Raw genomic sequence first — 56,101 nt, 5'->3', positions numbered from 1 at the left:
GGCCTCGCGGGTGGCCGTGAGCCAGTCGCGCGCGCGGGCGTAGCCGCGTTCGGCGAAGCCGGCGCCCCCCTCGTGGCCGTCGTAGACGAAGACGGTGAGCACCCCGGTGTCGGGATGGAGTTCGGTGGAGACGCCTCCGATGTCCCAGCGGTCGCAGGTCGCGAAGAGCGGCAGCAGGCCGATGGAGGCGTGTTCGGCCGCGTGCGCGGCGCCGCCGAGGTCCAGGCCCTCCTCGGCGAGGGGGAGGATCGCCGAGGTGGGCAGCGTCCACCAGACGGCCCGGGTCCGTAGCGTGCGCGGGGGCAGGTCGAGAGGTTCGTCCCCCATGAGCTCACCGCTCTGGGCTCGGCGCTTGAGATAGGCCACGACCTGGCTCGTCACCTCGACCGCGCCGAAATGTAGCTCTCCCTGACCGAGAGGGTGCGAGCGAAGGGACTCGATGACCGAGATATCGGTGACATCCCTGGCGAAGGTCGTGTAGTCGGGAGTTCCCGCCTCGACCAGCGCGACCCCCGCCTCCAGGTCGAGTTCGGCCACCAGGAACGTCTCTCCCTGGTGCACGTAGACGGCGCCGGTGTGCACGGCCGAGTGGGCCGAAGGTTCGTCCACGGTGCCGAGCAGCCGTCCGGTGGACATCTCGACGACCTGAATGGGCGCGGCGCCCGCCCCTCGGATGTCGGCGAGGTCGGTGGCGCGTTCCCGGCTGGTCCAGAACCAGCCTGTGGCGCGTTCCCTGAGCAGGCCGTCCCCGACCAGATCGGCGAGCACCTCCTTGGTGGTCGGACCGAAGATGTCCAGTTCGTCGTGGGTGAGCGGGATCTCGGCCGCCGCCGCGCACAGATGAGGCCCCAGCACGTACGGGTTGCCGGGGTCGAGCACGATCGTCTCCACGGGACGGCCGAACAGGGCTTCCGGATGGTGGACGAGGTAGGTGTCCAGGGGGTCGTCCCTCGCGATCAGCACCGCCAGCGCGTCCTGCCCGTCCCGTCCCGCCCGCCCGGCCTGCTGCCAGAGAGAGGCGCGGGTCCCGGGCCACCCCGCGATGAGCACGGCGTCCAGTCCGGAGACGTCGACGCCGAGTTCCAGCGCGTTGGTCGTCGCCAGGCCGAGCAGTTCGCCGGAGCGCAGGGCCCTTTCCAGGTTCCTGCGATCTTCGGCCAGGTATCCGGCCCGATAGGCCGCGATCTTGCCGGGCAGATCCGGGGTCGCCTCCCCGTCGGTGACGAGGTCCTGGAGTTTGGCCCGAGTGGTGAGGGCCACGGTCTCGGCGGCCCTGCGGGAACGGACGAAGGCGAGGGTCCGCACGTCGGAGGCGACGAGATCGGCCAGGAGATCCGCGCTCTCGGCGGTCGCGGGGCGCCGGACGGGGGCGCCGCCCTCACCGCGCAGATCGGTCAGGGGTGGCTCCCACAGTGCGAAGGCGGTCGCGCCCCGAGGAGAGGTGTCCGTGGTCACCTCGGCCATCTGGAGGCCTGTCAGGCGCTGCGCGAAGACCCCGGGCTCATTGGCCGTCGCCGAGGAGAGCAGAAACGCCGGGCGGGAGCCGTACCGCGCGCAGATCCGGCGCAGGCGGCGCAGGATCTGCGCGACGTGGGAGCCGAACACGCCCCGGTAACCGTGGCACTCGTCCACGACGACCATCCGGAGCCGCCGCCAGAAGAGCGACCACTGAGCGTGACGGGGCAGCAGGCCGCGGTGAAGCATGTCCGGGTTGGTGAGGACGTAGTTGGCGTGCTTGCGCACCCAGGTCCTCTCCTCGAAGGAGGTGTCGCCGTCGTAGGTCGCGGCGCGGAGGCCGGGAGGGTCGAGCTCGCGCAGCGCGCGGAGCTGGTCGGCGGCGAGTGCCTTGCTGGGCGACAGGTAGAGGATCGTGCCGCCGTCGAGCGTCGAGGAGAGTGCCGGGACCAGGTAAGAGAGGGACTTGCCCGACGCTGTCCCTGTGGAAATGATCACGTTTTGGCCACGGTGGATCAGATCCGCGGCCTCGGCCTGATGTGGCCACAGGCCGGAAATACCGAGGTTCGCCCAGCGCGTAACCAGCCGCTGGTCGACCCAGTCCGGCCATCCGGTATCACCGGCCTGACGTGCGGGAACGTGCTCCACATGGGTGACACGCGCCCGACGTGCGGGAACGTCGAGGAGGCGGCTGAGGGCGGTGCCCGCGCTGAGGGGCGAGGATGAGGGCGGGGTCACTGGTTTCCAGTCTCACATCTGTGGGCAGAGTCGCCGGGAATCGTGATTTCGTATAGACACTGAGCGTACGCATGGTTGAATGCCGCGCGTCGGGGCTTGTCGTCCGGGGGTCACTCGGTCCCAGGAAGGCATGCTCTAATCGGTACTTTCGCAGGCAAGGCGCTGGAGGATCTGTGGATCTGAAGTTGGACCACCATTCCGAGGACCGTCTCACCATCGTTGAGGTTGAGGGTGAGATCGATGTCTACACCGCGCCCAGATTGCGTGAGCTCCTGATCGACCTGGTCAACAAGGGGAATTTCCACCTGCTCGTCAACATGGAGAAGGTCGACTTCCTTGACTCCACGGGCCTTGGTGTCCTGGTCGGCGGGCTCAAGCGAGTTAGGGCGCACGATGGCTCACTGGAGCTTGTCTGCACCCAGGAGCGCATCCTGAAGATTTTCCGGATCACTGGACTGACGAAGGTCTTCGGGATCTATGCCTCGGTCGACGAGGCCAAGGAAGCTCACGGTCGAGACAAGTAGTCGTGGCTACCGTCGAGCTGACGTTCAGCGCTCTCCCCGCGCATGTGCGGACGGCACGCCTGGTGGCCACGGCCATCGCCAGGCGTACCGGCGTACAGGAGTCGCTGCTGGACGAGGTACGGCTCGCTGTTGGAGAGGCGTGCTCGCGGGCTGTGGAGGCACATCGCCTCCACTGTCCGGGAGAGCCGATCCGGATCGAGCTACGTGATGACTTAGGGCGTTTTGAGGTGACAGTCACCGACTCCGCCCCTAGTGATGAGCTGGAGCATGATCGTGCCCTTCTGGGGTTCGATGATCCGTTCGGGCAGCTTCCCGATGACCTGATGGCCGGTTTCGGCATCGCGGTCATCGCGGGGCTGGCCGACGACGTTCAGGTCTACCCGAGCCAGAAGGGCATGTGCATCCGCATGAGCTGGCCGGCGGCGACGAACGGAATGTCTCCGGTCTGAAAAGCAGACTTCGACAGCCGGGCGTGTCCATATGGACACGCCCGGCTGTTTTTGTTGGGAGAGGGCGGCCACGAGGTCGTCTGTGATGACGTCCGGGTTGTGGTCGCCATCCGTCCGCGTCGTCCGTGTTGTGGTGGTCATCGACCCGAGGTGCGTCCGTTGGAGACGTGTCCGGAGGCCGGATGATCTCGCCCCGCCGGAGGGCCGCCGATGGCGCTCGCCGGGCTTGCCTCGCCGTTCGCCGGGGCTGAGGCCGCTGAGACCCAGCGCCGCAACGTCATTCCGCCTGCCTCACCGTTTACCGGGGCTGAGGGCGGAGGGAGGGGAGAGGGGTCACCGAGACCCAGCGCGGCAACGTCATTCCGCCTGCCTCACCGTTTACCGGGGCTGGGAGCTGAGGGCGGAGGGAGGGGAGAGGGGCCGCCCGAAGGATCGTCCGTGATGTCCGGTGGGTGGGCCCGGCCGTTCCCCGAGGAGATTTCAATTTCGGTCAAAACTTAACGTGGATGTTTCTTGACTGAAATTGGGAGGAAACCGGAGCTGAGGGGCGGATGTGACGGGTGAAATGACCCCATAAGCAGGTCGGCTGTCAGAGGGCGCCGCTCGTGTCGTCAATTGGGCGGGGGCAGAGGCTTCATATCCGCGTCGTCGCTGCGTAGACTCCCGGGACCGGCCAAGGTTTATCCTTCGGAGCGGCCCGCACGCGAGCCGTACTCCGTGGGGGTCTGCAACTGGAAGCGGCACTGCCCACCATCCCGGAGTGCGCCGCCTCAGCCGCCTGACAATCACCGCAGCGCACTCCGGGCAGGACGTGTTCCCGTCTTGCCAAGGAGAGTCGGATGTCTGTGCTCCATCTCGCCGCTGCGGAGCCAGCGGTTTCCCTAAGTGGTCACCACTTCACCATCGTCATCGTGGTCGCCGCCGTCGCCCTGCTCGCACTCGCCGTCGCCGGCACACTGGTGCGGGAGGTGCTGTCCGCCGACCAAGGCACCGAACGCATGCAGAACATCGCGAGAGCCGTCCAGGAAGGGGCTTCCGCGTATCTTGCGCGGCAGTTCCGGACGCTCGCGCTATTCGTCATTTTGATTCCGTTCCTGCTGTACCTTCTCCCGGCCGAGACGACCAGCGTGAGGATCGGCAGGTCGGCGTTCTTCGTCGTCGGCGCGCTGTTCTCGGCGTTGACCGGATTCATCGGCATGTGGCTCGCGGTCCGTGGCAACGTCCGCGTCGCCGCCGCCGCCCGCACGTCCGGTGAGAAGGTCGCCATGCGGATCGCCTTCCGCACCGGCGGTGTGGCCGGAATGATCACCGTTGGCCTCGGCCTGCTCGGCGCGGCCGTGGTGGTGATCGCCTACGGGGGCGAAGCCCCGGCCGTGCTGGAGGGCTTCGGCTTCGGTGCCGCGCTGCTCGCGATGTTCATGCGAGTCGGCGGAGGCATCTTCACCAAGGCCGCCGATGTCGGCGCCGACCTGGTCGGCAAGGTCGAGCAGGGCATTCCCGAGGACGATCCGCGCAACGCCGCCACCATCGCCGACAACGTCGGCGACAACGTGGGTGACTGCGCGGGCATGGCCGCCGACCTGTTCGAGTCCTACGCGGTCATGCTGGTCGCCAGCCTGATCCTGGGCCGGGTGGCCTTCGGCGTCGAGGGACTGGTGTTCCCGCTGATCGTGCCCATGATCGGTGTGATCACGGCGATCATCGGCATCTTCGTCACCGCCCCGCGCGCCGGTGACCGCAACGCGATGGCCGCGATCAACCGGGGGTTCTTCATCTCGGCGGCCATCTCGGCGGTCCTCGTCGCCGGCGCGGCCTACCTCTACCTGCCGGCCAGCTTCTCCGGTCTGACCAATGTGAGCCCGGAGATCGCCGCCGTCACCTCGGACCCGCGTCTGATCGCGATCGGGGCGGTGCTCATCGGCCTGGTCCTGGCGAGCGCCATCCAGATCCTCACCGGCTACTTCACCGAGACGAACCGTCGCCCGGTGCAGGACATCGGCGAGAGTTCCCGTACGGGCCCCGCCACGGTCATCCTGTCCGGCATCAGCGTCGGCCTGGAGTCGGCGGTCTACTCCGCGCTGATCATCGGAGCCGCCGTCTACGGGGCCTTCCTGCTCGGCTTCGGCAACGTCACGATCGCGCTGTTCGCCGTGGCGCTGGCGGGCACCGGTCTGCTGACCACGGTCGGCGTGATCGTGTCGATGGACACCTTCGGTCCCGTCTCCGACAACGCCCAGGGCATCGCCGAGATGTCCGGCGACGTCGAGGGCGAGGGCGCTCAGGTCCTCACCTCGCTGGACGCCGTCGGTAACACCACCAAGGCCATCACCAAGGGCATCGCGATCGCCACCGCCGTGCTCGCCGCGACCGCGCTGTTCGGCGCGTTCCGTACGGCGGTCGAGGGCGAGCTGGTGGGCGCGACGGCGAGCGTGAAGGAGGCGCTGGGCTCGTTCAGCGCGTTCAGCCTGAGCGTCGACTCCCCGAACGTGCTGGTCGGTCTGATCATCGGCGCCGCGGTGGTGTTCATGTTCTCCGGCCTGGCGATCATGGCGGTCGGCCGCGCGGCCGGACGGGTGGTCTTCGAGGTGCGCGAGCAGTTCCGTACCAAGCCGGGGATCATGGCGGGGACGGAGCTTCCCGACTACGGCAGGGTCGTCGACATCTGCACCCGCGACTCGCTGCGGGAGCTGGCGACGCCCGGCCTGCTCGCCGTCCTCACTCCGATCGCCGTCGGTTTCGCCCTCGGGTACGCTCCGCTCGGCGCGTTCCTGGCCGGTGCCATCGCGTGCGGCACGCTCATGGCGGTGTTCCTGGCCAACTCCGGTGGTGCCTGGGACAACGCCAAGAAGCTGGTCGAGGACGGCCACCACGGCGGCAAGGGCTCGCAGGCCCACGAGGCCACCATCATCGGTGACACCGTCGGCGACCCGTTCAAGGACACCGCAGGACCGGCGATCAACCCGCTCCTCAAGGTGATGAACCTCGTGGCGCTGCTGATCGCCCCCGCCGTGGTGACCTACGCCGACAACCCGGCGCTGCGCATCGGCATCACGGTGGTCGCGGTCGGCATCGTCGTCGCCGCGGTCGTCATCTCCAAGCGTCGTTCGGCGGGCATCGCCCCGACGGAGGAGAGCAACTCCGACCGGGAGCCGGAGCAGGTCTCCAGCTGAGCAATGTTTGACGGAGGGGTGCACGGGCCGCGTGCACCCCTTCGGCATGTGCGGGCCACCCCGGTGGGAAACTGCTCGTATGGAACAGCAGCCTTCCGGAGGCAAGACACTCGTCCTCATCCTGCTGGCGATGGCCGCGATGTTCGCGGTGATCGTGGGTCTGGCCGTGTGGGCGTCCCGATGACCGCGCGCACGCTCGTCGTCCTGCGCCACGCCAAGGCGGCTCACACCTCCGGCCTCGCCGACAGAGAACGTCCCCTCACCGAGGTCGGCGAGCGCGACGCCCTCAAGGTCGGTGCGGCCCTCGTCGGTATGGACCTCACCCCCGACCTGGTGCTCTGCTCGCCGTCGGTACGGACCAGGCAGACCGCCGACCTGGCACTCCCCGGTGCGGAGATCCTCATCGAGCCGGCCATATACGAGGCATATCCCGACGAGTTGCTCGCGTTGATCCGGCGGAGCGATCCCGAGGCGCGCACGCTGGTCCTGGTCGGCCACAACCCCGGGGTTCAGGAGCTTGTCATGCAGCTCACCTCGGCCGACGGCGACGCCGGGTTCCCGCCCGGCGCGTTCGCCGTCATCGGGGTCGACGGCGAGTGGGCCGAACTCGACACCGGCCGCGGCATCGTCCACTGGACCCCCAGAAAGCACTGAGAACCGAGCGTCAGGGGCACGCGAGAGCTGAGACACGACGGCGTCTCAGCTCTTCGGTGACGCCTCGGGACAGCCGTACGGTGATCACGTTCGCGGAGGCCCACCCCACCGATCACGGTCAACGTTCGGCGGCGGTGACACCGTCCTCGGCGTCGGCGTCCTCCACCTCGGCGCGCGGGATGCCCAGCAGGTAGAGGATCGAGTCGAGGTAGGGGACGTTGACCGCGGTGTCGGCGGCGCGGCGGACCACCGGCTTGGCGTTGAACGCGATGCCGAGACCGGCCGCCGCGATCATGTCCAGGTCGTTGGCGCCGTCGCCGATGGCCACGGTCTGGCTGATCGGGATCCCCGCCTCGCGGGCGAAGCGCTCCAGTGCTCGCGCCTTGCCCGGCCGGTCGACGATCTCGCCGACGACCCGCCCGGTCAGCACGCCGTCGACGACCTCCAGGGTGTTGGCCGCGGAGTAGTCGATCCCGAGGTCATCGACGAGGGCGTCGGTGAGCTGCGTGAACCCGCCGCTGACGATCGCGAACCGGTAGTCGAGCCGCTTGAGCGTCCGTACCAGCGTCCGGGCGCCGGGAGTCAGCACGAGCTCCTTGCGTACCTTCTCGAAGACCTCCTCGGAGAGGCCCTCAAGCTGCGCGACCCGGCGGCGCAGTGACTCGGCGAAGTCGAGTTCGCCGCGCATCGCCTCCTCGGTGACCCGAGCGACCTCCTCCAGGCAGCCGGCGTGCGCCGCGAGCAGTTCGATCACCTCGGCCTGGATGAGCGTCGAGTCGACGTCCATCACGATCAGACGCTTCGCCCTGCGGTGCAGGCCCGTCCGCTGCACGGCGACGTCGACCTGCTGGGCGTGCGCCTCGATGGCCAGCTCCGCCCTGAGGGTGTCGGGGTCGGCGCCGGAGAGCGAGAGCTCGATGCAGGTCACCGGATAGCTGGACAGGCGCTCGATCCGGTCGATGTTGGCACCGGCCGCGGCGATCCGCCCCGCGATCCCCGCCATGGCGGCGGGCTGCAGCGGTGAGCCGAGCACGGTGACGTCGAGCCGCCCTCTGCGCCGCTTCTCCTTCGAGTCGGAGCCGGTGGACAGCTCCACGTGCAGTCCGAGGTCCTCCGCGGCCCGCTCGACGGCGGTCCAGAGGGCCCCGAGGGTGCCGCCGGTGCCGGTCGGTGTGTCGCCCGCGTACGAGACGAGGACGCCGAGGGTGAGTCGGCCGCGGATGACGACCTGCTCCACGTCGGCGACGATGACGGGGAAGCCGGCCAGGACCGAGAAGAGGCGTGAGGTCACGCCCGGTCGGTCGGGGCCGTTCAACGTGATCAGAAGCGTGCGCTGGTTCATCGGTTCCTACGGTACTTGGCTCCGGATTCGACCGTGAATGTGGTTCATCATCCGGACGCCTGGAGTTCGCGGGGCACTCCGGTCCCGCGTCATCTGCGACTGTCTTCATGAACCTCATGACGACCCTTCCCGTGGAGTCGCGCCTCGCCCGCTACAGCGTCGGGCTGGCCGCTACCGCCGTCGAGATGCGCGAGGCCCAGCGCCTGCGCCACCGCGTCTTCTCCGAGGAGATGGGCGCCCGGCTGGACAGTCCCATCACCGGCCTGGACGTCGATCCGCTCGACGCCTACTGCGATCACCTTCTGGTGAGGTGCGACGACACCGGTGAGGTCGTCGGCACCTACCGGCTGCTCGGCCCCCGCAGGGCCGATCGTCTCTACTCCGACTCCGAGTTCGATCTCAGCGCGCTGGCCGGTATCCGGGGGAACATGGTCGAGACCGGCAGGGCCTGCGTACACCCGGAACACCGGGGCGGCGCGGTGCTCGGGCTGATGTGGGCGGGCATCGCCCGCTACATGATGGCCGGGGGGTACGGCTGGCTGGCCGGGTGCTGCTCGGTGCCGTTGGCCGACGCGGCCGGGATCATGGAGCGGGTGCCGCTCTCACCGCCGGGCTACCGCGTCACGCCGCACCGCCCCTGGCGGGCGGGCCCGGTCTCAGGCTCTCCGCGCCGGAGAGGGGGGTCGGCCCCCTCGGCCGCTTCCGGGTCTGTTCCGGTCTTCCCGATGGGAGCCGGAGTGGTGCGGTCGCAGCGGGAGGGCGCCTCGAAGCGTACGGCCGCCACGAGCCAGGGAGGGGCGACGCTACCGCCGCTGCTGCGCGGGTACGTGCGGTTGGGCGCCTGGGTCTGCGGCCCGCCCGCCCACGACCTCGACTTCGGTACGGCCGACTTCTTCGTCCTGCTCTCGATGGCCGAGGCCGACCCCCGCTACCTGCGCCACTTCCTGGGAGCCGCATCGTGAGCCCGTGGATGCCTGTGGCGCCGTGCACGCCCGCCACCTGCCTGTTCCCGCCGGGATCGAGGGCCGAGGCGCCGCGCAGGGCGCTGCGACTCGCGGCGGTCGGGCTGGTCGTCCTGGCGGGAGTGGTACTCGCGCTCGCGGCCCGTGGACTCGGTACGACGAGCAGGATCCGGCTGACGAGCGCCTGGTCCCGGTTGGTGCTGCGGGCGGTCGGTGTACGGATCGAGGTAAGGCGGGGGTTCGCGTTCATGGCCGGCTCGGTCGCCGGGCCCTGTCCGGTCGTCGACGGATCGTCCGGGGCTGCCCCGCTGGTCGTGGCCAACCACGTGTCGTGGCTGGACCCGCTCGTGATGGCGGCGGTCCTGCCGTGCCGGGTGCTCGCCAAGCAGGAGGTCCGGGCGTGGCCGGTTGTCGGCCTGCTCGCGACGGGCTCGGGCGCGTTGTTCATCGACAGGGACCGGCTCTCCGCGCTGCCCGAGGCCGTCGGCGACGTGGCCGCGGCGCTCGCCGACGGCCATCCGGTGGCGGCCTTCCCCGAGGGGACGACCTGGTGCGGGCGCGGGATGGGCTCGTTCAGGCCCGCCGTGTTCCAGGCGGCCCTGGACGCGGGGGCCCCGGTCAGACCGGTCGCGATCAGATATCTGGAGGGGGAGAACGTCCTGGCCAGCGGACCCGTCTATGTCGGTGACGACCTCCTGTGGGCGTCGATCCGCCGCGTGGTGGCCGTCCGGCGGCTGACGGTGGAGGTGACGATGCTGCCCCCAGTACGGGGACGCGACCGCGGGGAGCTGGCCTGGGCGGCCGAGTCGTCCGTCGCCTCTGTGCTGGTCGCCGGGGCCGCGCATAGTGTTCCCGCCGCGGCCTGATTCGAGGCGGAAGACCGTCTCCGCTGCGGCCTGATTCGAGGCGAAGGACCGTCTCCATTGGGAACGGGACCGCTTGCGAGCGTTCCCCGCGTTTCGATCCCGGTTGCACCCTCGCGCCCCAGGACCGCTCCCGCTCCCGGTTCCGGTTTCGGTTGGACCGAACCCGGAAAGTCCCGGCCCGGCTAGGCCGAACCCAGGTATGTGATGACGGCCGCCACCCTGCGGTGGGTGTCGGGACTGTTCTCCAGGGCCAGTTTCATGAAGATCGAGTTGACATGTTTCTCGATCGCGGAGACCGACAGGTGCAGGGCACGGGCGATTCCTCCGTTGGACAGGCCGTGCGCCATCTCCCTGAGCACGTCCAGCTCCCTGGGGGTGAGCTCCGCGGGCGGGGGGCCGCCGCGTACCCCGCGCTTGGCGAGCAGGCCCTCCACCACCTTGGGGTCGATCACCGAGCCGCCTCCCGCCACCGACCTGATCGCGCCGAGCAGCTCGTCGATGTCACCGACCCGGTCCTTGAGCAGGTACGCACGGCCCTCGGTGCCGTCCCTGAACAGGTCCAGGGCGAACATCGCGTCGGAGAACTGGGAGAGCACCACGACCCCGATGTCCCGTGAGGCGGCGCGGATGCGGTGCGCCGCGTCGATGCCCTCCATTCCCGGGCGGACGAGATCGGCCGAGCCCGGCATCCGGATGTCGGTGACGACCACGTCGGGGCGCAGCCGTCTTGCGGCGTCGAGTAGATCGTCCGCGGTGCCCACGGCGGCGACCACCTCGATCTCGCCGGAGGTCTCCAGGAGCCTGCGGGTGCCCTCACGCACCAGGTAGTGGTCCTCGGCCAGGACGACTCTCAGTTCAGCCATGAATCGCGCACCGTCCGGAACTCGCCATGGGGAGATCCTGCACGGTGCGCGGGCGCCGTGTATATGAGGTTGCCCGCACTCGTCGCCGTCGCCGTCGCCGGGATCCGGGAACGGAGCCGGTGGCGAGAACGAACGGAACGAACCGAACCCGGTAGCGAGAGCGGAACGAACCGGATCCGGATCCGGGAGCGGACCCGGACCCGGGAGCGGGAGAGGTGGACGGTCAGCAGGCGAGAGGCGCGGAACGCGTGGTCAGCGAAGCACTCGGGTCTTCACCCGCACGTACTTGATGTCGGTGCCGACGTCGATGCCGTAGATGTCGAGGGTGTCCAGCCCGCCCGCGGGGACGTCGATCGAGACCGAGCCGAAATTGGCGGTCGCGGTGCCCCGGGCACCGTTCTTCAGCCAGACCTTGACCTTGAGGGTGGCCGTTTTGCCGGGGTTCAGGGTGTCGAGCAGACAGCCCACCTCGCGCCCCGAGATCTCGCAGTACGAGCCGGCGGGCTTGCCGACGATGCGGACCTTGGAGACGTGCGGGGAAAGGCGGCCACCGACGTAGGCGATGTCGGTGTACCACTTGCCGGTGTTCTTGATCTTCAGCGTGTAGACGTACGAGTCGCCCGCCCAGGCCCTGCGCGGATAGAAGACGGTGGTCTTCAGCGGCGCGAGCGGCGGGCCCGCGACCTTCTGCGGTGCGGTGATCTGAGGGGCCGAGGCGTTCGCGGTCGCGGGGGTGAGCAGCATGCCTCCCGCCAGGGCGATGGCGGCGATGGCGGCCAGGTGCCGGCGCATTTTTAACTCCAGTCGGATTTCGTCCCGTTGATTACGGATCATCATGGGAGATCCGACTTGTAAACCTCTTGCGGTTGACTATCCGCTAACCGGTGATCAGGTGGACATCGCCGAATTCGTGCCAGAGATAGCCCTCTCCGAGCGCCTCCGCGTACGACCGCGAGAGCAGGTCGCGGCCGGCGATCGCCGACAGCATCAGCAGGTGGCTGGAGCGCGGCTCGTGCAGCCCGGTGAGCAGGCCGTTCACCACCCTCACTCCGACCTCGGGGGTGACGATGTGCGAGGTCCAGCCGTCCGCGGCCCGGACACGGCCGGTGGCCAGCGCGGACGTCTCCAGCGCCCTGACCACGGTCGTGCCGACCGCGATCACCCGGCCGCCCGACTCGCGAGCGAGCTCCACCTGCCGCGCGGTGGTCTCCGGCACCTCGAACCGCTCCGGATACGGCGGCTCGTCCTTCTCTGGGGACGCCACCCCCGTGTGCAGGGTGATCGGCGCGATCCCGACCCCGCGCGACACCAGGGAGGTCACCAGCCCGGTGGTGAAGGGTCGCCCCGCGCTGGGCATCTCCGCGCTGCCCGGCCGCACCCCGAACACGGTCTGGTAGTCGGCGAGCGGCCAGTCCCTGTCCACGTACGAGTATCGGATCGGCACGCCGTACCGGCGGAGGTAGCCCGTGACCTCGCGGTCCAGCCTCGCCCGCCACAGGCGCGGCGTCTCGCGTCCCAGGAGCCGCAGGGTCGCCCCACCCGGCAGCGGCAGCCACTCCCCGTCCGCACCGCCCCGGTAGGGCTCGCCGGCCGTCTCCGTGTTCTCGGGGCCTCCGGCGAGGCCCGTCCGCCCCCTGAGCCTGCGGAGCTCGACCAGCCAGGTACCGTCCTCACGTTCGGTGGAGAAGTGCACCGCGAGCCGATCGAGCCGGACGGCCGCGGGAAGCGTGCCGGAATTGTTCACCACGAGCAGGTCGCCGGGGCCGAGCAGACCGGGAAGATCGGCGAACGCGTGGTGCCCGATCTGTCCGGTGCCCCGCTCCGAGACCAGCAGGCGCACCCCGTCACGGGCCAGCCCTCGGGCCTCCGGAGGCTCGTGCGCCTCCAGTTCGCGCGGGAGCACGAAGTCCGCGGCCATCGCGTCCGCCGCGGGCGCGCTCACGCCCCCTCCCCGCACGCACGTACGGATTCCGTCGCCTTTCTCACAGGTCCTCCTCGCTCGGTGACCCGCCCGTTCATCCGTGCCTCACCCGGCCGCTGTCCGGGCGGTCGGCGATCAGCCGCCGCAGGGTGGGAACGACGGTCGCGGGGGCCGGGGCCTGTTCGGCCTCCTTGGCGCCGACGGCGTCGGCGAGCATGGCGGTGGACATCTCGCCCGGATCGACCCACCAGACCGCGACGTCGGGTTCCTCGACGGCCAGCACGTGGGAGAGCCGCTCCAGGGCGGCCTTGGTCGCGCCGTACCCGCCCCAGCCCTCGTACGCCTCCACCGCCGCGTCGGAGGAGATGTTCACGATCGCGCCGCGCCGCTCCCTGAGCCCGCGCAGGTTCGCCTGGATCAGTGCCAGCGGGGCCAGTACGTTGGCCTGGAACAGCTCCTGGAGCGTGTCGAGCGGGTATCCCGCCAGCGGCGGCAGCGGGACCGCGCCCAGCCCTGAGGCGTTGTTGACCAGCAGGTCCAGCCCGCCGTGTTCCTGTACGACCCGCGCCAGCCGATCCCGGTGGGCGGGGTCGGTGACGTCTCCGGCCAGGGCGAGGGCGCCGAGCTCGTCCGCGGCGGATCGCAGCGCGTCCTCGCCCCGCGCGGTGAGGATGAGCCGCCAGCCGTCGGCGGCGAGGGAGCGGGCGAGTGCCAGGCCGAGGCCACGGGAGGCGCCGGTGATGAGTGCGGTCTTCGTCATGCCTCGACGCTAGGAGCCGCGCGCCCGTCGTACATCGGCCGCCGGACCCTGCCGGAGGTGGGCCGATGGGCCTAGGACCGATGGAGTAGGCGGCGGGCCTCCACCGCCGCCTAGAGTCGTCTCGTGAACTCCGAGAGCGAGGGCAGGGACGCCGTGCTGCACGCGGTGAGCTCGGCCGTCCTCGCGGTGACAAGGCACCTGTCGGTGCGGGAGGTGCTCCAGGTGATCGTGCGGTCGGCGCGACGGTTGCTGGACGCACGCTACGCCGCCCTGGGCGTGCCCGACGACCAGGGGGCGTTCGCCGAGTTCGTCGCCGAGGGCATCTCCGACGAGCAGTGGGACGCGATCGGGCCCATGCCCCGCCAGCACGGCATGCTCGGCGCGATGCTGCGCGAGGGCACGCCGGTCCGGCTGCCCGACATCCGCAGGGACCCCAGGTTCGAATACTGGCCGCGAGCCCATCCGGTGCTCAAGGACTTCCTCGGGGTGCCGATACTCGACGGGGACGAGGTGCTCGGCATCATCTTCCTGTCCAACAAGCGTGCCCCCGGAGGCTTCACCGAGGCCGACCAGCGGCTGCTCACCATGTTCGCCGCGCACGCCGCGATCGCCCTCACCAACGCCCGCCTGTACGAGCGCGGCCGGGAGCTCACGCTGGTGGAGGAGCGCACCCGGATGGCGAGGGAGCTGCACGACGCGGTGACCCAGAAGCTGTTCTCGCTGCGCCTCACCGCGCAGGCCGCCGCGTCGCTGGTCGTCGACGATCCCGTGCGGGCGCTGCGGGAGCTCGGCCAGGTGGAACGGCTGGCGGGAGAGGCGCTGGCCGAGCTGCGCGCGGTGATCGTGGAACTCCGCCCGGCCGAACTCGACCGGCACGGCCTGGCCGAGACGCTCCGCAAGCATGTCCGCCTGCTCGACCGGCTGCACCCGGCCTCGTTCTCGTTCGAGGAGTCTCCGGTGTGCGAGCTCGAACCGGTGATCGAGGTGGCCGTCCTGCGAGTGGCCCAGGAGGCGCTGCACAACGCCTCCAGACACTCGGCGGCGCGTGCGGTCGAGGTGCGGCTGGGCTGCGAGGGCGGGCGCGTGGTTCTTGAGGTGAGTGACGACGGGGCCGGTTTCGACGTGACCGCCGCCGCGGGGAGAGGTCTGGGAATCGCCTCGATGGGCGACAGGGCGGAGGCCGTCGGCGGCGACGTGCGGGTGACCTCGGAGCCGGGACGGGGCACACTCGTCCGACTGGAGGTGCCCGCGTGACCCGTGGTGCGGAGAAGGATGATCGTTTGACCCGTCGTCAGGGGGAGTCGGCCGTACGCGGTCCTGACGATGATCGTTCGGTCCGTCGGCCGGGTGAGTCCTCGGGGCCGGCCGTACGCGGTCCTGACGGCGACGACCGGGTGATCCGCGTCCTGATCGCCGACGACCACCCGGTCGTGAGGCAGGGCCTTCGCACCTTCCTGGACCTGCAGGAGGATCTCGACGTGGTCGGCGAGGCCGCCGACGGCGCCGAGGCGGTCGCCCTGGTGGAGTCTCTCGCCCCCGACGTGCTGCTGCTCGACCTGAAGATGCCGGTGCTCGACGGGCTCGGCGCGCTGCTGCTGCTGGGCGAGCGAGGGCTGTCGCCGAGGGTGCTCGTGCTGACCTCGGTGAGCGACAGGGGCGACGTGGCCCCGGCGATGCGAGCGGGCGCGGCGGGCTTCCTCTACAAGGACGTCGAACCGGTCGCGCTCGTACGCGCGATCCGGGCGGTGTACGGCGGCCAGGTGCTGCTCGCCCCCGAGGCCGCCGAGGCGATGCTGGCCGGTCCCGAACCCGTCCGGGTCGCGAGGGAGGGCGGACAGGAGGACAGGTATGTGGCGCCGCTGACCGATCGGGAGCGCGAGGTGCTCGCGTTGATCGCCTCGGGCCGTTCCAACCGGGAGATCGCCAGGCAGCTCGCGGTGGCGGAGAAGACGGTGAAGACCCATGTCTCCAGCGTGCTGATGAAGCTGGGCGTGCAGGACAGGACCCAGGCCGCTCTCTACGCGGTGAGAAACGGTCTGGCCTGACGGTGGTCCCGGTGGCCCGGCCCTCAGACCAGCTCGGTGATGGCGTGGTGGGCGACCACCCTGGCCCGGCGCACCGCGCGGTCGAGCTCACGCAGGGCCCCACCGCGTACGGCGATCTGGCCCGAGGTGAGCCCGCGGTCGTCGGCGACGCGGAGCACCGCGGCGAGGCGGGCGGCGAGGGCGGCGACCCGGTGGGCCCTGGCGGGGTAGCCGGGGGCCAGGCCGTCGTCCACGATCTCCAGCCGCCGGTGGCCCTGGGCCGGACCCTCCACGCCGAGCAGGGCGTCGGTGGCCACCCGCATCGCGCGGGTCAGCTCGTGCTCGGCCTCGGCGAGGGAGGGCAGGTCGGGGGCCGCGGTACGGGCCTCCAGCACGGTCCAGCGAACCCCGGCGTACGATGACCCGCGGCGGTCGTTTACCGGGATCAGGCCGAGACATCTGTCGGGAAGCACGGCTGTCGCCGCCTGCCCGGCCTCGATGGCCGCGGAGTTGAAAGGGGGCGGTCCGGTGAGACCGAGTGGGTCGCCCGCGACGGGAAGGGCCAGTCGCAGCGATTTCATGCCCTCGATCCGCAGGTCGGCGAGGAATCCGCGGAGGGCGAGGTCGCCGGTCTCGCCGGCGACGAGTTGGGGGCCTGCCTGCCGCTCCACGCGGTCGGCGGCCTCGTCGAGGCCGACCTGTCCGGCGAGCCAGGCGTTGCCCCAGCAGACCAGGGTGGCCGAGATCGGTGAATCAGGGTGCACCGATCCACGATATGCGCTTGTCCTGCAATAGGTTTTGTTCGAGCGATTCACAAGGAGGCGTAAGGGATGGGCGGTCAGGTGCTTCGGCTACAGGACGTCACCGTCCGCAGGGACGGAGCGGTCCTGCTGCGGGAGATCGACTGGACCGTTCACGAGGACGAGCGGTGGGTCGTCATCGGCCCCAACGGCGCGGGAAAGACGACGTTGCTGCAGGTGGTCGGGGCGATGCTGTTCCCCACCGAGGGCGTCGTCGAGATCCTTGGCGAGCGGCTCGGCCAGAGTGACGTCTTCGAGCTGCGGCCCCGCATCGGGCTCGCGAGCGCCGCGCTGGCGGAGAAGGTGCCGCCGGACGAGAAGGTCATCGATCTGGTTCTCACGGCCTCGTACGCCATCCTCGGCCGCTGGACGGAGGAGTACGACTCCCACGACGTCACGCGTGCCGTCGAGCTGATCGACCAGCTCGGCTGCGCCCACCTGATCCGGCGCCGCTTCAACACGCTGTCGGAGGGGGAGCGCAAGCGGGTCCAGATCGCCCGCGCGCTCATGCCCGACCCGGAGCTGCTGCTGCTGGACGAACCGGCCGCGGGCCTCGACCTGGGCGGGCGCGAAGACCTGGTCCGCCGCCTGGCGACCTTCGCGCACGACCCGAAGGCGCCGACCATGGTGCTGGTCACCCACCATGTGGAGGAGGTGCCCAGTGGGTTCACCCACGCCCTGCTGCTCCGGCACGGCTCGGTGGTGGCTCAGGGCCCGATCGACCAGGTGATGACCGCGGAGAACCTGTCGCACACCTTCAGCGTCCCGCTCACCCTGGATCGGGGGCGCGAGGGTCGCTGGTACGCGCGGGCGCACCAGCTCTGAGAGAGCCCTGAGAGGTTCCGAGATCGTTTCGGTCGTTCAAAGGCCGGTGAAGGGAAAAGCAAATATCCTGCCGGGTCAAGAGTTCCACGTGACTCGACCGCCCGGGGTGGTTCATGGAAGCGCTTGTCGCCGCACTCGTCATCGTGGTCGTGGCGGCTTTCGCCGTCCATCGGATGGTTCGCGTCGTGCCGCACGCCACGGCGGGTGTCGTGGAGCGGTTGGGGCGCTACCACAGGACGCTCGGTCCCGGGCTGAACCTCGTAGTGCCGTTCATCGACCGGATCAAGGACATGGTCGACCTCCGTGAGCAGGTCGTCGCCTTCCCGCCGCAGGCGGTCGTCACCTCCGACAACCTCGTCGTCTCGGTCGACACGGCCGTCTCCTTCCAGGTGACCGACGCCCGCGCGGCGACCTACGAGATCGCCAACTTCCTGGTCGCCGTCGAGCAGTTCGTCGCGACCACGCTGTGCGACGTGGTCGGCGGGATGAGTGTGGACCGCGTGCTGGCCTCCCGCGAGGAGATCGGCACCGAGCTGCGCCGGGCGCTCGACGACGCGGCGGGCGGATGGGGTCTGCGGGCCAGCCGGGTCGAGGTGAAGACGATCGACCCGCCCGTCTCGATCCAGGAGGCGATGGAGAGGCACTACCGCGCCGACCGCGACAGGCGGGCCGCGCTGCTCGCGGCCGAGGGGGAGAAGCAGGCGGCCGTCCTCGCCGCCGAGGGGCGGAGAAAGGCCGCCGTACTGGCCGCTCGCGGCGAGGCGGAGGCGACCGTGCTCAGGGCGCGGGCCGATGCCGAGGCCAGGGCGACGCGGGCCAGGGGGGAGGCCGACGCGATCGACATGCTTTTTCGCGCCGCCCGTGACGGCAGGCCCGACCCGGAGCTTCTCGCCCACGAATATCTGCGGGCGCTCCCCGAGATCGCCAGGGGGGACGCGGGCAGGTTGTGGATCGTCCCGCCGGACCTGAGGCGGACCCTCGAAAGCCTCGCGGACCTTCTCCCGGACAGGGACGAGGCCCCGGGCGAGGAGGGCGTTTCCGACGTTAAGGACACCCCCGCCACCGGATGATCTCGATCTCCTCCTACCATCCGGTGAGGGCCGTGCACCTGCCTATGGGCGCGAGCCTGACGAGTGAGGGGAAGCGCATGACACCGTGGGAGGCGGTCGCGATCTTCGTGGCCGGCGTCGGGGCGGGGGGCATCAACGCCGTCGTCGGTTCCGGGTCTCTGATCACGTTCCCGACGATGGTCGCGCTGGGCATGCCACCGGTCATCGCGAACGTCTCCAACACCGTGGGCCTGGTCCCGGGGTCGCTGACCGGCGCGTTCGGCTACCGGGAGGAGCTGAGGGGGCAGCGCCCGCGGCTGATCAGGCTGGGGGTTCCCGCGCTGGTCGGGGCGATGATCGGCGGGGTGCTCCTGCTCTACCTTCCCGCGGAGACGTTCGACATCGTCGTGCCCGTCCTGATCGCCATGGCGTGCGTGCTGGTGGTGATCCAGCCGAGGCTCAACAGCTGGCTGAGCGCCAGACGGGAGCACCCCTATCCGCACGGCGGCCCCTGGCTCTGGGGTGGCGTTCTCGTGTGCGGCATGTACGGCGGCTACTTCGGCGCGGCCCAGGGAGTGCTGCTCATCGGGCTGATGGGCAGTTTCCTCGACGAGGGCCTGCAGCGGATCAACGCGGCCAAGAACGTGCTCGCGCTGCTGGTCAACGCGTGCGCCGCGCTGCTGTTCATCGTGGTCGCGGAGGTCGACTGGCTGGCGGCCCTGATGGTGGCGCTGGGCGCCGCGATCGGCGGTTTCCTCGGCGCGAAGATCGGCAGGCGACTGCCGGCCCCGGTGCTGCGCTGGTTCGTGGTGTGCGTCGGAATAGTGGCGATAGTCAAACTGGTGTACGGGTGAACCTGCCTGCTACCGGGTACTTATTCAGGTATGAAAGGTGACAAAGTCGAGGTTGTCATCGACGCAGGAGACAGTTCCCGTACCTACGAGGTCAGCGCCACCAGAGCGGGGCGCCGCGTTGAGGTGGCCAACGCCCGAGGCGGCGTTGTCGAGGTGAGCGAGGTCACCCGAAGCGGAACGGCCGTGCGTACCGCCCGCTTCATGTCCAGCCGTATTCTCGCCCTGGTCGAACACCCCGCCGACGGCAAGCCGGCCTAGGCCGGGCCGACGGCGGGAGCCGGTTCTCGTCACGCCCGGGTGGGACGTACGGTCACGCCTGGGCGGGGCGCAGCGCCCGCCCGGACCCGGGTTCGCCGCGCCCGGACACGTCCCCGGGTTTCCTACCAGGTCCTGGAGACGGGCGTGGACTTGTTCTCGCGGGTGCCCGGTCAGGTCTGCGCGGGACGGACCTGGAGCATCCCGTCGCGGCGGATCCGGGTCTCGAAGGACGGCTGGGGAGCGGTGGCCGGGCCGTGTACGACGGCTCCGTCGGAGAGCCTGAAGGTGCTCCCGTGCCACGGGCAGACCACGCAGGCGGTCCCTCCCTCCGAGATCAGGCGCCCCTGGTGGAGCGGACCCGCCAGGTGTGCGCACTGGTCGGCGAGCACCGTGACGTTCGCGCCGACGCGCAGCACGAACAGATCGATGTAACCCAGCCTCCGCGTCACCGGGCGCCCGTCCGGCAGGTCGCCGACGTCGCACAGGTCGTGCCAGCCCAGCGGGACCAGGTGGGCGACGGACTCGGCGTGGTTCGCCCCGGCCGCCTGCCGGTAGGCGAGGTGGCCGCCGAGGTAGCCGCCCACGCTCGCGGCACTCAGCCCGGCGAACGACAGCACCCGCCCGGTCTGGTCACGCCCGGCCATCCGCAACACCAGCGAACCCGCGTAGAGCCCGAAAGCGGTCAGGTTGGCGATCGCGTGCACGAACCCCACCCGTTGCTGCTCACGGTGGAGCGCCGACCAGTCGGTGATGCCCGCCGCCATCGCGGGCATCGCGGCCGCGAGCCCGCCCGCGACCAGCATCCGCGACGCCCGCGGATCGGCGCGGGTCACGTCGAGCACCGCCGTCGCCGTCCAGAGACCCAGGCTGACGTTGGCGAGCGGTGGATGCAGCGGTTTGCCGATCGGCACCCCGTGAAGCAGGTCACGCAGCGGTCCTGGACCGATCCGCCGGCGCACGGCCTTGGCGAGCACGCGGATCGGTCTGTCGGCCTTGGGCGAGCGCTCGATCCGATCGGTGAGCTCGACCCCGGACACCAGACGCCTGGTCCGACGCCCTGTTTTGACAGTTTCCTTCACCATTGCCCCCTCCTTGACCATAGGGACCTACCCGAGAACGGCGTTATGCACGCGCCAAATGCCCTCGGCTGACGGAGAGGGCGATGATCTCGGTGGCGTAGGCGCCCAGTGTCGCCGATCCCTCCTCGATGATTTTCACCTTCTCCAGCACCTGCTCGGCCGTCACCTTGTACAGCGACCAGGTGCCGCCCTCGTTGTGGTGGTTGGCCATGATGGGGGCGATCCGGTCGAGGGCCTTGGCGAACCTGGCCTCCGGTGTCCTGCGTTCCTCGAACTCGTCCCAGAGCTCGCGCAACCGCGCGGCCTGGTCGCAGGGGAGCAGCCCGAAGATCCGGTCGGCGGCCTTGCGCTCGATGTCCAGCTGGGCTTCGACGGCCGAGGCGTCGTAGATGAACGTGTCTCCCGCGTCGATCTCGACGATGTCGTGGACAAGCAGCATCGCGACGACCCTGTCGAGATCGACGCCCGGTGGTGCGTGCTCGGCCAAGACCATCGCCAGCATGCCCACGTACCAGGAATGCTCGGCGTCGTTCTCACGCCGCGACCCGTCCATGAGGGTGTTGCGGCGGACGATGCGTCTGAGCTTGTCGATCTCCATGGCGAAGGTGAGCTGAGCGTGCAGACGGTCCTGTGCTGGAGGGGTGGTCACGCGCGCAAGCCTAATGCGCGTCGATCCCGCTTTTCCGAGCGATCATGGGATCACGCCCGGCCGAGGGTGACGGGAACCCCGTTGAACACGGCGTTTCCCGAGGGTATGTCCACGACGGAATCATCTGTCAGCGTGTTCGCGTTCACTCCCGCGTGCTTGGCTGCCACCGGTTGCGAGGTGCCGGAGTGCCCCCATCCGTGGGGCAGGCTCACCACCCCCGGCATGATCGTGTCGGTCGGCTCAAGCGGCACGACCAGCTCTCCGGCGGCCGAGCGCACCACGGCGTGCTCGCCCAGCCCGAGCCTGCTCACGTCGTCCGGGTTGATCTGCAGGGTGCACCGGTTGGTCCCGCCGACCAGCGGTCCCACGTTGTGCAGCCAGCTGTTGTTGGAACGCAGGTGGCGCCGTCCGATCAGCACGATCTCCGCGGGCGGGACGGCGAGCCGCTCGCGCAGCCGCGCGGCGTCCTCGACCAGTTGTGGCGGGGCGAGCTCCACCCGTCCCGAGGCCGTACGGACGATCTCCGCCAGCCGGGGCTCCAGCGCTCCCAGGTCGATGCCGTGCGGGTTCGCCAGGAGAGTGGCCAGGGAGAGTCCGTACGGTCCGAGCCTGAGCATGGCGTCCAGCCGCCTCTCCGCCCCGCTGCCGCCGTCCAGGGAGGCGCGCAGCTCGGCGGGGTCCGCGCCCTGCACCGGAGATCCGGGCGTCTCGACGGCCCTTCGGAGCATCCGGTCGAGGATCAGCTCGTCGAGCAGGGCCGGATCGGCGTCCGCGCCCTGACCCGAGGCGATCATCGCCAGCCGTGCCATGATCTCGGCCTCCGACGGACGTCCCGGCTCCAGCGGCAGGACCGGCGGGGAGAACCTCGCGTAGTTGCGGACCGCGAAGGCGAGCAGCGTCAGGTCGTAGTGCGGCGACTGCGTCACGCGCGGCGGCGGCAGGATCACGTTCGCGTGCCGGGTGGTCTCGTTCAGGTACGGGTCCACGCAGACCATGAACTCCAGGTCGCGGAAGGCCCGGTCCAGCCGGGGTCCGCCCGGCGCCGACAGCACCGGATTGCCGGCCACCACGACCAGCCCCCTGACCTGCCCCTCTCCCGGCGTCTCGATCTCGTCGGCGAGGGTGGCCACCGGGATCTCGCCGTTCGCCTCCGGCAACCCCCGGACGCGGCTGTGCCAGCGTCCCGTGACGTACGGCCTGCTCCGGCGGCCGTTCTCCACGGCGGTCTTCGCGAACATCACCCCGCCGGGACGGTCGAAGTTGCCGGTCAGGATGTTGACGACGTCGACCAGCCACTGCGCGACGGTGCCGAACTCGGCGGTGCAGGTGCCGATGCGGGCGTAGACGGCGGCCGTCGGGGCCGCCGCCAGCTCGCGCGCCAGCCGTACGATCTCCCCGGCCGGTATCCCGCACATCGGGGCCACGACCTCGGGGGCGAAGTCCTGTGCCAGCCGCCTCAACTCCTCCAGCCCGTCGATCCCGATGCCGCCGATGTCGGCGCCAACCGAGGTGAGGTCCTCGGCGAGGAGGGTGTGGACGATGCCGAACAGCAGGTAGGCGTCCATGCCCGGGCGTACGAACAGGTGCTCGTCGGCGAGGGCGGCGGTGCGGGTGCGGCGCGGGTCGACGACCACGAGTTTGCCGCCGCGCCCGCGCAGCGCCTTGAGACGGCCGGGGAAGTCGGGGGCGGTGCAGAGCGAGCCGTTGGACTCCAGCGGGTTGGCGCCGAGCATCAGCAGGTGGTCGGTACGGTCCAGGTCGGGCACCGCGATCGCCATCGGGTCGCCGAGCATCAGACCGCAGGAGACGTGCTTGGGCATCTGGTCGACGGTGCTCGCGGAGAAGACGTTGCGGGTGCCGAGGGCGCGGATCAGCGGCCCGCCGTACAGGGCTCCCGCCATGGAGTGGGCGTTCGGATTGCCGAGGTAGACGGCGAGCGAACCGCGGCCGTGGGCGTCGATCACCCCGCCGAGGCCCTCCTCGACCGCGCGGAACGCCTCCTCCCAGGACGCTTCGCGCCACTCCTCACCCGTACGGATCATCGGGACGCCGAGCCGGTCGGGGTCCTCGTCGAGGCGGCCCAGGCTCGCGCCCTTGGGACAGACGAAACCCCTGGAGAAGGGGTCGTCCGGGTCGCCTTTGACCGAGGTGACGTGTCCGGCGTCGTCGAGGGTGAGCCGGAGGCCGCAGACGGCCTCGCAGAGGGGGCAGGTCCTGTGGGCTGTTCTCATCGGCGCTCCTGGGTTCGGCGAATGAACTCATCATGGCCGTCGGTCCGGCACGGGGAAAGCCCCGGAGCGTGGCTTGGATTCACGTGGTCGTCGCGACATCTCGATCCGAGGAGTCGCGACGACCCCTTGAAACCGCCTGGGCTCCGGGGCTTTCCTTCGCGGCCGGGTGGAGGTTCACGCGGCCTGTCGGCGCCTCCCGGGAAGCTCGCCGGATCCGGGCAACTCGCCGGGTCCGGAGAACGGGACGGTGGCGCGGTGGATATCGGGCTCCTCCTCTGTGGTGCGGCGGGCCTGTCGGGGGTGGCCGGTCTCCGTGGTCCGGCCGGTCTCCGTGGCACGGCGGGCCTCTGCCGCATGGAGGGCCTCCGCGGCACGGTCGGTCTCCGTGGCGTGGCCGGCCCGCAGGCACACCCAGTTCGTCCGCCCGTAGAGCCGGTCGAGACCCACCGGGGGACCGGAGACCTCGCCCCCGCGGATGATCTCGACCGTCAGCAGGTTCCCCCACCTGAGGTGCCGGGACACCACGGCGTCGCGGGCGTAGCACGCCGCCGCGATCTCGGCGGAAAAGGCGTCGAAGTCCTCGGCGCAGGTTCCCGCCCTGGCGAGGACGAGCGCCTTCTCCCCGTCGGCGGTGGGGGTGATCCACAGGATCAGCGGCAGCCTGCCGAAGCGGGTGTGTATCCCGGTCTCCGCGCACGCCCGTTGGAGGCGGTGCCGGGAGACCAGGCACCACACATGTGCCGTCACCCAGTTTCTCCCGAAGCCGGAGGCCGCGGGGGCGACGGCGGCGCAGAGCACAACGAGAAACGGCCACCAGTCGCCCTCGCGGAGCGAGAGGACCACGATGACCATGAGGAACGAGGCGACGGCGAGCAGGAGGACCTCCGTCCGCCAGCGCCACAGCCGGACGATGAGCCCCGCACGGCTGGGAGGACGGCCGCCGGGGTGGCCGTAGCGGCTGCCGCGGAGATCACGCCGCGACATCGCCGCCCGCCCCCTTGTCGTGGACGGGCGCCAGGGTGAGGGCGGGGGTGGCCGTCCGCTCGGCCCTGAGGAGGTCGAACCGCGGCTCGCGGTAGTGCCTGGCCCCGAAACCGGTCCGGGTCACGCTCCAGCCGAGCCGGTAGGCCCACTCGTCCTGGTCCATGCAGAGCTCTCGGTCGGTCACATAGATCAGGTCGAGGATGAAGGTCTTGATTCCGTGGGTTCTGTTGGTACGGTGGAAGGACATAGGAGACTCCCTTCGTGGCTTTGACGCGGAGTTCTTGTGCCAACCGGGTCGGTGGCCGCCGACCCGGTGTTTTTTGTGTCCGGTCAGGACACTTTCTTGAGTGCGTGCGACTTTGGGCCGTCGCCGGCCGATTACCGCTGCTCCCCTGTCGGCCTCCCCGTGTCAACTCCGTTTCTTCGAAGACGGCGCCGTTGCCGAAGAGCCGCGTGTCTGTTTCACACCCGCGGCTCACGAATGCCCTCGAAGACGCCCTCCGGATGATCACCGGTGGCTCCCCCGATCTTGCGAGGACCTTCCTGTTCTGATAGTCGCTCAGCATAGATTTGGCGGCAAGACTTGCCGTAAGGAAAAAAGCAATAAACTTCCGCAGATGCACTGCAACCATCGGTGTAATTTGCACTACTATTCATCGAGTTCCTGTTGAGGCCGTGACAGCCGCTCGCCCGTCATGGTGAGGAGGTCGTGATGTCGGAACGTGGCAGTCCAGCGCTCCGTCAGCGTCGGCTGGGCATGGAGCTGCGCCGGCTCCGCGAAGGCCTGAACATGACGGGCGACGAGGTGTCGGGTCGCCTGGGGTGGTCGACCGCGAAGGTCAGCCGGATAGAGACCGCCAAGACGCTGGCCAAGGAGGCGGACGTCGAGGCGCTCGCCGAGCTTTACGGCGTAGACGAGCGGCTCAGGGAGACCCTGGTCGCGCTACGGCGCGAGGCCTCCAGGAAGGGCTGGTGGGAGAGATATCGAAACTCCGTTCCCGATGACTACATCACGCTCATCGGGATGGAGGCGGAGGCCACTGAGATGCGTAACTGGGAACCCCAGATCGTGCCGGGGCTTCTCCAGACAGAGGAATACGCTCGTGCGGTCATCTCGGTGGGGCAGCATGCGAGCCAGGTGCCGTCGAGTTGGTTCCAGGATCGGGTCGAGGTGCGGATGGCGCGTCAGCGTACGTTGCTGTACGACTCCAGACCGCTGACCCTGCTGGCGGTGTTCAACGAATCCGTGTTGAAAAGTCAGTACGGCGACGCTCGCGTCATGCGAGATCAGCTGCGACACCTGATCGAGGTGTCGGAGCTGGAACACGTAGATATGAGAATTCTTTCCAAGGATGTTCCGCCACCGGTGTCCACGGGACCGTTCGTGCACCTCACTTTTTCCGATTTTCCGGACACGGTCTACCTTGAATCGCTTTTCGGTGGACGGTACGTGGATGATGTGGAAAAAGTGTACGGGTATGAGCGTGCCTTTGAGCATTTGATGGAACGTGCTCTTCCAGAGGTCGGCTCGCAGGAACTGATCAAAGAGGTAAGCGAGCATTGGGGCAGGTAGCGACCGGCTTGGCAACCGGCGACTACCGTCATTTTTATGGAAAGAAAAAATGAACGTGACTGATTTCAGCGGTGCGATGTGGAAGAAGAGCGCGCACAGCTCTCCGAACGGCAATTGCGTCGAAGTGGCGACGCTGAGCGGAGGCGGCGTAGGGGTCCGGGACAGCAAGAACGGATCCGGGCCCGTGCTGGTCTTCACTCCCGATGAGTGGAAGGCATTCGTCGGCGGAGTGAAGGACGGAGAGTTCGACATATAGCAGAAGCGGCTCCAGTGCTCGCCTGGAGAAAAAGAGCCGCCCCGCTGCGATTACCGCGTTTCATTGGCTCTGCTCACCGGATGGATTGACCGCCCGCCGGTGGAGCAGGGGAGAATCATCGCACACCGGGGGAGCGCGCCGGACATGGTGCCCTATCTGGACATGTCCAATACCTTGCACGTTTTCCATCACGCCTTCATTCTTAAGGTGCCCTATGGCTATCTATGGGAGAGGAGGTGAGATATGTCCGATATTTACCAATGTGGAGTGATCTGGCGAAAGAGTGGGCTCAGTGCCGCGAGTGGCAACTGCGTTGAGGTGGCCCGCCTGGCCGACGAAGGGTTCGCGGTCAGAGACAGCAAGGACAGGCGCGGACCGGTGCTGCTCTTCGGCACGACCGGGTGGAGCGCGTTCGTCGCGGCGGTGAAGAGCGGAGACTTCGATCTCTGAGTGACCGTCCTTTCAGGACCGGGGGCTTGCCCAACGGCGGGACAGCCCCCTTTCGTGTTCCAGGGAACAGTCCGGACGGCCACCTGAGGCGGTAGGACAGCCGTAGGGCCCACGTTCTTCCGAGGGAGAAGCGAGCCGTGCGAGGACAGGCGGCCCCGGAACACCCTGTCCGGACGGCCCGCGACGCCGGGCACCGGCGACCGGCTCCGGCTTTTCGCGGAAACGAATCCGGCGGCGCGAGTTGTGACACGGGGATGGACGAGATGGCATCCTCGGATACCGATGGACACGTACACAGCTCGCCGCCTCGCCCTGGTCGCCGCGGTCACCGCCTCAGCCGTGCTTCTCGCGGCCTGCTCCGCGGCCGAGTCGGCCGCCCCCGAACCGTCCTCCGACGCCGTGAAGAAGCCCACCGAACCGGCCGAGGCCACCCCCACGCCCGAGCGCAAGCCGTACACCATCTCCTTCGGCGGGGATGTGCACTTCGAGGGCGTGCTGCGAAACCGGCTGAACGCCGATCCGAAGACCGCGCTCGGCCCGATCGCCAAGGTGCTGAGAAGCTCCGACCTGGCGATGATCAATCTGGAGACGGCGATCACCACCGGCGGCACCCCGGCCCCCGGCAAGCAGTACACCTTCCGTGCCCCGGCGACGGCGCTCACCGCGCTGAAGGCGGCCGGGGTGGACGTCGCCTCCCTCGCGAACAACCACGGCATGGACTACATGCAGAGCGGGCTGACGGACTCTCTCGCCGCCATCAAACGGTCCAAGTTCCCAGTCGTGGGTGTGGGCAGGAACGAGGCCGAGGCGTACAAGCCGTGGCGGACGACCGTGAACGGCAACCGTGTCGCCGTCATCGGCGCGACCCAGGTGCTGGACGCGGAGTTCATCCAGGCGTGGACGGCCTCGGGCGACCAGGGAGGCCTCGCCTCGGCGAAGAACGAGGCGAGACTGCTCCAGGAGGTGCGCAGGGCACGCAAGAACTCGGACACCGTGATCGTCCATCTGCACTGGGGTACCGAGCTGCAGAAGTGCCCCAACGAGGCGCAGCGCGGCCTGGCGCCCAAGCTGGTCGCGGCCGGCGCGGACGTCGTCGTCGGCGGCCACGCGCACATCCTGCTCGGTGCCGGATACCTGAAGAACAGCTACGTCAGTTACGGTCTGGGGAACTTCGTCTTCTACAACTGGGGGCCGGAGACCGGCAGGACCGGTGTGCTCACCCTGACGATCAACGGCCGCAGGGTGCTCAAGGACCAGTGGACCCCGGCCACCATCCAGGGCGGGGTGCCGGTCCCGATCACCGGGACCGGGCGGCAGCAGGCGATCGCGGACTGGAAGGCGCTGCGCGGCTGCACCGGCCTCGCCGCCAGGCCCACCCGCTCCGAGTGACTCGGAGCGGGCCCGGCGAAGGTTCCGGACATCTCCCGATATTCCGGAGGAGGCGCGGAAAAGGTTCCGGGCGTCTCGTGCGGCAGGAGGCGTGACGCCGGTGGAGGAGCCAGGCGACGTCCCATCGGCGTTCACACACCGCCTCACATGCGACGTTGCGAGGTTCGTCCGGTCCACCCCGGGGTGGAGAAAACTCGTGATTGGTGAATAAGTACTGACCCTGACGTGCCAGAGGGGCAAGATGGTGTGGTGTCCACCATGTCCTGCGAGGAGCACGGAGAGGCTCCACTGCGGCGCCAACCCACCCAGCGACGGAGCGCGCGACGTGTCGAGCGGATGCTCGACGCGTGTGCCGACCTGCTGGACGAGATCGGCTACGACGCGCTCTCCACCACGAGGATCGCCGAGCGCGCGGGGGTCGCGATCGGTTCGGTCTACCAGTTCTTTCCCGACAAGCGAGCCATCACCCAGGCGGTGACCCGGCGCCACGTGGAGGGGTTCGTCGCCCGTATCGGCAGGCGCTTCCTGCTGGAGGACTACGAGGGCTGGTGGGACGCGGTCGACGCGATCATCGACGAGTACGTGGAGATGCACAGGACCGTGCCGGGTTTCCGGTCCCTGCACTTCGGCGACGTGGTCGACCTCAACCTGCTCGACGCCTCGTCGGAGAACAACACGGTGATCGCCGGACGGTTGCGCGGTCTCCTCCTGCAGGAGTACGGACTGGCCGACAGCGAGGAGTTCGACCTGGCGATCCTCGTCGCTGTCGAGGCCGGGGACGCCGTGCTCAAGCTGGCCTTCCGGCGCGATCCGAACGGCGCCCCGGAGATCGTGGCCGAGGCGAAGCGCCTCATCCGGGGCTACCTGAACCGCCAGTTCGCCCGCGTCTCGGTCTGAGAGCCATCGGCACCCCCTGATGAAGCGTTGGCCGCGCGAGGGGTCGAGCCGTCACCGCGCCCGTGTTCCGGGCTGAGGGGGTAGGGAAGGGGAAGCCTCGACGGGGGATGTGCCGGTGCCCTCCGGCGGGCTCTCGACGCCGAGCGCGTCCGGTGCGGTGAGCACGTCCGGTGCGCTGGGCACGTCCCCCTCCTGGTGCCGTCTGCCCCGGCGTTCGAGCTGGGACCACCGCTCGGGGAAGGCGGCCTCGCCGGCCATCCCTGCCTCGGGGCGCCCCTGCGCCGTCAGCCTCTGCTGCGCGGGCTCCTGGACACCCTGCCCCGGCGTTTCCCGCCCTCGCATGTCCCGTTCCCGAGTAATCGGTCCCTGTCCCTGCGGGATGCTTTTCCTGACGACGTGTCCGCGCGCACGCGACCGCTTCTCCTGCCGCTGTTCCGTACCCGCCACCGGAACGGGAACGACCGCGGACAGTCCGGGTGGCCGTGTCCTCGGCTCCTCGCGAGGCCACCCCGAGGAATCACAGGGCTCGCGGCCGGACGAGATGATCGGCCGGAGCCGCCTCTCCCGGTAGATTCGTTCGACTTTTCTGATCCGGGCGGCGAGCCTCTCGCCACGGATACGGTTCTCCAGGGTGACCAGCTCCCGGTGTGCCTGCCCGATCGCCTCCATCTTGACCGAAAGGTATCCGGCGGACCCGGGAACGACCACGGAGAAGACCAGAAGGAGCATCAACGTGAACGATGTCTGCTTGGACATGCCCATCGCGACTCCTTCCCGTGACACGCTCCTCTGTCAGTAGTCGTTGCTCATATGCCCGTTTTGCTGGGGAAAAACGCGCAGCGTAGTCGTTCGTTTGCCTAAGGTAACGTGGCCAATACCTGCCGTTGGCCGTACGCGGTCGAGCGTCGCTCGGTACTCTCGCGATGTGGCGCATGTGACACGTGAGCAACTTGATCGATTGCTTGAGCAGGCACTTCTGGCCGACGATCACGAAGACCTGGCCCGGCGACTCGAAGACCTGGTCGAGACGTACGCGTCCGGCGACATATCACGGGCGGCGATCCTCGTGCTCGCCGCCGAGGAGTGGCGGCAGGCCGGACAGCCCGCCCGGGCCTTCGACTGCTTCCAGCGGGCGGTGGACGACGGCGGCGAGGTGAGCGTCGACCCCCGGGCGGGGATCGCCGACACCCTCTTCGAGCTCGAACGGCCTGACGAGGCGAGGGAGGTGATCGCGGCGATCCGCGCCGTCGGTGATGTCACCGCGGCCACCGCCCTCACGGTCGCCGAGACCCTCGTCGCCTACGGCGACCTCGGAGAGGCCCATAAGTGGGCGACCGAGGGGGCGCACCGGGCGGTGGAGGGGAGCGGCGAGCACATCGCCCTGCTCAGAACCCGCTACCGGATTCGCGTGGACCTCGGTCTCCCGGAGGACGACCTCGACGCCCTCCTGGACGCCTCGCACTGACGGCGCCCCGGTCCCGCCGACCTGACATGCGGCGGGGGAGGGCCGTGCCCCGTGAGGCACGGCCCTCCCCCGCGATGGTTCGGCGGTGGATCTATGCCGACCCGCGGGCTGATCCGCGGATCGGCGGCCGGTCCACCGCCTCCTGGCTCCGCATTTACTCCACGTTGAGGTTCGGGAGCGTTCCCTCAGGCGCGGGAAGAACGGGAGCCGCTGCGGCGCCCTGCACCGTGGTGCCGTTCGCGCCGCCTTCCGACGTGGCCTCGCCGGCCGCGGGGGCGTCCGGCGGCACGGGGGCCTCCGGGCGCACAGCGGCCGGCGGCTCCACCGTGGGCATGTCCGCGGTGGGGGCGTCGGCAGCGGGCGCGTCCGCGGTCGGCATGTCCGCGGTGGGCGCGTCTGCGGCGGGCACGTTCGCGGTGGGCATGTCCGCAGTGTGGGTGTCTGCGGCGGGTGCCTCGGTGGCGGGCGCGTCGGCAGCGGGCATGTCCGTGGTGGTTGCGTCGGTGGTGGGTGCCTCGGCGGTTGCGTCGGCAGCGGGCGCGTCGGTGGTGGTTGCGTCAGCGGCGGGCGCGTCCGTGGTCGGCAGGTTCTCGGTGACGGCCTCCGCCGGGACGAGGTCGGGCATCGGAGGCGCGGGCTCGTTGACCGGTGCGTCCGAAGCGCCCGGTGCGTCCGGTGCGTCCGGCACTTCGACGAGCTCACCGGGTGCCGGCGGTGCGGGGGCCCGCAGCCAGCTGATGCCGTCACCGGGGGCGCCCGGCGTGCCCGGCAGTTCCGGTGCCTCGGCCATGATGCTCACCCACGAGTTCGTCCACTCGTGACCGGGAAGGCTCGACAGGCCGAGGACCCCGGCGTCGGCGAAGCCGACCACGGCGGAGGGCTGGGAGAGCTGGGGCAGACCGGTGACGCGTGCGAGCCGGTCCGCGGTCACGGACGTCTCGCCGATGTTCGCGGTCACCGGCGCCTCAGCACCGGCCACGGCCGCCGGCGCCTGCTCGCTGTTCACCGTCACCGGCGTTCCCGGAGTAGGCAGCTCCGTGTCGCTCACCGTCACCGGCGCCTCGCCGCTGGTCGCGGCCTGTGGTGTCGCGGTGCTGTCCGTCGAGAGGTTCGTGGTGCCGTCCGTGGTCGGCGGGGTGACGGTGCTGTCCGTCATCGGCGCCTCGCCGCTGATTGCGGCCTGTGGTGTCGCGGTGCTGTCCGTCGAGAGGTTCGTGGTGCCGTCCGTGGTCGGCGGGGTGACGGTGCTGTCCGTCGTCGGCAGGCTCGCGTTGTTGTCCGTGATCGATGAGGTCACGGTGCTGTCAGTGATCGGAGGTGTCACGGTGTTGTCCGTCGTCGATGTTGTGACGGCGCTGTCCGTGGTGGGAGCCCCCTCGGGTGTCGCGGCGGTTCCGGCGGCGCCGGTCTCCTCGCACGCGGGCTCCACCGGTCCGGGCGTTCCCAGAGCCGTCGCCGTGCCCTGCTCCTGGCAGGGCACGATCTCCGCCGACGCCGGGGAGGCCATCGTGAGGCCGGCGCCGACCGTGAGCACCGCCATCGCGAGGATTCCCCGGATGTTCCGTGATGAATTCGACATTCGCATCCCCCTGTTGCGTTCGGTAATCCGACGAAAACCGAACGTAACAGGGGGGTCTCGCTCAGGGGCGGGCTTAGCTCAATGGTGGTCAAGCCATTACCGGGCCGCGTCGGAGGCGGTCAGGTCCTTACCGGTCTCCAGCCGACCGCCGTCGGCTCCCGCTGACCTCCACCCGATCGCCACACGGCCTGCCGATTCATCGCACGGTCGCCGTCAGGCCCTCACCGGGCCGATGGACAGGGAGTCCCTCGCCTCGTCGAGGTCGACCAGCACCTCGTCGCCGTCCTGGACCTCGCCGGAGAGGACCTCCTTGGCCAGTTTGTCGCCGATCGCGGACTGGACGAGGCGGCGCAGCGGACGCGCGCCGTACAGGGGGTCGTAGCCCGTCAGTGCCAGCCAGTCGCGCGCGGCCGGGGTCACGGTCAGCGTGAGCCGCCGGTCCGTCAGACGCCTCGCCAGGTGGGCCACCTGCAGGTCCACGATCCTGGACAGCTCCTCGGTGCCGAGCGCGTCGAACTGGATCACGTCGTCGAGCCGGTTGAGGAACTCCGGCTTGAACGAGCTTCTGACCGCGGTCATCACGGCGGCCCGCTGTGCCTCCTTCTCCAGGCCCGGGTCCACGAGGAACTGCGAGCCGATGTTGGAGGTGAGGATCAGGATCACGTTGCGGAAGTCGACCGTCCGGCCCTGTCCGTCGGTGAGCCGCCCGTCGTCGAGCACCTGGAGCAGGATGTCGAAGACCTCGGGGTGGGCCTTCTCGACCTCGTCCAGCAGCACCACGCCGTAGGGCCTGCGCCGCACGGCCTCGGTGAGCTGGCCGCCCTCCTCGTAGCCCACGTAGCCGGGAGGTGCCCCCACCAGGCGCGCGACGCTGTGCTTCTCGCCGTACTCGCTCATGTCGATGCGGACCATCGCCCGCTCGTCGTCGAACAGGAAGTCCGCCAGCGCCTTGGCCAGCTCCGTCTTGCCGACGCCCGTCGGGCCGAGGAACAGGAAGCTGCCGGTGGGCCGGTCAGGGTCGGAGATGCCCGCCCGCGCCCGCCGTACGGCGTCGGAGACCGCCTCGACCGCCTGCCGCTGGCCGATCAGTCGCCTGCCGAGCTCCTCTTCCATACGGAGGAGCTTGCTGGTCTCGCCCTCAAGCAGCCGGCCCGCGGGGATACCGGTCCAGGAGGAGATCACCTGGGCGATGTCGTCGGAGCCGACCTCCTCCTTGACCATGGGGTCCTCGGGCTGGGCGGCCTTGCTCGCCTCGGCGAGCTCGGCCTCCAGCTTGGGCACCTCGGCGTACATCAGCCGCGAGGCGGCCTCGAAGTCACCGTCGCGCTGTGCCCGCTCGGCGGCGCCGCGCACCTCGTCGATCTGCTTCTTCAGGTCGCCGACCCGGTTCAGCCCCGCCTTCTCCTGCTCCCAGCGGCCGACCAGGGCGTTGAGGTCCTCCTGGCGGTCGGCGAGCTCCCCGCGGAGCCGCTCCAGCCTCTGCAGGCTGCTCTCGTCGGTCTCCTTGGCGAGCGCCAGCTCCTCCATCTTCATCCGATCGACGTTCCGCTGGAGCTGGTCGATCTCCACGGGACGGGAGTCGATCTCCATGCGGAGCCGGGAGGCCGCCTCGTCGACGAGGTCGATCGCCTTGTCGGGCAGGAAGCGGGAGGTGATGTAACGGTCGGAGAGCGCGGCGGCGGCCACGAGCGCGCCGTCGGAGATCTGGACCTGGTGGTGTGCCTCGTAGCGGCCCTTGAGGCCGCGCAGGATGGCGATGGTGTCCTCGACGGTGGGCTCGCCCACGTAGACCTGCTGGAACCGCCGCTCCAGCGCGGGGTCCTTCTCGATGCGCTCACGGTATTCGTCCAGCGTGGTCGCGCCGATCATCCTCAGCTCGCCGCGGGCGAGCATGGGCTTGAGCATGTTGCCCGCGTCCATCGCGCCCTCCGCGGCGCCCGCGCCGACCATGGTGTGCAGCTCGTCGATGAAGGTGACGACCTGGCCGTCACTCTCCTTGATCTCCGCGAGCACCGCCTTGAGGCGCTCCTCGAACTCGCCGCGGTATTTGGCGCCGGCGACCATCGCGCTGAGGTCGAGGGCGATCAGACGCTTGTCGCGCAGGCTGGAGGGGACGTCGCCCGCGACGATCCGCTGGGCCAGCCCTTCCACCACGGCGGTCTTGCCGACGCCGGGCTCGCCGATGAGCACCGGGTTGTTCTTGGTACGGCGGCTGAGCACCTGGACGACGCGCCGGATCTCCGAGTCGCGGCCGATCACCGGGTCGAGCTTGCCCGCGCGGGCCCGCTCGGTCAGGTCGATCCCGTACTTCTCCAGCGCCTGGTAGGTGTCCTCCGGCGTCTCGCTGGTCACCCTGGCGTGCCCGCGCACCTTCTCGAAGGCGTCGAGCAGCGCGTTCGGGCTCGCGCCGTTGGACTTGAGCAGCGTGGCGATGGAGCCGCCGTCGGTGGCGAGACCGACCAGCAGGTGCTCGGTCGAGACGTAGTCGTCCTCAAGCCCGCGGGCACGCTGGGCCGCGGTGTTCATCACGGTGAGGAGCTGCCGGGAGCTCGACGGGGCGCTGACGGTGGAGCCCTGTGCCTTCGGCAGGGCCGCGAGCTGCTTCTCGGCCTCGACGCGCAGTTGTTTCCAGTCGGCGCCCACCGCTTCGAGCAGGGGCACGGCGGTGCCACCGGTCTGGGTGAGCAGCGCGGTGAACAGATGGGCCGGGGCGACCTCGGGATTGCCTTCGGCGGCCGCCCGCCTGATGGCGGAGGAGACCGCCGCCTGGCTCTTCTGGGTGAGCTTGTAGTCCATGCTTGTCAGGCCTCACTCGAAAGTGCTGTGTCATATGGCGACGCCGGCCCGGCGGGTCCTCACGGGGCGTGTGCCCCCGGCGCGTTCTCACGGCCGGTCACAGACGCGTCCTCAAGGTGTGGGACGGAGTCTCAGGCGGGGGGCAGCTGATACTGGATGAGCGCGCGGATCGTGTTCATCTCCGCGCGCAGGCGGTGGTTCTCGTCACGCAGGCGCATGGCCTCCGTTTCGAGGACGAGGATTCGCTTGATGCCCGCGAGGTTGATGCCCTCCTCCTGGGAGAGCCGCTGGACCTCGCGGAGCATCATGATGTCGCGGGTGGAGTACAGGCGTCCGCGACCGGCCGTACGGCCTGGACTGACCAGGCCGAGACGGTCGTACTGGCGCAGGGTCTGCGGGTGCAGACCCGACAGCTGGGCGGCCACCGAGATCACGTAGACGGGTGTGTCGTCCGACAGATCGAAGTAGTTGGCTTCCATGGCTACTCGCTTCTGGCCTGTTCGATCAGGTCCGCCCGCGGGTCACCACCCGAGGTGGCGTCGCGGAAGTCCTCAAGGGCGCCCCTCGCCTTGTCTTCCAGATGCTGCGGCACCAGAACCTCGATCGTGGCGAGCAGGTCGCCCTTGGTGCCGTCCTTGCGTGCCACGCCCCTGCCGCGCACCCGGAAGGTGCGGCCGTTCGGGGTGCCCTCGGGGATGCGCAGCGTGACCGGCAGCCCCTTGAGGATCGGCACCTTGATCTCGGCGCCAAGCGCGGCCTCGGTGAAGGTGACCGGGACGGTGATCGTCAGGTTCTCTCCCGTCCTGCCGAACACGGGGTGCGGCTTGACGTGGATCTGGACGTAGAGGTCACCGGCAGGGCCGCCGTTCTCGCCGGGCGCGCCCTTGGCCTTGATCTTGATGCGCTGGTTGTCGCCGACCCCCGCCGGGATGCGGGCCTGGATCGTGCGGGTGCTCTTACCCCGCCCGCTCCCGTCGCACACCGGGCACGGGTCGTCCACCAGCAGGCCGCGGCCCTTGCAGTCGCGGCACGGCTCGGAGAAGGCGAAGTTGCCGAGGTTGCGGCTGGCCGCCCCGGTGCCCTCGCAGGTGGGGCAGACCCGCGGGGTGGTTCCGGCCTTGGCGCCCGTGCCTCCGCATCCGGTGCACGCGGAGGAACTGGTCAGGCGGAGCGACACCGTGGTGCCCTCCACCGCCTCGGAGAAGGAGAGCGTGACCTCGGACTCGATGTCCTGGCCACGCCGCGCCCTGCTCGTCGTCCCCCCGGGGCGGCTCGCGCCGCCCCGGTTGAAGAGCCCACCGAAGATGTCGCCGATGCGCTCTCCGGTGCCGCCCTGCTGTTGCTGCTGGCCGGTCCCCCCGAACAGGTCCCCCAGGTCGAACGGGAAGCCACCCGAGCGCGGAGCACCCCCACCACCGGAGTAGCCGCCGAGACCCGATCCGAACAGCGTCCGCGCCTCGTCGTACTCCTTGCGGCGCTTGGTGTCGGAAAGGATGTCGTACGCCTCGGAGACCTCCTTGAACTTCGCGGTGCTCTCGGAGGTCGCCGAGCTTCCGGGGTTGGCGTCCGGGTGATACTGCCTGGCCAGCTTCCGGTACGCCTTCTTGATCTCATCGGCCGTAGCGGTCTTGGGCACACCAAGGACGGCGTAGTAGTCCTTCTCCAGGTAGTCCTTGGTGCTCATCTACGTTCCTTCTCAGAGATCAGATGTGGGGGTGTCAGTTGTCGTCCGCGGCGGGCTCTTCTGGCTCCGCGACCGCGACGCGCGCGGGGCGGAGCACTCGCTCGCCGATCCGGTAACCGGGCTGCAGGATCTCCACGCACGTCGGCTCCGTGACGTCGGGGGAGTAGCTGTGCATCAGAGCCTCGTGCACCGTCGGGTCGAACGGCTCACCCTTGGTGCCGTAGGCGCTCAGCCCCAGCTTCCCGGTGGCCGCCTCCAGTGATTCGCTCACCTTGGCGAAGCCGCCGGTCAGCTCCCCGTGGTCACGGGCCCGGCCGATGTCGTCGAGGACCGGCAGTAACTCGGCCAGCACGCCGGCCACCGCCTGCTCCTTGACGGCCACGCGGTCTCGCTCGACCCGCTTGCGATAGTTGGAATACTCGGCCTGAAGACGCTGCAGGTCCGCGGTGCGCTCGGCGAGCTGGGTGGCCAGCTCGATCGAGGCCAGGTCGGACGAGAGGGAGGACGACGACTTGTCGGCCGTCTGCTCCCTGTCGTTCTGGCCCGTGGTCTCGGCCGGCTTCGTCTCGCGAATCTGACCCGTCTCCGGGTCTATCTTCCGGTTGTCGCGGATCACCGGCTCCTCCTCGGAACCGTTCTCGCGCGTGCTCACGCTGGTGCTCCCCTCGGCGTTCCGGCCGTCACTTGGCGCCGTTGTCGCGCTTCGGCTCGTCGTCCACGATTTCGGCCTCGACCACGTCCTCGTCGGCCTTCTGCCCATCGGTGGCGTCCGCGCCGGGAGCGCCGGTCGGGTTCTCGGACCCCTGCGCCTGGGCGTAGATGGCGGATCCCATCTTCTGGCTGACCGTGGCGAGCTTCTCCGCGGAGGTGCGGATCACGGACGAGTCGGTGCCCTCCAGAGCCTTCTTGAGCTCGGCGACGGCCTCGTTGACCTCTGTCTTGATGTCGTCCGGAACCTTCTCGGCGTTCTCGCCGAGGAACTTCTCGGTCTGGTAGACGAGCGAGTCGGCGTTGTTGCGGACCTCGGCCTCCTCGCGACGCTTCTTGTCCTCCTCGGCGTAGGACTCGGCCTCGCGCATCATGCGCTCGATGTCGTCCTTCGGCAGCGCGGAGCCACCGGTGATCGTCATCGTCTGCTCCTTGCCGGTGCCGAGGTCCTTGGCGGAGACGTTGACGATGCCGTTGGCGTCGATGTCGAAGGTGACCTCGATCTGCGGGATGCCGCGCGGCGCCGGGGCGATGCCGGTCAGCTCGAAGGTGGCCAGCTTCTTGTTGTACGCGGCGATCTCGCGCTCGCCCTGGTAGACCTGGATCTGCACCGACGGCTGGTTGTCCTCGGCCGTGGTGAAGACCTCGGAGCGCTTGGTCGGGATCGTGGTGTTACGCTCGATGATCTTGGTGAAGATCCCGCCCTTGGTCTCGATGCCCAGGCTCAGCGGGGTCACGTCGAGCAGCAGGACGTCCTTGACCTCGCCCTTGAGCACACCGGCCTGCAGGGCGGCGCCGATGGCCACGACCTCGTCCGGGTTGACGCCCTTGTTGGGCTCCCGGCCCGCGGTCAGCTCCTTGACGAGCTCGGCCACGGCGGGCATGCGGGTCGAGCCGCCGACGAGCACCACGTGGGCGATGTCGGAGACCTTGATCCCGGCGTCCTTGACGACCTGGTTGAACGGGCCCTTGCACCGCTCGAGGAGGTCGGCGGTGATCCGCTGGAACTCGGCGCGGGTGAGCTTCTCCTCCAGGTGGAGGGGGCCCTCGGCCGAGGCGGTGATGTAGGGGAGGTTGATGGAGGTCTCCGACTGGCTGGAGAGCTCGATCTTGGCCTTCTCCGCGGCCTCGCGCAGGCGCTGCAGGGCCATCTTGTCCTTGGTCAGGTCGACACCGTGCGCGTTCTTGAACCGGTTGGCCAGCTCGTCCACGACGCGCTGGTCCCAGTCGTCACCACCGAGGTGGTTGTCGCCGCTGGTGGCCTTGACCTCGACGAAACCGTGGCCGTCCTCCTGGCCGACGTCGAGCAGGGACACGTCGAAGGTGCCGCCGCCGAGGTCGAAGACGAGGATGGTCTCGTCCTTGTCCTTGTCCAGGCCGTACGCCAGCGCGGCCGCGGTGGGCTCGTTGATGATGCGCAGCACGTTCAGGCCGGCGATGGTGCCGGCTTCCTGGGTGGCCTGGCGCTGGGCGTCGTTGAAGTAGGCGGGAACGGTGATCACCGCGTCGGTGATCTTCTCGCCCAGGTAGGCTTCCGCGTCCTGCTTCAGCTTCTGCAGGACGAACGCGCTGATCTGCTGCGGGTTGGACTTCTTGCCGTCGATCTCGACGGACCAGTTGCTGCCCATCTCGCGCTTGACCGAGCGAATCGTCCGGTCAACGTTGGTGACGGCCTGCCGCTTGGCGACCTCGCCGACGAGGACCTCGCCGTTCTTCGCGAACGCGACCACGGACGGCGTGGTCCGCGAACCCTGAGAGTTGGCGATGACGGTGGGCTCACCGCCCTCGAGAATCGAGACGACGGAGTTGGTCGTCCCCAGGTCGATACCTACCGCACGTGCCATGAGTACGTCCTTGTAGTCAAAGTTGAGTCGATGGGACTCATAGTGGAACCTCGTGTGACGTTTGTCAAACGACTTGAGCCTACTGGGCTCAACCTTCTGACGCGCGGCGGCATTCCCGATTTCCAGGGGAAGGCAAAGTGTTGTCCGCCACCCCCTCTGACGAGGGAAAGGGCGTCATCGTTCCCGGTCGGCGACGGGGCAAACCGAACCACCGTCCGCAGGGCTCGTACGACCCGGGCGCCGATCTTTGCGGGGAGGCGCGGCATGGCCCCGGCCACCGCCCGCGGGGCTCGTACGACCCCGCCTTCGACGGCGGGTGGCCCCGACCGGGCGGGGAAGGGTCGATCATCGCCCGCCCGGGACGCACTCCGATGCGGTGCCTCCGGCCCTTCCCGTGTCTTCGCGCGGGTGGGGTGTGTCAGCGGGCGCCGTCGACCACCTTGCGCGCGCCGAGGGGCTTCTTGAGCTTGACGGTCGTCACCTTCTGGATGGCGATCTCGATGCAGGCGACGTTCTGCGCCTTGCTGCTCGGGCCCTCCCAGAGGGTGACGGTCACCCGCTTGGAGGTCTCGCGCACGGTGACCCGGTCCAGCACGTTGCACGGTTCCACTCCGGACCACCAGACGATCCGCAGGCTACGGCCGTCCTTGGACGGCTTGGCCGTCAGCCACCTCACCTTGCGGGGATTGTCGGTGTGGCCCTCGGGTTTCGTCGGTTTGGGGGTGCCGCTCGTCGTGGGCTCCTCCCGGGGAGCCACGGTGTGGGCCGCCGGTTCGGAGGGGTTGCCGGGGACGGAGGTGGTCTGACTCGCCGGACGCGAGGGGGAGGTGGTGACCGTGGCGCTGGGTTCGGTGCCGCAGCCCAGTGCCAGCAGAAGACTTCCGGCCAGGATAGAGGTCGCGATCATACGCATACCCCTAAGACGGATCGGGCTCCCGGGCGGTTCAGGACACCCCGATGTCGTCCCGGCAAGACGGCCGGGACGGATGGTCACCCATCGCCTTCGACTCATACACGGGATGATTCCCGCCGGTGGCGGGGCCGATAGGCTGCGGGGAGTTCCGATCCACGATTTCGAGGTGCTCACATGATCGCGATTCTTGGAACCGGCAAGATGGGGGAGGCCCTGCTGTCCGGGCTGCTCAGGGCCGGGTTCAAGCCGGGCGACGTGATCGCGACGGCACGGCGTGCCGAGCGAGGCCAGGCCCTCGCGGAGCGGTACGGCGTGCGGATCGCCTCCAACGCCGAGGCGGCGAAGGACGCGGACACGATCATCCTCGCGGTCAAGCCGCAGGACATGGGGTCCCTGCTCGCCGAGATCGCGGGGCACATCCCGGCCGACCGCCTGGTCGTCTCGGCGGCGGCGGGGATCACGACCTCGTTCGTCGAGTCGAGGCTCGGCGCCGACATCCCGGTGGTCCGGGTCATGTCCAACACGCCGGTGCTGGTCGACGAGGCGATGAGCGTGATCTCGGCGGGTGCCCACGCCTCCGAGGAGCACCTCAGGCGTGCCGAGGACCTGTTCAGCCCGGTCGGCAAGGTGCTGCGCATCCCCGAGTCGCAGCAGGACGCCGCCACGGCCCTTTCCGGCAGCGGTCCCGCCTACTTCTTCTACCTGGTCGAGGCGATGGTCGACGCCGGCATCCTGCTCGGCATGCCCCGTGCCGCCGCCCTCGACATGGTCACCCAGTCGATCGTCGGGGCGGCGATCATGCTTCGTGACTCGGGGGAGCACCCCGTGATCCTCCGCGAGGCGGTCACCTCCCCCGGCGGTACGACGATCGCGGCCATCGCCGAGCTGGAGCGGCACAGCGTCCGTGCCGCCTTCCTCGCCGCCATCGAGGCCGCCAGGGACCGGGGGCGCCAGCTCGCCGAGGGCTGAGCCCGTCCCTTCCTGCCGGTCCCCACCGTCAGGGGGCCGCAAGGGTCTCCTCCGCCCGATCTCCTCGTCAGGGGACGTGGGATCCCGGGGACGTCCGACCGTCCAGGGTGGCCTGCTCAACGTGCCTGTTAAAGCAATAAATCAAGATATTTCGCTCAGATGAAAACGGGCACGTCCTCCAAGGCGGCTGCGTAAACGCCATTCCGTACACGTGCGGTAACGTCGAGCCGGGAGCAGGAAGATCGGGCCGTGACGTCTGGCGTCGCGGCCAGACAGGGAGTGCCCATGAGCCGGTCCGTGCGGGTTGTCTGGGACGATGCGCTCACCTCGTACGACTTCGGCCCCGAACACCCGCTCGCGCCCGTACGTGTGGAGCTGACCATGGCGCTGGCCGGGGAGCTCGGCGTGCTGGACCAGGTGCAGATGGGCGGTTGCGCGCCCGCCACCGACGACGAGCTGGCCCTCGTTCATCGGCGCGACTACATCGAGGCCGTCAGGCGGGTCTCCGCCACCGGCCGGCCCGACGTGGCCTACGGGCTCGGCACCACGGACAACCCCGCCTTCGCCGGGGTCCACGAGGCGTCCGCACTGATCACCGGTGCCAGCCTGGCGGCGGCCCGCGCGGTGTGGAGCGGTGAGGCCGAGCACGCGGTCAACGTCGCGGGGGGCCTGCACCACGCGATGGCCGGCACGGCGAGCGGTTTCTGCGTCTACAACGACCCGGGCGTGGCGATCGCGTGGCTGCTCTCCCAGGGCGCGTCCAAGATCGCCTACGTGGACGTGGACGTGCACCACGGCGACGGCGTGCAGGCGCTGTTCTACGACGACCCCAGGGTTCTCACCATCAGCCTGCACGAGAGCCCCCGCACCCTCTTCCCGGGCACCGGTTTTCCCGAGGAGCGTGGCGCGGAGGGCAGCGCGGTCAATGTGGCCCTGCCCGCCGGATGCGGCGACAGCGGCTGGCTCAGGGCCTTCCACGCGGTGGTCCCGCCGCTGCTGCGGGAGTTCGCCCCCGAGATCCTGGTCACCCAGCACGGCTGCGACAGCCACGCCCTCGACCCGCTGGCCAACCTCATGCTCAGCCTGGACGGCCAGCGGGCCACGTACGCGGCGCTGCACGAGCTGGCCCACGAAACCGCGGGCGGGCGGTGGATCGTGACGGGTGGCGGGGGATACGAGCTGGTGCAGGTCGTGCCCCGGGCGTGGACCCACCTGATCGCGGAGGTGGCGGGCCACCCCCTCGATCCCCGGACGGCCACTCCCGAGGCGTGGCGCAAGTTCGTCAAGGAGCGGACCGGCCAGACGGCGCCGTTGACGCTCACCGATGGCCGAAATCCGGAATTTCAGGATTTCTCCGCTGGTTATGACCCAGCAGACCCGATCGACCGGGCCATCATGGCGACGAGGAATTCCGTCTTCCCCTTCCACGGGCTCGATCCCCTCCCGTGACCCATGACCCCCCGGCAAAATGACTGAGGAACCGATGACCCGCGCCGAGCTTCGTGAGCACCTGATCCGTACCCGGATCGCCGGTGATGTGGCGACCAGTCGGGAGAACAACCTGGACCACTACCGGTCGCTTTCCAACCGTGATCCGCACTACATGTTCGGGCTGACGATGGACGGCGCGTGGTCCTACCGGGACGTGCTGGAGTTGATGGCCAAGTCGGCGGGGGTCGTGGCCGATCCCGAGCACCGGGAGGGGCAGGACACCATCGATCCCGATCGCACGATCGAGGCGACGGAGAAGATGGGCGACACGATCGCCGGTGTGCTCCGGGGGGAGAACCCCAGGATCCTGATAGCCACCGGGCACCCCACCGGCCTGCTCACCGTTCACATGGCCCTGGGCCGGATGCTCAGGGCGCGCGGCGCGACCCTGATGGCACCGGCCGAGGGCTGGTCGTACTGGGGCAGCGGATTCGGGCGCAGGCGCAAGATCCGTTACATGGACGACGTCGCGATGCTCGACGACAAGGGCGCCTTCGTGCACACGCACGACCCCGCCCCGATGCGCGCCATGATCGCCGAACTGGGTTCCGACCGTCCCGATCTGGTGATCGCCGACCACGGCTGGGCCGGGGCCGCGGGCGAGGCGGGCATCCTCACGGTCGGATTCGCCGACAGCAACGATCCCGCACTTTTCGTCGGTGAGGCCGAAGGCAAGATCGCGGCCACCGTCCCGCTCGATGACAACGTGCTACCCAGGTATTACGAACCGCTGACGCACCACTTGGTCGAGAGGGTCGTGCGAGCCCTCTGAGACGGGGGATGCGCAAATTAGGTCATCCCTATACGGGCATTTCGCGCCTGCATTCCACCTACCTCGCCGCCCGTTTGCCAACTTTTTGGGGATTGTGGGCGACTCTAATGGGAGACAGTTGGTCCGTTCCAAGATCAATGTGAGAGGCACGATCAGGCTGCTGGCCAGCGTTTTCATGCGTTTCGCTGACGTGGGACCCCGTGGGCTGAGAAAATAGGGGGTTTGCGTGACAGGGGTCCCGACTTACGCTGACGGCAGTACACGTGCGTGAGCAATGGCACCAGTGGGGATAACCCGGATACACGTGCGGAAGAGGCGTCCGATGGGTGCAGGCGAAAGACCTCTCAGCGAGGTGAAGTTCCTGACGGTGGCAGAAGTGGCCACTGTCATGAGGGTGTCCAAGATGACTGTGTACCGACTCGTGCATTCGGGCGAGCTGCCGGCCATCCGGGTCGGTCGATCCTTCCGAGTGCCGGAGCAGGCGGTACACGATTATCTCAGGGATGCCTACATCGAGGCAGGTTGAGGCAGGGTGAGCTCGACGCGTCGAGCCGAGCGACCGGGGGAAGCGTTCCGGTCGTGAGGTGAAGGCGCCAGGCCGCTCACGGTCCTGCTCTTTTCCGGTCTGTCGGAGCACGATCTCCGGTACGGCCGCGCAAGAGCCGGTCCGTGCCTCATCGGGGTAGCGACGTGGTCGCCACGTCGTGAGTTCATGCGCCCGGGGTCCCCCCAGGGGCGATCTACCGTGGATCGCCGGTAGTCTGTTGTGCCGGTGTGCTCTCGCGCACCGGTTCGACAATCTCGGCTACCAGCTACCTGGGGGTCCCGTGGGCTCTGTGATCAAGAAGCGCCGTAAGCGCATGGCGAAGAAGAAGCACCGCAAGCTTCTGAAGAAGACCCGCATCCAGCGGCGTAACAAGAAGTAGCGCGGATCTGCGAGGCGCCGATGACCCACACCGTGCTTGTCACCGGGGTCTCGCGCCACATCGGCGCCCGAGTGGCGAGCGTTCTCGCGGATGACCCGGACATCGACCGGGTCATCGGAGTGGATACGGTGCCGCCGCCCTCGCTCTCACGTGATGGCGGCGTACCTCTCGGCCGGACGGAGTTCGTCCGCGTTGATCTGCGCAGCCCCGACATCGCCCAGGTGATCGCGGCCGCCGACGTCGACATCGTCGTTCACATGAGTCTGGTGAGCGCCCCTCCCCGGAGTGGTGGCCGAGCGCTCATGAAGGAACACAACGTCATCGGCACCATGCAGTTGCTCGGTGCCTGTCAGCGGTCCGCGACGGTGCGCCGTGTCGTCGTGCGATCGACCACCGCTGTCTACGGTTCCTCCCCGCACGATCCCGCGGTCTTCACCGAGGACGCCGAGCCGGGAGAGCCTCCGAGCCGTGGCTACGCCAAGGACGCCTCCGAAGTGGAGGGCTACGTCCGCGGTTTCGCCAGACGGCGGCGCGATGTGGCGGTGTCGACGCTCAGGTTCGCCAACTTCATGGGACCCGGCGTCGACTCACCGCTGACGCGTTACTTCACCCAGCCGGTCCTGCCGACCGTGCTCGGGTTCGACCCGCGGCTGCAGTTCGTCCACGAGGACGACGCGGTCGAGGTGCTGAGGCGGATGGCGATGGAAGACCACCCGGGCACGTTCAACGTGGCCGGAGACGGCGTGCTGCTGCTGTCGCAGTGCGCGCGCAGGGCGGACCTGCTCTCGATGCCCGTCCCCTCTCCCGTCTTCCGTTTCATGGGCGAGCTCGCCCGGAGCGCGGGACTGGTCGGTTTCTCTCCCGAGCAACTCCGCCTGATGTGCCACGGACGCGTGGTCGACACCACCGCGCTGTCCACGGCCCTCGGCTGGAAGCCGAAATTCTCCACCGCGGCGGCCTTCGAGGACTTCATCCACGCACGTGACCTGGCAGGGGGCCTGCCCTCCGCCCTGGCGGACATGGTGTCCCGGCCGGTGACGGGGTGAGCGACACGGCGGACGGCAGCGGGGACGATCACCGGCTGGCCGAGACGCTCGCCTTCCTGCGCCGTCGCCTGACCGGAGAGTACGAGGTCGACGAGTTCGGGTTCGACGCCGAGCTCACCGACAAGGTGCTGCTGGAGCTGATCCGCCCGCTGTACCGCCACTGGTTCCGCACCGAGACCTTCGGCATGCGCAACGTACCCGGTGACTCCGGAGCCCTGATCGTGGCCAACCACTCGGGCACCCTCCCGCTCGACGGACTCATGCTCCAGGTGGCCCTGTACGACGACCACCCCGAGCGTCGCGCGCTCCGTCTCCTGGGGGCCGACCTGGTCTACCGGCTCCCGGTGCTCGGCCACCTCTCCCGCAAGACCGGCCACACCCTCGCCTGCCGCGACGACGCCGACCGGTTGCTCCGCAAGGGCCAGATCGTCGGCGTCTTCCCCGAAGGGTTCAAGGGGGTCGGCAAGCCGTTCTCCGATCGCTATCGGCTACAGCGCTTCGGCCGGGGTGGGTTCGTCGCCTCCGCCATCCGCGCGGGTGTGCCGATCGTTCCCTGCGCCATCGTGGGCGCGGAGGAGATCTACCCCAAGATCGGCGACCTGCGCTTCCTCGCCAGGGCGTTCGGCCTGCCCTATCTGCCGATCACGCCGCTTTTTCCCTGGTTCGGGCCTCTCGGGCTGGTCCCGCTCCCGTCCAAATGGATGATCGGCTTTGGCGAGCCGATCCGCACCGACGAACTCGACCCCACCGACGCCGACGACCCCATGCTGGTCTTCAACCTCACCGACCAGGTGAGGGAGTCCGTCCAGCAGCAGCTCGACGAGCTCAGGCTCAGGCGCGGCCACGCCTTCCCGCCCTTCTTCTGAGCCTTTCCGAGGTCTCTCACGGCACCGTGGCGTACCGCGAAGGGAGAAACAGTCCTCAGCGGCCGGAGCGGTAGAGGCGACGCAGGGCGACGGCGGCGGCGATACCGCCCGCAAGGGCCCCCGCGCCCGCCGCGATGGGCAGGCCGACCATGGTCGCCTTGCGTCCCGTACGGAAGTCCTTGATGTCCCAGCTGTTCTGCCGGGCGAACTCGCGTAGCTCGGCATCGGGGTTGATCGCGGTGGCGTGGCCGACGAGGGAGAGCAGGGGCAGGTCGTTGGCCGAGTCGCTGTAGGCGGAACAGCGGGACAGGTCGAGACCCTCCCTGCGGGCCAGGGCCCTCACGGCCTCCGCCTTGGCGGGGCCGTGAAGCAGGTCACCGACGAGGCGGCCGGTGTAGACGCCGTTCTCGGTCTCCGCGACGGTGCCGAGCGCACCGGTCAGGCCGAGACGCTGGGCGATCACGCGGGCCAGTTCCACCGGGGTCGCGGTGACCAGCCAGACCCGCTGGCCGGCGTCGAGGTGTGCCTGCGCGATGGCGCGGGTGCCCGCCCAGATGCGATCGGCCATCACCTCGTCGTAGATCTCCTCACCGAGCCGGACGATCTCCTCGACCTTGTTGCCCGCCACGAACGCGAGCGCGGTCTCCCTGGCCTCCTCGATGTGAGCGGGGTTCTCGTCGCCGCGGACCCGGAAGATCATCTGGCCGAGCGCGAACCTGAACAGATCCCTGCTGGTGAACAGGCCCCGGGAGGCGAGACCGCGGGCGAAGTGGTAGATGGAGGCGCCGCGCATCATGGTGTTGTCGACGTCGAAGAAGGCCGCGGACACCGGGTCGGGCTCGGCCATCGGCATCGCGACGGCGGCCGCGGCCGCGACCTCACCGGCCGCGATCTCTCCCACCGTCGCCCGACTGGCCGTTCCCGCCTGGTCCCGCCGTCGTAGTAACCGCCTCATAGCCACTCAGCTTAACCGCGACAGGGCGGTGAGATCGTTGACGCGCTCTTCGGCATGAATGCCGGAGACTCAGCCCGTGCCGCTCTCGTGACACCCCTGTGGCTTCCTGCTTCACCGACCCGAGCCATCGGCTACTCGGGCGGGGCGAGGCCCTCGATGTAGTTGAGATAGACGTGGGCCTTGCGCTGGTTCTCCGCACCCATCTTGGGGATCATCCCGGTGATCTGGGTGCGCTGTTTCTGGACGAAGCGCTTGAGCTCTCCGGCGCGCGTGGAGTCGCGGCGCCGCATCTGCCGCAGGGAGGTCACCGCGGAGCGGGTGGTCTCCTCCATGGCCTGCAGGGTCTCCCCGATCACCTTCTCGCCCTCGCCGGAGCCCAGGAGCTCCTTGACCTCACGGGCGCGGGTCTCGGCGTAGCCGAAGGAGCGGTCGGCCCGCTCGGCGTCGTCGCTGCTCAGGTGGAACAGCGTGTTCTCGGCGGCGCGCTTGAGCGGATAGAAGGTGTCACCGGGCATCGACCGGTAGGTCCCCATCACGGACGCGATCATCGCGACCACCAGGGCGGCGCTGAGCAGTTGCGGGAAAAGTCCCGCACGGGATCTCCGCCGGGAGTGGCGGGGGCCCGCCGGGCGTCGCTCGGCGGTGCCCTCTCCCTGAGGGGATCGGGTGAGCTGCTCACGGAGCCTGGCGTTGAACTCGGGTTGGGGGCCGGCCGTCATGCGGGCTCCCAGCCGTGAAACACGGTTCTGGATGCGTGCCTGCGACCTCCGCGAGAATCCAGGCAGCCACTTCCCCATGAACGCTCCCTGCCGCCCCCAGCTCATGATCCATCGGTGTCACTTGCCTAACGACGACTCGGCACGGCAGGTTACGCGCTGCGCCGTATCGGCATGGGGAACCTCATCCCGGGTGTGGCGGCCCGCACCGGGAGGCGATGCCGACCGGCGTCGGCCGGAGCCGGCGTGCCGGGATCAGCTGAGGTCCGGGGGCAGCGCGCGGGCGAGGGCGCGGATCGCGCGGAACTGGAGCGCCTTGATGGCGCCGCTCTTCTTGCCCATGATGAGCGCGGTCTCCGCCAGTGACATGCCGTGCAGGAAGCGCAGCACCACGCACTCCTGCTGCTCGGGACCGAGATCGCGGACGGCGGTGAGCACCCGGTCGCTGATCATCGCGGTGACGACGGCGTTCTCCGGGATGTGCGGGCCGTCGAGCGGGGTGTCGATCACCTCGGCCGTCGTGACCTCAAGACGGTATCTGCCGGACTTGAAGTGATCGGTGATCAGGTTCCTCGCGATGGTCACGAGCCAGGCGCCGAAATCACGCCCCTGCCAGGTGAAGTCCGTGATCCTGCGGAGCGCGCGGAGAAAGGTCTCGCTCGTGAGATCCTCGGCCAGCGGATGTGAGCCGACCCGGAAGTAGATGTAGCGGTATACCAGGGTGAGGTAACGATCATAGAGCGTGCCAAAAGCATCCGAGTCTCCGGTCTTGGCACGCAAAACGAGCCTCCGGAGTTCTTCGGAGGCATCCTCACGCACGGTGAGGTCGCTACTGCGGACGGGCCGGGTTACCCCGGCTGTCGTGGGGAGGTGTCCGGCGAGCGGCCACGTTTCAGGCATCCGGTATCCCTGAGGGGAGGGGGTACGGCGTGCTCGATCACTCTAGAAATGAAGCGGAAATTCCACAATCCACTTTGGAACGTCGTGACTGGGGGTAACCGCCGTATACGGTGTGGGGTCGGTTGTTTCGGACCGGCTCCGGTAGCCAACTCAGGGTTCGGCTACCGGTTGGGGGGTAATGTCCGGCAGCATTGGAGACACCATGGAAGTCCTCGTCGCTGTCATCGCCTTCGCCGGTGCATTGCTCGCAGCCATCGCCACCGGTGCCCTCGTCAGCCGTCTCCGCAGTGAGCCCAAGGGCTGGCTGATCGCCTGGAGTATCACGACGGCGTCTCTCGCCGTCTCACTGGGAGTAATCGCCACCGGCTATTTGATCGGGTTTGGGACGGGCACGTTCCGGATTTATCAACTGACCGGATCCATGCTGGCGCCCCTGTGGCTGATCGTCGGGGTCATCCAGTTACTGGCCCGTAAGAGCGCGGTCAGGTTCTCCTCCTGGCTCCTGGGGATCGCCTTCACCGTCATCGCCACGGTGATCCTCGCGGTCGACCCCGTCCTGCAGGAGAAGGACTTCACCAAGGCCCTTCCGCCGGGTAGTCGCCACTGGGGCCTGCCCCCGGCCTCCCTGCTCCTCGCCGTCCATGTGATCGTCGCGCTCGTGCTGCTGGGTGGGCTGGTCTTCGCGGTCCTCCGTTGGCGCGGCGGTGACGACTACGACGCCGACAACATGCACGCGCTCCTGGTGCTCGGTCCCACCGGCCTCGCCCTCGTCGGTGCCGTCAGTTTCGCGGTGCCCGGGATGTTCACCGCGCTTCTGCTCTTCGTCACCGCCGCCGCGGTCTGGTACGTCGTGCTGCGCCCGCTCGCGCCCTACGAGGACGACGACGAGGACGAGGGCGACGAGTGGGAGGACCGCCCCCCGCCCCGCCGCCCCGAGCACCAGCCCCGTGACGTGCAGGTCGCCGGCCGCCGCGTGACCCCGGAGACCCCTCCCGCCCGGACTCCGGCTGAGGAGACGCCGCGCCGCTCCGGCCTCGGCGACCTCGTGGCCGAGTACCGGGCGGGTGAGCAGGACGTCGACTACGCTGCGCGTATGCGGCAGCAACCCTCCCCGGGCGACGACAGGTTCGGTGGTCCGGCCACGGGGATGTTCATGGCGGGCGAGTACGGAATGCCGCCCGCCGACCAGCCGCCCGCAGCCGACCCCGGCAGGCGCGGCGGTGATCCCGGAAGGCAGTCACCGCCACCGGTGACCGGCCAGTTCGGCATGCCGAGCCCTGGCCCTGCGACAGGCGAGTACAACATCCCCGCCCATGAGTTCGGCAGGCACGGTGCCCCGGGTTCCGGCAGGTCCGCGGGTCCCGGCACCGGGGAGTTCGGCAGGCCAGGAGGTACCGGGGAGTTCGGCAGACCCGGGGGCACCGGGGAGTTCGGCAGGTCCGCGGGTCCCGGCACCGGGGAGTTCGGCATGCCGGGCACCGGCAGGCCGGGCAGTCTCCAGCCCATGCCCGCCGACCAGGCCTTCGGCGGCGCGCCCTCCCCGGGCTCCGAGCAGGGACGTGGAGGGTCCAGGGGACGTGACCGGGGAGGCTCCCTCGGCTACGACCAGGCGTTCGGCGGTGCCGCTCCCTCGACCGGAGCTCTGTATCCGGGCGGAGCGGGCGGGCCGGGAACGCCGGGCGGTGCCGGTGACCTGCCGGGCGGCTCGAACCGTCCCTCACCGAGCATCTTCGGCCTGCTCACCGTCTTCACGCTGCTCGACGGCACGGGCGAGAGGTTCGACCGGCTCGCCGAGGAGACCGTCGATTCGGTACGGCGCTCCGAGCCGGACACGCTCGTCTACACCTGTCACTCGGTGAAGTCGGCGCCTCTTCAGCGGATCGTCTACGAGCTCTACCGTGACGAGGTCGCCTACGCCGATCACCAGCGCCAATCCCACACGCAACGTTTCGTCACCGAGCGTCAGACGATGGTGCTCGCCACCAATGTGATCGAACTCACGGTGAACGCCGCGAAGGTGATGCCGCTTCCGATGGCCTTCAGGTCGTGAGCGCGGGCCGGCCGCGTGGGGCCGGCCGACGGGCGGGGGATGATCACGTTCCGATGGTGATGATCGGACCGACCTTCCACCAGGCCGGGGACGATCACATTTTTCCGGCGACGGCCGGGGGCGACCACGTCGGCCGCTCACCCGCCGGGGCGCTGCGGTCGTGTCGCGGGAAACGCGGGAACGACCATGGGGACGAGCGGCACCAATTTAGGGGCAGAGGACGTCCCTGTCCTCAGGCGTCGAGGTCCTCAGGCGCCGAGGGCGGCGCGGAGGCGGTTCTCGTCGACGCGCCAGAAGTCGTGCTGCACCCCGTCGATGAGGGTGACCGGGATCATCTCCCAGTAGCGGGCCTCATCCTCGGCGGAGGCCGTGATGTCGCGTTCCTCCCACGGGACGCCGAGTTCGGTGGCGACCCGCTCGATCACCGCCCGTGCGTCGTCGCACAGGTGGCAACCGGGTTTGCCGAGCAGGGTGATGCGATGGTCTCGCGGTGACATGACCGTCACGGTAGCCGAATCGCGGCGCCGCGCCGTTCCTTGTGGCGAGCGGCGAAGATCCGGGACGACGAAGGGAAAACCCGGCGAACCGGGTGTGCGTGCCCGTGGGAGGTGCGGGTCCTGGGCCTGGCAAGCGGGCGAAGAGGCACAGGTCTGGGCCTGACGAGAGGGCGAAGACGCGCAGGGGCGGGGCGTGAGGAGGGGGCGAAGACGCGCAGGGGCGGGGCGTGAGGAGGGGGCGGGGAGAGGACCGGCGGGGGGCGCGGCCAAGATTGTGAACACTCACTTTGTGCATCGGTTCACAAAAGGACTAACCTGAATGACAGTGGTTTCACCTCGTCATCCGTCGCGTCCGGGCCGCGCCGGCCGCCTGTCCCCCTGGAGCTCCGGCACGTGATCCGCCGTCTGTCCCAAGCCCGCGAACGCGGCATCCCCGAGGCGACCGTCGCCCGGCTGCCGCTCTATCTGCGAGCGTTGAACGGCATGGCCGAGCGTGGCCTGGCGACCGTGAGCTCGGAGGACCTCGCCGTCGCGGCGGGCGTCAACTCGGCCAAGCTTCGCAAGGATCTCTCCCACCTGGGGTCGTACGGCACCCGCGGGGTCGGCTACGACGTCGAATATCTCATCTACCAGATCTCCCGCGAGCTGGGCCTCACCCAGGACTGGGCCGTCGCCATCGTCGGAGTGGGTAACCTCGGGCGTGCGCTCGCCAATTACGGCGGGTTCGTCTCCCGCGGGTTCAGGGTCGCGGCGCTGCTCGACGCGGACCCCGAGGTGGTGGGCGACCACATCGCGGGATTGAATGTGGAGCACATCGACGAGTTGGAAGCCGTGATAACGCGGCGGGGGGTGTCGATCGTGGTGCTTGCAACACCGGCTACGGCGGCCCAGCAGGTAGCCGACCGGGTCATCGCCATGGGGGTTACCAGCATCCTGAACTTCGCCCCTGTCGTCCTTTCCGTGCCAGAAGGCGTGGATATCCGTAAAGTCGACCTATCGATTGAACTCCAGATCCTGGCGTTCCACGAGCAACGCAAGGCGGATCGGATGACTGGGGGGCCCGTGATGGCCGAGGAGTGGCCCGAGGCGGTGGACTTGTGAAGAGACACGGCACACGGGTCGGCGGGCACGGCGTCTCCCGGACGGTCATGACGGCCATGACGACTACGACGAGCGTGCTGACCAGGTCGTACGCCGGCACTGCGAGGCCGAGTACGGCGAGAGCGGATCGCGTCCTCTCCCGGAAGGCGGGAGGGGGCCGATGAGCGTTCTCGTCGTCGGCCTGAGTCACCGGACGGCACCGGTGGCCCTGCTGGAACGGGTCTCCGTCTCCGGAGACTCGCTGGTGAAGCTGCTCCAGGACGTCCAGCAGGACGCCCACGTCGCCGAGGCCATAGTCGTCTCGACCTGCAACAGGGTCGAGGTCTACGTCGAGGTCGACCGGTTCCACGCCGCGGTGACCTCGATCTCCCGGCTGCTCAGCACCCACTCCGGCGTTCCCATGGAGCAGCTGGCCTCCCACCTCTACGTGCACTACGAGGATCGCGCCGTCGAGCATCTGTTCTCCGTCGGTTCTGGCCTTGACTCGATGGTCGTGGGAGAGGGACAGATCCTCGGCCAGGTGCGTTCGGCGCTCAGGCTCGCCCAGCAGGAGGGCACGCTCGGCCCGACGCTCAACGAGCTCGTCCAGCAGTCACTGCGGGTGGGCAAGCGCTCCCACACCGAGACCGGCATCGACCGGGCGGGTGCCTCCCTCGTCGGGGTGGGGCTCACCCTCGCCGAGCGCGCCCTCGGTCCCCTGGAAGGGAAGCGGGCCCTGGTGGTCGGCGCGGGCTCGATGAGCGCCCTGTCGGCCGCGACCCTGCAGCGGGCGGGCGTCACCGACATCGTGGTGGTGAACCGGACCCACGACCGCGCGGTGCGGCTGGCGCGGACGGTCGGCGGCAGGGCAGCCGGATTCGGTGACCTGGCGGCCGAGCTGGCGGGGGCCGACCTGGTCATCTCCTGCACCGGCGCCACCGACGTGGTCATCACGGCCGACATGGTGGCTCCCCGTGAGACGTTCCTGCTTGACCTGGCCCTGCCGCACGACATCGATCCCGCCGTACGGCGACTGCCCGGTGTGACGCTGGTCGACCTGGAGTCCATGCAGGAGGGTGAGGCCGACGCCGGCACCGACGACGGCGGTCGCGCCGAGGCGGTCATCGCCGTGCGCGAGATCGTCGCCGAGGAGGTTACCGCCTACCTGTCGGCCGAGCGCGCCGCGCGCGTCACGCCGACCGTGGTGGCGCTGCGGAGCAAGGCGGCCCAGGTGGTCGAGGCGGAGCTCGGACGGCTCGTCGCGCGGGTGCCCGACCTTGAGGGGCGCGTCAGGGACGAGGTCGGGCAGACCGTGAGGCGCGTGGTCGACAAGTTGCTCCACGAGCCCACCGTGCGTGTCAAACAGCTGGCGGAGTCCCCGGCGGGCGATCATTACGCGGAGGCGCTGCGGGAGCTGTTCAATCTTGACCCGAAGGTGCCAGAAGCGGTGAGGCGCATCGAGACGATCGATGCCGAGCCGGGTAAGAACACCGAGCCGAGCAAGAAGGAGGCAGGCCTGTGAGCAGCGTTTCCTCTCCGCTCCGGCTGGGGACGAGGCGGAGCGTCATGGCGACGACGCAGTCCGGCCTGGTCGCCGCCCGCTTCACCGAGCTGACCGGCGCGGCCGTCGAGCTGGTCGGTGTCACCACCTTCGGCGATGTGACCAGAGGCGACCTCACGCAGCTCGGCGGTACCGGGGTCTTCGTCAGCGCGCTGCGCGACAAGCTGATCGAGGGTGCGATCGACTTCGCGGTGCACTCCCTGAAGGACCTGCCCACCACGCCCGACCCGCGCGTGGTCATCGCGGCGATCCCGCCGCGCGACGACCACAGGGACGCCCTGGTAAGCGTCGCCAAACTGGCCGACCTGCCGTCCGGCGCGGCGATCGGCACGGGATCACCGCGGCGGATCGCCCAGCTTCGGGTGATTCGTCCTGATCTTGATTACGTGCCCATTCGCGGTAACGCCGACACTCGCATCGGCAGGGTGACCTCCGGTGAGCTGCAGGGCATCGTGCTCGCCGCCGCCGGGCTCGGCCGGCTGGGCCGCGAGGCCGAGATCTCCCAGATCTTCGAGGTCGAGGAGATACTGCCCGCCCCCGGGCAGGGGGCGCTGGCCGTGGAGTGCCGCTCCGACCGGACCGACCTGGTCGAGTTGCTGAGCGTGCTCGACGACGCGCGCACCCGCGCGGCGGTCACCGCCGAGCGTGCGGTGCTCAACGCCCTGGAGGCGGGGTGCACCGCCCCGGTGGGCGCGTACGCGGCCGAGAACGGGCACGATCTGATCCTGACCGCCGCTGTCGTCGCCGTCGACGGCAGGCGAGCGGTGCGCAAGTCCACCGCCGGAAGCTCTTCCACGCCCATGGATCTCGGTCGCGACCTCGCGGCCGAGATGATCGCGGAAGGGGCCGGCACGTTGATAGGGGAGCGAGCACATTGAGCTCCGGAAGTACCACCTTCGAGCGCCCGTCCGGGTTCGTCGCCTTCGTCGGGGCCGGTCCCGGTGATGAGGGCCTGCTCACGCTGCGCGGCGCCGACCTGCTTTCCAAGGCGGACGTCGTCATTCTCGACCGGGAGGCGTACGGCCCGCTGTTGCGCCACTGCCGTGAGGGCGTCGACGTCGTCGACGCGGCCGAGGACGGCGCCGTCTCGCTGAAGGTCGTCAAGGCGGCCAAGGGCGGGAGCTGCGTCGTACGGCTGTGCGCGGGCGATCCGATGTTCTTCTCCTCGATCACCGAGGAGGTCGCGGCCTGCGCCAAGGCGGACGTGGAGTTCGAGATCGTGCCCGGCGTGCCACCGGCGACGGCGGTGCTCACCTACGCGGGGATCCCCGCCGCGGTCTCGGTGCCCGAGTTCCGGGTCGTGGACGCGACCCAGATCGACGACTGGGCCGCGTACGCCACCGGATCGGGCACTCTGGTGATCTACAACGGCATCGCCGAGGCCGTCCCGATCGGGAAGGCGCTGATCGCGGCGGGCCGCCCCGACTCGACGCCCGTGGCGGTGAGCAGCGCGGGCACCACGACCGAGCAGCACACCGTGGTGACCACGCTGGGCAGGCTCGCGCCCGACCTCAAGCACGCCGGGATGGCCGAGCCCGCGCTGATCGTGGTCGGCGAGGCCGTCGGCATGCGCGACCGGCTGTCGTGGTTCGAGACCAAGCCGCTGTTCGGCTGGCGGGTGCTCGTCCCCAGGACCAAGGAGCAGTCGGCCGGCCTGGTCGAGCAGCTGCAGTCGTACGGCGCGGTGCCCGAGGAGGTCCCCACGATCTCCGTCGAGCCGCCGCGCACCCCGCAGCAGATGGACCGCGCGATCAAGGGCCTGGTCACGGGACGCTACGAGTGGGTGGCCTTCACCAGCGCGAACGCGGTCAAGGCCGTGCGTGAGAAGTTCGAGGAGTACGGCCTGGACGCACGCGCGTTCGCCGGTCTCAAGGTCGCGGCCGTGGGCGAGAGCACCGCGCGGGCGCTGGTGAGTTTCGGCGTCAAGCCCGACCTGACGCCGACCGGCGAGCAGTCGTCGGAGGGCCTGCTCGCCGAGTGGCCGCCGTACGACTCGATGCTCGACCCGATCAACCGGGTGCTGCTGCCGCGCGCCGACATCGCGACCGAGACACTCGTGGCGGGGCTCACCGAGCTCGGCTGGGAGTGCGACGACGTGACCGCCTACCGGACCGTCCGTGCCGCGCCGCCGCCCGCCCCGACCCGCGAGTCCATCAAGGGCGGCGGGTTCGACGCGGTGCTGTTCACCTCGTCGAGCACCGTCCGCAACCTCGTGGGCATCGCGGGCAAGCCGCACAACGTCACGGTCATCGCCGTGATCG

Annotated in this window: 53 protein-coding genes and 1 pseudogene (2 of these 54 running past the window's edge); 30 read left to right on the top strand and 24 right to left on the bottom strand. The window is 69.4% G+C overall.

Going from position 1 to position 56,101, the window contains the following annotated elements; translation table 11 throughout:
• Positions 1-2,103, bottom strand: partial view of a DEAD/DEAH box helicase gene (locus tag ABZ664_RS26715; protein ID WP_362515507.1) — the 5' portion only. 366 nt of this gene lie to the left of the window's left edge; only the first 2,103 of its 2,469 coding nucleotides appear in the window; its start codon is at positions 2,101-2,103; the stop codon falls past the left edge of the window.
• A gap of 263 nt (positions 2,104-2,366) precedes the next feature.
• On the opposite strand from ABZ664_RS26715, the gene ABZ664_RS26710 reads away from it, so the two are divergent.
• The 4 genes from ABZ664_RS26710 to ABZ664_RS26695 all read left to right on the top strand — a co-directional run bounded on the left by ABZ664_RS26710 (position 2,367) and on the right by ABZ664_RS26695 (position 6,990).
• Positions 2,367-2,717 carry an STAS domain-containing protein gene (locus ABZ664_RS26710; RefSeq protein ID WP_030916965.1) on the top strand — a complete coding sequence of 117 codons (351 nt, stop codon included), beginning with the start codon at positions 2,367-2,369 and terminating at the stop codon, positions 2,715-2,717.
• A gap of 2 nt (positions 2,718-2,719) precedes the next feature.
• The gene (locus tag ABZ664_RS26705; protein WP_350942543.1) at positions 2,720-3,166 is read left to right on the top strand and encodes an ATP-binding protein; all 447 of its coding nucleotides are present in this window, start codon (positions 2,720-2,722) and stop codon (positions 3,164-3,166) included.
• Positions 3,167-4,005: 839 nt separating this feature from the next.
• Positions 4,006-6,336 carry a sodium-translocating pyrophosphatase gene (locus ABZ664_RS26700; protein WP_362515458.1) on the top strand — a complete coding sequence of 777 codons (2,331 nt, stop codon included), beginning with the start codon at positions 4,006-4,008 and terminating at the stop codon, positions 6,334-6,336.
• A gap of 180 nt (positions 6,337-6,516) precedes the next feature.
• Positions 6,517-6,990, top strand: coding sequence for a histidine phosphatase family protein (locus ABZ664_RS26695; protein ID WP_362515454.1), 474 nt, complete (start codon positions 6,517-6,519; stop codon positions 6,988-6,990).
• Positions 6,991-7,108: 118 nt separating this feature from the next.
• On the opposite strand, the gene serB is transcribed toward ABZ664_RS26695, so the two are convergent.
• Positions 7,109-8,332: a phosphoserine phosphatase SerB gene (serB, locus tag ABZ664_RS26690; protein ID WP_362515451.1), complete on the bottom strand. Its 1,224-nt coding sequence runs from the start codon at positions 8,330-8,332 to the stop codon at positions 7,109-7,111.
• 116 nt (positions 8,333-8,448) lie between these two features.
• Here serB and ABZ664_RS26685 point away from each other — a divergent pair, with 116 nt between their 5' ends.
• Together ABZ664_RS26685 and ABZ664_RS26680 are read left to right on the top strand one after the other, a co-directional pair.
• A complete protein-coding gene (locus tag ABZ664_RS26685) occupies positions 8,449-9,294 on the top strand; it encodes a GNAT family N-acyltransferase (RefSeq protein ID WP_362515449.1) in 846 nt (281 codons plus the stop codon).
• 8 nt (positions 9,295-9,302) lie between these two features.
• A complete protein-coding gene (locus tag ABZ664_RS26680; RefSeq protein ID WP_362515447.1) occupies positions 9,303-10,160 on the top strand; it encodes a lysophospholipid acyltransferase family protein in 858 nt (285 codons plus the stop codon).
• Between the two features lie 182 nt (positions 10,161-10,342).
• Here the strand turns inward: ABZ664_RS26680 and ABZ664_RS26675 are convergent, their stop codons facing one another.
• The 4 genes from ABZ664_RS26675 to ABZ664_RS26660 all read right to left on the bottom strand — a co-directional run bounded on the left by ABZ664_RS26675 (position 10,343) and on the right by ABZ664_RS26660 (position 13,704).
• The gene (locus tag ABZ664_RS26675; RefSeq protein WP_350942549.1) at positions 10,343-11,023 is read right to left on the bottom strand and encodes a response regulator transcription factor; all 681 of its coding nucleotides are present in this window, start codon (positions 11,021-11,023) and stop codon (positions 10,343-10,345) included.
• Positions 11,024-11,275: 252 nt separating this feature from the next.
• Positions 11,276-11,815: a hypothetical protein gene (locus tag ABZ664_RS26670; protein ID WP_362515444.1), complete on the bottom strand. Its 540-nt coding sequence runs from the start codon at positions 11,813-11,815 to the stop codon at positions 11,276-11,278.
• Between the two features lie 85 nt (positions 11,816-11,900).
• The gene (locus ABZ664_RS26665) at positions 11,901-12,965 is read right to left on the bottom strand and encodes an S-adenosylmethionine:tRNA ribosyltransferase-isomerase (RefSeq protein WP_362515441.1); all 1,065 of its coding nucleotides are present in this window, start codon (positions 12,963-12,965) and stop codon (positions 11,901-11,903) included.
• Positions 12,966-13,038: 73 nt separating this feature from the next.
• On the bottom strand, positions 13,039-13,704 hold the full coding sequence (locus ABZ664_RS26660; protein ID WP_362515437.1) for an SDR family NAD(P)-dependent oxidoreductase: 666 nt from the start codon (positions 13,702-13,704) through the stop codon (positions 13,039-13,041).
• A 123-nt stretch (positions 13,705-13,827) separates the two neighbouring features.
• Between ABZ664_RS26660 and ABZ664_RS26655 the strand changes: the two genes are divergently transcribed.
• Both ABZ664_RS26655 and ABZ664_RS26650 read left to right on the top strand, forming a co-directional pair.
• On the top strand, positions 13,828-14,958 hold the full coding sequence (locus tag ABZ664_RS26655) for a GAF domain-containing sensor histidine kinase (protein WP_362515435.1): 1,131 nt from the start codon (positions 13,828-13,830) through the stop codon (positions 14,956-14,958).
• A 140-nt stretch (positions 14,959-15,098) separates the two neighbouring features.
• Entirely contained in the window at positions 15,099-15,749 is a 651-nt protein-coding gene (locus ABZ664_RS26650; RefSeq protein ID WP_362515505.1) for a response regulator transcription factor, read from the top strand.
• 23 nt (positions 15,750-15,772) lie between these two features.
• Here ABZ664_RS26650 and ABZ664_RS26645 read toward each other — a convergent pair whose 3' ends face one another.
• Entirely contained in the window at positions 15,773-16,492 is a 720-nt protein-coding gene (locus ABZ664_RS26645) for a hypothetical protein (protein ID WP_362515433.1), read from the bottom strand.
• A gap of 66 nt (positions 16,493-16,558) precedes the next feature.
• Between ABZ664_RS26645 and ABZ664_RS26640 the strand changes: the two genes are divergently transcribed.
• The 4 genes from ABZ664_RS26640 to ABZ664_RS26625 all read left to right on the top strand — a co-directional run bounded on the left by ABZ664_RS26640 (position 16,559) and on the right by ABZ664_RS26625 (position 19,514).
• A complete protein-coding gene (locus ABZ664_RS26640; protein WP_350942557.1) occupies positions 16,559-17,353 on the top strand; it encodes an ABC transporter ATP-binding protein in 795 nt (264 codons plus the stop codon).
• A 113-nt stretch (positions 17,354-17,466) separates the two neighbouring features.
• Positions 17,467-18,423: an SPFH domain-containing protein gene (locus tag ABZ664_RS26635; RefSeq protein ID WP_362515431.1), complete on the top strand. Its 957-nt coding sequence runs from the start codon at positions 17,467-17,469 to the stop codon at positions 18,421-18,423.
• Between the two features lie 77 nt (positions 18,424-18,500).
• Positions 18,501-19,256: a sulfite exporter TauE/SafE family protein gene (locus ABZ664_RS26630; RefSeq protein ID WP_362515429.1), complete on the top strand. Its 756-nt coding sequence runs from the start codon at positions 18,501-18,503 to the stop codon at positions 19,254-19,256.
• Between the two features lie 30 nt (positions 19,257-19,286).
• Entirely contained in the window at positions 19,287-19,514 is a 228-nt protein-coding gene (locus tag ABZ664_RS26625; protein WP_329088968.1) for a hypothetical protein, read from the top strand.
• A gap of 170 nt (positions 19,515-19,684) precedes the next feature.
• Here the strand turns inward: ABZ664_RS26625 and ABZ664_RS26620 are convergent, their stop codons facing one another.
• From ABZ664_RS26620 to ABZ664_RS26600, 5 genes are all read right to left on the bottom strand, one after another.
• Positions 19,685-20,596 carry a Rieske 2Fe-2S domain-containing protein gene (locus ABZ664_RS26620; protein WP_362515426.1) on the bottom strand — a complete coding sequence of 304 codons (912 nt, stop codon included), beginning with the start codon at positions 20,594-20,596 and terminating at the stop codon, positions 19,685-19,687.
• A 40-nt stretch (positions 20,597-20,636) separates the two neighbouring features.
• A complete protein-coding gene (locus ABZ664_RS26615; RefSeq protein WP_362515503.1) occupies positions 20,637-21,191 on the bottom strand; it encodes an HD domain-containing protein in 555 nt (184 codons plus the stop codon).
• A gap of 101 nt (positions 21,192-21,292) precedes the next feature.
• Positions 21,293-23,473, bottom strand: coding sequence for a molybdopterin-dependent oxidoreductase (locus ABZ664_RS26610; protein WP_362515424.1), 2,181 nt, complete (start codon positions 23,471-23,473; stop codon positions 21,293-21,295).
• 174 nt (positions 23,474-23,647) lie between these two features.
• On the bottom strand, positions 23,648-24,457 hold the full coding sequence (locus ABZ664_RS26605) for a hypothetical protein (protein ID WP_362515421.1): 810 nt from the start codon (positions 24,455-24,457) through the stop codon (positions 23,648-23,650).
• Entirely contained in the window at positions 24,444-24,704 is a 261-nt protein-coding gene (locus ABZ664_RS26600; RefSeq protein ID WP_362515419.1) for a hypothetical protein, read from the bottom strand. Before ABZ664_RS26600 ends, ABZ664_RS26605 begins: the two co-directional genes overlap by 14 nt.
• Before the next feature lie 465 nt (positions 24,705-25,169).
• Between ABZ664_RS26600 and ABZ664_RS26595 the strand changes: the two genes are divergently transcribed.
• The 5 genes from ABZ664_RS26595 (at position 25,170) to ABZ664_RS26575 (ending at position 29,022) form a co-directional block, all read left to right on the top strand.
• The gene (locus ABZ664_RS26595) at positions 25,170-26,030 is read left to right on the top strand and encodes a helix-turn-helix transcriptional regulator (RefSeq protein WP_362515416.1); all 861 of its coding nucleotides are present in this window, start codon (positions 25,170-25,172) and stop codon (positions 26,028-26,030) included.
• Between the two features lie 49 nt (positions 26,031-26,079).
• Positions 26,080-26,286 carry a DUF397 domain-containing protein gene (locus ABZ664_RS26590; protein ID WP_362515414.1) on the top strand — a complete coding sequence of 69 codons (207 nt, stop codon included), beginning with the start codon at positions 26,080-26,082 and terminating at the stop codon, positions 26,284-26,286.
• Positions 26,287-26,553: 267 nt separating this feature from the next.
• Complete coding sequence (locus tag ABZ664_RS26585) at positions 26,554-26,736, top strand: DUF397 domain-containing protein (RefSeq protein ID WP_362515412.1); 183 nt, start codon at positions 26,554-26,556, stop codon at positions 26,734-26,736.
• A 282-nt stretch (positions 26,737-27,018) separates the two neighbouring features.
• A complete protein-coding gene (locus ABZ664_RS26580; protein WP_362515410.1) occupies positions 27,019-28,125 on the top strand; it encodes a CapA family protein in 1,107 nt (368 codons plus the stop codon).
• Between the two features lie 258 nt (positions 28,126-28,383).
• Positions 28,384-29,022, top strand: coding sequence for a TetR family transcriptional regulator (locus ABZ664_RS26575; RefSeq protein WP_362515501.1), 639 nt, complete (start codon positions 28,384-28,386; stop codon positions 29,020-29,022).
• A 51-nt stretch (positions 29,023-29,073) separates the two neighbouring features.
• On the opposite strand, the gene ABZ664_RS26570 is transcribed toward ABZ664_RS26575, so the two are convergent.
• Positions 29,074-29,778 carry a hypothetical protein gene (locus ABZ664_RS26570; protein WP_362515408.1) on the bottom strand — a complete coding sequence of 235 codons (705 nt, stop codon included), beginning with the start codon at positions 29,776-29,778 and terminating at the stop codon, positions 29,074-29,076.
• Between the two features lie 169 nt (positions 29,779-29,947).
• On the opposite strand from ABZ664_RS26570, the gene ABZ664_RS26565 reads away from it, so the two are divergent.
• Positions 29,948-30,487 (top strand): hypothetical protein, encoded by a 540-nt coding sequence (locus ABZ664_RS26565; protein ID WP_362515406.1) that lies wholly within the window; start codon positions 29,948-29,950, stop codon positions 30,485-30,487.
• Between the two features lie 154 nt (positions 30,488-30,641).
• On the opposite strand, the gene ABZ664_RS26560 is transcribed toward ABZ664_RS26565, so the two are convergent.
• From ABZ664_RS26560 to ABZ664_RS26530, 7 genes and pseudogenes are all read right to left on the bottom strand, one after another.
• Entirely contained in the window at positions 30,642-32,066 is a 1,425-nt protein-coding gene (locus ABZ664_RS26560) for a hypothetical protein (RefSeq protein WP_362515403.1), read from the bottom strand.
• A 213-nt stretch (positions 32,067-32,279) separates the two neighbouring features.
• Positions 32,280-34,862: an ATP-dependent chaperone ClpB gene (gene clpB / locus ABZ664_RS26555; protein ID WP_362515401.1), complete on the bottom strand. Its 2,583-nt coding sequence runs from the start codon at positions 34,860-34,862 to the stop codon at positions 32,280-32,282.
• Positions 34,863-35,065: 203 nt separating this feature from the next.
• Positions 35,066-35,341 (bottom strand): annotated as a pseudogene (locus ABZ664_RS26550) (helix-turn-helix transcriptional regulator); the annotation flags it as partial.
• Between the two features lie 2 nt (positions 35,342-35,343).
• Positions 35,344-36,546, bottom strand: coding sequence for a molecular chaperone DnaJ (gene dnaJ / locus ABZ664_RS26545; protein WP_362515399.1), 1,203 nt, complete (start codon positions 36,544-36,546; stop codon positions 35,344-35,346).
• Positions 36,547-36,580: 34 nt separating this feature from the next.
• Positions 36,581-37,198, bottom strand: coding sequence for a nucleotide exchange factor GrpE (gene grpE, locus ABZ664_RS26540; protein ID WP_362515397.1), 618 nt, complete (start codon positions 37,196-37,198; stop codon positions 36,581-36,583).
• 28 nt (positions 37,199-37,226) lie between these two features.
• The gene (gene dnaK, locus ABZ664_RS26535; protein WP_362515395.1) at positions 37,227-39,098 is read right to left on the bottom strand and encodes a molecular chaperone DnaK; all 1,872 of its coding nucleotides are present in this window, start codon (positions 39,096-39,098) and stop codon (positions 37,227-37,229) included.
• Positions 39,099-39,516: 418 nt separating this feature from the next.
• Positions 39,517-40,005 carry a hypothetical protein gene (locus tag ABZ664_RS26530; protein WP_362515393.1) on the bottom strand — a complete coding sequence of 163 codons (489 nt, stop codon included), beginning with the start codon at positions 40,003-40,005 and terminating at the stop codon, positions 39,517-39,519.
• A 180-nt stretch (positions 40,006-40,185) separates the two neighbouring features.
• On the opposite strand from ABZ664_RS26530, the gene proC reads away from it, so the two are divergent.
• The 7 genes from proC (at position 40,186) to ABZ664_RS26495 (ending at position 46,081) form a co-directional block, all read left to right on the top strand.
• Positions 40,186-40,980, top strand: coding sequence for a pyrroline-5-carboxylate reductase (gene proC, locus ABZ664_RS26525; protein WP_362515389.1), 795 nt, complete (start codon positions 40,186-40,188; stop codon positions 40,978-40,980).
• A 285-nt stretch (positions 40,981-41,265) separates the two neighbouring features.
• Complete coding sequence (locus ABZ664_RS26520) at positions 41,266-42,429, top strand: acetoin utilization protein AcuC (RefSeq protein ID WP_362515386.1); 1,164 nt, start codon at positions 41,266-41,268, stop codon at positions 42,427-42,429.
• 19 nt (positions 42,430-42,448) lie between these two features.
• Positions 42,449-43,243 (top strand): phosphatase, encoded by a 795-nt coding sequence (locus ABZ664_RS26515; RefSeq protein ID WP_362515383.1) that lies wholly within the window; start codon positions 42,449-42,451, stop codon positions 43,241-43,243.
• Positions 43,244-43,565: 322 nt separating this feature from the next.
• Positions 43,566-43,769 (top strand): helix-turn-helix domain-containing protein, encoded by a 204-nt coding sequence (locus tag ABZ664_RS26510; RefSeq protein ID WP_012887307.1) that lies wholly within the window; start codon positions 43,566-43,568, stop codon positions 43,767-43,769.
• A 301-nt stretch (positions 43,770-44,070) separates the two neighbouring features.
• Positions 44,071-44,169: an AURKAIP1/COX24 domain-containing protein gene (locus ABZ664_RS26505; RefSeq protein WP_018654693.1), complete on the top strand. Its 99-nt coding sequence runs from the start codon at positions 44,071-44,073 to the stop codon at positions 44,167-44,169.
• 20 nt (positions 44,170-44,189) lie between these two features.
• Positions 44,190-45,215 (top strand): NAD-dependent epimerase/dehydratase family protein, encoded by a 1,026-nt coding sequence (locus ABZ664_RS26500; protein WP_362515379.1) that lies wholly within the window; start codon positions 44,190-44,192, stop codon positions 45,213-45,215.
• Entirely contained in the window at positions 45,212-46,081 is an 870-nt protein-coding gene (locus ABZ664_RS26495) for a lysophospholipid acyltransferase family protein (RefSeq protein ID WP_362515377.1), read from the top strand. Before ABZ664_RS26500 ends, ABZ664_RS26495 begins: the two co-directional genes overlap by 4 nt.
• Positions 46,082-46,136: 55 nt before the next feature.
• Here ABZ664_RS26495 and ABZ664_RS26490 read toward each other — a convergent pair whose 3' ends face one another.
• From ABZ664_RS26490 to ABZ664_RS26480, 3 genes are all read right to left on the bottom strand, one after another.
• The gene (locus ABZ664_RS26490) at positions 46,137-46,934 is read right to left on the bottom strand and encodes an HAD-IB family hydrolase (RefSeq protein WP_362515498.1); all 798 of its coding nucleotides are present in this window, start codon (positions 46,932-46,934) and stop codon (positions 46,137-46,139) included.
• 233 nt (positions 46,935-47,167) lie between these two features.
• A complete protein-coding gene (locus ABZ664_RS26485) occupies positions 47,168-47,755 on the bottom strand; it encodes a DUF5667 domain-containing protein (protein ID WP_362515374.1) in 588 nt (195 codons plus the stop codon).
• A 252-nt stretch (positions 47,756-48,007) separates the two neighbouring features.
• A complete protein-coding gene (locus ABZ664_RS26480) occupies positions 48,008-48,652 on the bottom strand; it encodes a sigma-70 family RNA polymerase sigma factor (protein WP_362515372.1) in 645 nt (214 codons plus the stop codon).
• Between the two features lie 202 nt (positions 48,653-48,854).
• Here ABZ664_RS26480 and ABZ664_RS26475 point away from each other — a divergent pair, with 202 nt between their 5' ends.
• Positions 48,855-50,702 (top strand): hypothetical protein, encoded by a 1,848-nt coding sequence (locus tag ABZ664_RS26475; RefSeq protein WP_362515369.1) that lies wholly within the window; start codon positions 48,855-48,857, stop codon positions 50,700-50,702.
• 248 nt (positions 50,703-50,950) lie between these two features.
• Here the strand turns inward: ABZ664_RS26475 and ABZ664_RS26470 are convergent, their stop codons facing one another.
• Entirely contained in the window at positions 50,951-51,199 is a 249-nt protein-coding gene (locus ABZ664_RS26470; protein WP_362515365.1) for a glutaredoxin family protein, read from the bottom strand.
• 393 nt (positions 51,200-51,592) lie between these two features.
• Here ABZ664_RS26470 and ABZ664_RS26465 point away from each other — a divergent pair, with 393 nt between their 5' ends.
• The 4 genes from ABZ664_RS26465 to ABZ664_RS26450 all read left to right on the top strand — a co-directional run.
• Entirely contained in the window at positions 51,593-52,300 is a 708-nt protein-coding gene (locus ABZ664_RS26465) for a redox-sensing transcriptional repressor Rex (RefSeq protein WP_362515362.1), read from the top strand.
• Between the two features lie 160 nt (positions 52,301-52,460).
• Complete coding sequence (locus ABZ664_RS26460; RefSeq protein WP_362515359.1) at positions 52,461-53,801, top strand: glutamyl-tRNA reductase; 1,341 nt, start codon at positions 52,461-52,463, stop codon at positions 53,799-53,801.
• A complete protein-coding gene (hemC, locus tag ABZ664_RS26455; RefSeq protein ID WP_362515357.1) occupies positions 53,798-54,718 on the top strand; it encodes a hydroxymethylbilane synthase in 921 nt (306 codons plus the stop codon). The genes ABZ664_RS26460 and hemC overlap by 4 nt, the downstream gene beginning before the upstream one ends.
• Positions 54,715-56,101 carry the 5' portion of a uroporphyrinogen-III synthase gene (locus tag ABZ664_RS26450; protein ID WP_362515355.1) on the top strand. It continues 194 nt past the right edge of the window, so only the first 1,387 of its 1,581 coding nucleotides appear in the window; its start codon is at positions 54,715-54,717; the stop codon falls past the right edge of the window. The genes hemC and ABZ664_RS26450 overlap by 4 nt, the downstream gene beginning before the upstream one ends.

The sequence above is a fragment of the Streptosporangium sp. NPDC006930 genome (assembly GCF_040635605.1).
Lineage (GTDB): Bacteria > Actinomycetota > Actinomycetes > Streptosporangiales > Streptosporangiaceae > Streptosporangium.
This window is presented reverse-complemented; position numbering and strand designations above follow the sequence as displayed.

Coding starts and splice junctions, on each gene's coding strand:
- ABZ664_RS26700 (WP_362515458.1), top strand. CDS start 4,006: ATGTCTGTGCTCCATCTCGCCGCTGCGGAGCCAGCGGTTTCCCTAAGT.
- ABZ664_RS26695 (WP_362515454.1), top strand. CDS start 6,517: ATGACCGCGCGCACGCTCGTCGTCCTGCGCCACGCCAAGGCGGCTCAC.
- serB (WP_362515451.1), bottom strand. CDS start 8,332: ATGAACCAGCGCACGCTTCTGATCACGTTGAACGGCCCCGACCGACCG.
- ABZ664_RS26685 (WP_362515449.1), top strand. CDS start 8,449: ATGACGACCCTTCCCGTGGAGTCGCGCCTCGCCCGCTACAGCGTCGGG.
- ABZ664_RS26680 (WP_362515447.1), top strand. CDS start 9,303: ATGCCTGTGGCGCCGTGCACGCCCGCCACCTGCCTGTTCCCGCCGGGA.
- ABZ664_RS26675 (WP_350942549.1), bottom strand. CDS start 11,023: ATGGCTGAACTGAGAGTCGTCCTGGCCGAGGACCACTACCTGGTGCGT.
- ABZ664_RS26670 (WP_362515444.1), bottom strand. CDS start 11,815: ATGCGCCGGCACCTGGCCGCCATCGCCGCCATCGCCCTGGCGGGAGGC.
- ABZ664_RS26660 (WP_362515437.1), bottom strand. CDS start 13,704: ATGACGAAGACCGCACTCATCACCGGCGCCTCCCGTGGCCTCGGCCTG.
- ABZ664_RS26640 (WP_350942557.1), top strand. CDS start 16,559: ATGGGCGGTCAGGTGCTTCGGCTACAGGACGTCACCGTCCGCAGGGAC.
- ABZ664_RS26635 (WP_362515431.1), top strand. CDS start 17,467: ATGGAAGCGCTTGTCGCCGCACTCGTCATCGTGGTCGTGGCGGCTTTC.
- ABZ664_RS26630 (WP_362515429.1), top strand. CDS start 18,501: ATGACACCGTGGGAGGCGGTCGCGATCTTCGTGGCCGGCGTCGGGGCG.
- ABZ664_RS26625 (WP_329088968.1), top strand. CDS start 19,287: ATGAAAGGTGACAAAGTCGAGGTTGTCATCGACGCAGGAGACAGTTCC.
- ABZ664_RS26620 (WP_362515426.1), bottom strand. CDS start 20,596: ATGGTGAAGGAAACTGTCAAAACAGGGCGTCGGACCAGGCGTCTGGTG.
- ABZ664_RS26615 (WP_362515503.1), bottom strand. CDS start 21,191: ATGGAGATCGACAAGCTCAGACGCATCGTCCGCCGCAACACCCTCATG.
- ABZ664_RS26610 (WP_362515424.1), bottom strand. CDS start 23,473: ATGAGAACAGCCCACAGGACCTGCCCCCTCTGCGAGGCCGTCTGCGGC.
- ABZ664_RS26605 (WP_362515421.1), bottom strand. CDS start 24,457: ATGTCGCGGCGTGATCTCCGCGGCAGCCGCTACGGCCACCCCGGCGGC.
- ABZ664_RS26600 (WP_362515419.1), bottom strand. CDS start 24,704: ATGTCCTTCCACCGTACCAACAGAACCCACGGAATCAAGACCTTCATC.
- ABZ664_RS26595 (WP_362515416.1), top strand. CDS start 25,170: ATGTCGGAACGTGGCAGTCCAGCGCTCCGTCAGCGTCGGCTGGGCATG.
- ABZ664_RS26590 (WP_362515414.1), top strand. CDS start 26,080: ATGAACGTGACTGATTTCAGCGGTGCGATGTGGAAGAAGAGCGCGCAC.
- ABZ664_RS26580 (WP_362515410.1), top strand. CDS start 27,019: ATGGACACGTACACAGCTCGCCGCCTCGCCCTGGTCGCCGCGGTCACC.
- ABZ664_RS26575 (WP_362515501.1), top strand. CDS start 28,384: ATGTCCTGCGAGGAGCACGGAGAGGCTCCACTGCGGCGCCAACCCACC.
- ABZ664_RS26570 (WP_362515408.1), bottom strand. CDS start 29,778: ATGTCCAAGCAGACATCGTTCACGTTGATGCTCCTTCTGGTCTTCTCC.
- ABZ664_RS26560 (WP_362515403.1), bottom strand. CDS start 32,066: ATGTCGAATTCATCACGGAACATCCGGGGAATCCTCGCGATGGCGGTG.
- clpB (WP_362515401.1), bottom strand. CDS start 34,862: ATGGACTACAAGCTCACCCAGAAGAGCCAGGCGGCGGTCTCCTCCGCC.
- dnaJ (WP_362515399.1), bottom strand. CDS start 36,546: ATGAGCACCAAGGACTACCTGGAGAAGGACTACTACGCCGTCCTTGGT.
- dnaK (WP_362515395.1), bottom strand. CDS start 39,098: ATGGCACGTGCGGTAGGTATCGACCTGGGGACGACCAACTCCGTCGTC.
- ABZ664_RS26530 (WP_362515393.1), bottom strand. CDS start 40,005: ATGATCGCGACCTCTATCCTGGCCGGAAGTCTTCTGCTGGCACTGGGC.
- proC (WP_362515389.1), top strand. CDS start 40,186: ATGATCGCGATTCTTGGAACCGGCAAGATGGGGGAGGCCCTGCTGTCC.
- ABZ664_RS26520 (WP_362515386.1), top strand. CDS start 41,266: ATGAGCCGGTCCGTGCGGGTTGTCTGGGACGATGCGCTCACCTCGTAC.
- ABZ664_RS26515 (WP_362515383.1), top strand. CDS start 42,449: ATGACTGAGGAACCGATGACCCGCGCCGAGCTTCGTGAGCACCTGATC.
- ABZ664_RS26510 (WP_012887307.1), top strand. CDS start 43,566: ATGGGTGCAGGCGAAAGACCTCTCAGCGAGGTGAAGTTCCTGACGGTG.
- ABZ664_RS26500 (WP_362515379.1), top strand. CDS start 44,190: ATGACCCACACCGTGCTTGTCACCGGGGTCTCGCGCCACATCGGCGCC.
- ABZ664_RS26490 (WP_362515498.1), bottom strand. CDS start 46,934: ATGCCGATGGCCGAGCCCGACCCGGTGTCCGCGGCCTTCTTCGACGTC.
- ABZ664_RS26485 (WP_362515374.1), bottom strand. CDS start 47,755: ATGACGGCCGGCCCCCAACCCGAGTTCAACGCCAGGCTCCGTGAGCAG.
- ABZ664_RS26480 (WP_362515372.1), bottom strand. CDS start 48,652: ATGCCTGAAACGTGGCCGCTCGCCGGACACCTCCCCACGACAGCCGGG.
- ABZ664_RS26475 (WP_362515369.1), top strand. CDS start 48,855: ATGGAAGTCCTCGTCGCTGTCATCGCCTTCGCCGGTGCATTGCTCGCA.
- ABZ664_RS26470 (WP_362515365.1), bottom strand. CDS start 51,199: ATGTCACCGCGAGACCATCGCATCACCCTGCTCGGCAAACCCGGTTGC.
- ABZ664_RS26460 (WP_362515359.1), top strand. CDS start 52,461: ATGAGCGTTCTCGTCGTCGGCCTGAGTCACCGGACGGCACCGGTGGCC.